The organism is Pseudomonas sp. A39, from assembly GCF_058145955.1.
This window is the reverse complement of the sequence record NZ_JBYVMD010000004.1, coordinates 114084-170702: the sequence shown is the minus strand read 5'-3', so window position 1 is coordinate 170702 and position 56619 is coordinate 114084. Positions and strand designations below refer to the sequence as shown.

At 60.7% G+C, this 56619-nt stretch carries 54 protein-coding genes (2 of these 54 running past the window's edge); 35 read left to right on the top strand and 19 right to left on the bottom strand.

The genetic code is table 11. From position 1 onward, the window contains the following. Positions 1–989 carry the 3' portion of a glutathione S-transferase family protein gene (locus AC3ZU9_RS04750; protein WP_490090367.1) on the top strand. The gene continues 7 nt to the left of window position 1, outside the view, so the window shows 989 of its 996 coding nt (coding positions 8–996); its start codon lies beyond the left edge, outside the window; the stop codon is at positions 987–989. 169 nt (positions 990–1158) lie between these two features. Here the strand turns inward: AC3ZU9_RS04750 and cysG are convergent, their stop codons facing one another. The 6 genes from cysG to AC3ZU9_RS04720 are packed head-to-tail and all read right to left on the bottom strand — an operon-like array spanning position 1159 to position 8657. Further along, positions 1159–2553, bottom strand: coding sequence for a siroheme synthase CysG (cysG, locus tag AC3ZU9_RS04745; RefSeq protein WP_012724932.1), 1395 nt, complete (start codon positions 2551–2553; stop codon positions 1159–1161). Beyond that, complete coding sequence (serS, locus tag AC3ZU9_RS04740; RefSeq protein ID WP_012724933.1) at positions 2554–3834, bottom strand: serine--tRNA ligase; 1281 nt, start codon at positions 3832–3834, stop codon at positions 2554–2556. It abuts the gene before it with no gap. A 16-nt stretch (positions 3835–3850) separates the two neighbouring features. Continuing rightward, complete coding sequence (gene crcB, locus AC3ZU9_RS04735; RefSeq protein WP_012724934.1) at positions 3851–4225, bottom strand: fluoride efflux transporter CrcB; 375 nt, start codon at positions 4223–4225, stop codon at positions 3851–3853. Then, a complete protein-coding gene (locus AC3ZU9_RS04730; protein ID WP_012724935.1) occupies positions 4225–5547 on the bottom strand; it encodes a replication-associated recombination protein A in 1323 nt (440 codons plus the stop codon). Before AC3ZU9_RS04730 ends, crcB begins: the two co-directional genes overlap by 1 nt. 23 nt (positions 5548–5570) lie before the next feature. Beyond that, on the bottom strand, positions 5571–6194 hold the full coding sequence (gene lolA, locus AC3ZU9_RS04725; RefSeq protein ID WP_064055398.1) for an outer membrane lipoprotein periplasmic chaperone LolA: 624 nt from the start codon (positions 6192–6194) through the stop codon (positions 5571–5573). Positions 6195–6248: 54 nt separating this feature from the next. Next, positions 6249–8657, bottom strand: a complete 2409-nt coding sequence (locus AC3ZU9_RS04720) for a DNA translocase FtsK (protein ID WP_012724937.1) — start codon at positions 8655–8657, stop codon at positions 6249–6251. Positions 8658–9153: 496 nt separating this feature from the next. Here AC3ZU9_RS04720 and aat point away from each other — a divergent pair, with 496 nt between their 5' ends. The 3 genes from aat to infA all read left to right on the top strand — a co-directional run bounded on the left by aat (position 9154) and on the right by infA (position 10916). After that, a complete protein-coding gene (gene aat, locus AC3ZU9_RS04715) occupies positions 9154–9834 on the top strand; it encodes a leucyl/phenylalanyl-tRNA--protein transferase (RefSeq protein WP_012724938.1) in 681 nt (226 codons plus the stop codon). A gap of 55 nt (positions 9835–9889) precedes the next feature. Further along, positions 9890–10597, top strand: a complete 708-nt coding sequence (locus AC3ZU9_RS04710) for an arginyltransferase (RefSeq protein ID WP_012724939.1) — start codon at positions 9890–9892, stop codon at positions 10595–10597. Between the two features lie 100 nt (positions 10598–10697). Next, entirely contained in the window at positions 10698–10916 is a 219-nt protein-coding gene (gene infA / locus AC3ZU9_RS04705; protein ID WP_002553999.1) for a translation initiation factor IF-1, read from the top strand. A 183-nt stretch (positions 10917–11099) separates the two neighbouring features. Here the strand turns inward: infA and clpA are convergent, their stop codons facing one another. Together clpA and clpS are read right to left on the bottom strand one after the other, a co-directional pair. Beyond that, on the bottom strand, positions 11100–13370 hold the full coding sequence (gene clpA, locus AC3ZU9_RS04700; protein WP_012724940.1) for an ATP-dependent Clp protease ATP-binding subunit ClpA: 2271 nt from the start codon (positions 13368–13370) through the stop codon (positions 11100–11102). 29 nt (positions 13371–13399) lie between these two features. Continuing rightward, positions 13400–13768: an ATP-dependent Clp protease adapter ClpS gene (clpS, locus tag AC3ZU9_RS04695; RefSeq protein WP_010567912.1), complete on the bottom strand. Its 369-nt coding sequence runs from the start codon at positions 13766–13768 to the stop codon at positions 13400–13402. A gap of 225 nt (positions 13769–13993) precedes the next feature. Between clpS and cspD the strand changes: the two genes are divergently transcribed. Beyond that, positions 13994–14269 carry a cold shock domain-containing protein CspD gene (gene cspD / locus AC3ZU9_RS04690; RefSeq protein ID WP_012724941.1) on the top strand — a complete coding sequence of 92 codons (276 nt, stop codon included), beginning with the start codon at positions 13994–13996 and terminating at the stop codon, positions 14267–14269. Positions 14270–14350: 81 nt separating this feature from the next. On the opposite strand, the gene icd is transcribed toward cspD, so the two are convergent. Continuing rightward, positions 14351–15607, bottom strand: a complete 1257-nt coding sequence (gene icd / locus AC3ZU9_RS04685; RefSeq protein ID WP_046035525.1) for an NADP-dependent isocitrate dehydrogenase — start codon at positions 15605–15607, stop codon at positions 14351–14353. Positions 15608–16100: 493 nt separating this feature from the next. Here icd and AC3ZU9_RS04680 point away from each other — a divergent pair, with 493 nt between their 5' ends. The 24 genes from AC3ZU9_RS04680 (at position 16101) to AC3ZU9_RS04565 (ending at position 43073) form a co-directional block, all read left to right on the top strand. Continuing rightward, positions 16101–18326 (top strand): NADP-dependent isocitrate dehydrogenase, encoded by a 2226-nt coding sequence (locus AC3ZU9_RS04680; protein ID WP_012724943.1) that lies wholly within the window; start codon positions 16101–16103, stop codon positions 18324–18326. A gap of 225 nt (positions 18327–18551) precedes the next feature. Further along, positions 18552–18998: an NUDIX hydrolase gene (locus AC3ZU9_RS04675; RefSeq protein WP_122811579.1), complete on the top strand. Its 447-nt coding sequence runs from the start codon at positions 18552–18554 to the stop codon at positions 18996–18998. A 59-nt stretch (positions 18999–19057) separates the two neighbouring features. Next, on the top strand, positions 19058–20182 hold the full coding sequence (gene mnmA / locus AC3ZU9_RS04670) for a tRNA 2-thiouridine(34) synthase MnmA (protein ID WP_012724945.1): 1125 nt from the start codon (positions 19058–19060) through the stop codon (positions 20180–20182). Then, positions 20179–20802: a high frequency lysogenization protein HflD gene (gene hflD, locus AC3ZU9_RS04665; RefSeq protein WP_012724946.1), complete on the top strand. Its 624-nt coding sequence runs from the start codon at positions 20179–20181 to the stop codon at positions 20800–20802. The genes mnmA and hflD overlap by 4 nt, the downstream gene beginning before the upstream one ends. Positions 20803–20927: 125 nt before the next feature. Then, positions 20928–22298 carry an adenylosuccinate lyase gene (gene purB / locus AC3ZU9_RS04660; protein ID WP_012724947.1) on the top strand — a complete coding sequence of 457 codons (1371 nt, stop codon included), beginning with the start codon at positions 20928–20930 and terminating at the stop codon, positions 22296–22298. 84 nt (positions 22299–22382) lie between these two features. After that, positions 22383–23549 (top strand): ribosomal protein uL16 3-hydroxylase, encoded by a 1167-nt coding sequence (locus AC3ZU9_RS04655; protein WP_012724948.1) that lies wholly within the window; start codon positions 22383–22385, stop codon positions 23547–23549. Further along, positions 23542–23964, top strand: coding sequence for a GNAT family N-acetyltransferase (locus AC3ZU9_RS04650; RefSeq protein ID WP_064055391.1), 423 nt, complete (start codon positions 23542–23544; stop codon positions 23962–23964). The genes AC3ZU9_RS04655 and AC3ZU9_RS04650 overlap by 8 nt, the downstream gene beginning before the upstream one ends. Positions 23965–24117: 153 nt before the next feature. Continuing rightward, positions 24118–24855, top strand: coding sequence for a secretin N-terminal domain-containing protein (locus AC3ZU9_RS04645; protein WP_012724950.1), 738 nt, complete (start codon positions 24118–24120; stop codon positions 24853–24855). A gap of 489 nt (positions 24856–25344) precedes the next feature. Continuing rightward, a complete protein-coding gene (gene aceA / locus AC3ZU9_RS04640; RefSeq protein WP_003219577.1) occupies positions 25345–26670 on the top strand; it encodes an isocitrate lyase in 1326 nt (441 codons plus the stop codon). 569 nt (positions 26671–27239) lie between these two features. Next, the gene (locus AC3ZU9_RS04635) at positions 27240–27653 is read left to right on the top strand and encodes an NADH-quinone oxidoreductase subunit A (RefSeq protein WP_003219575.1); all 414 of its coding nucleotides are present in this window, start codon (positions 27240–27242) and stop codon (positions 27651–27653) included. Between the two features lie 10 nt (positions 27654–27663). After that, positions 27664–28338 (top strand): NuoB/complex I 20 kDa subunit family protein, encoded by a 675-nt coding sequence (locus AC3ZU9_RS04630; RefSeq protein WP_012724951.1) that lies wholly within the window; start codon positions 27664–27666, stop codon positions 28336–28338. A 72-nt stretch (positions 28339–28410) separates the two neighbouring features. After that, positions 28411–30195 (top strand): NADH-quinone oxidoreductase subunit C/D, encoded by a 1785-nt coding sequence (nuoC, locus tag AC3ZU9_RS04625; protein ID WP_012724952.1) that lies wholly within the window; start codon positions 28411–28413, stop codon positions 30193–30195. 2 nt (positions 30196–30197) lie between these two features. Then, positions 30198–30695 (top strand): NADH-quinone oxidoreductase subunit NuoE, encoded by a 498-nt coding sequence (nuoE, locus tag AC3ZU9_RS04620; RefSeq protein WP_003174721.1) that lies wholly within the window; start codon positions 30198–30200, stop codon positions 30693–30695. Next, positions 30692–32047: an NADH-quinone oxidoreductase subunit NuoF gene (gene nuoF / locus AC3ZU9_RS04615; RefSeq protein ID WP_003174722.1), complete on the top strand. Its 1356-nt coding sequence runs from the start codon at positions 30692–30694 to the stop codon at positions 32045–32047. Before nuoE ends, nuoF begins: the two co-directional genes overlap by 4 nt. Before the next feature lie 136 nt (positions 32048–32183). Next, the gene (nuoG, locus tag AC3ZU9_RS04610; protein ID WP_490090366.1) at positions 32184–34898 is read left to right on the top strand and encodes an NADH-quinone oxidoreductase subunit NuoG; all 2715 of its coding nucleotides are present in this window, start codon (positions 32184–32186) and stop codon (positions 34896–34898) included. Beyond that, the gene (gene nuoH, locus AC3ZU9_RS04605; protein ID WP_122811581.1) at positions 34895–35902 is read left to right on the top strand and encodes an NADH-quinone oxidoreductase subunit NuoH; all 1008 of its coding nucleotides are present in this window, start codon (positions 34895–34897) and stop codon (positions 35900–35902) included. The genes nuoG and nuoH overlap by 4 nt, the downstream gene beginning before the upstream one ends. Before the next feature lie 11 nt (positions 35903–35913). Further along, positions 35914–36462, top strand: coding sequence for an NADH-quinone oxidoreductase subunit NuoI (nuoI, locus tag AC3ZU9_RS04600; protein WP_003174725.1), 549 nt, complete (start codon positions 35914–35916; stop codon positions 36460–36462). A gap of 9 nt (positions 36463–36471) precedes the next feature. Continuing rightward, entirely contained in the window at positions 36472–36975 is a 504-nt protein-coding gene (nuoJ, locus tag AC3ZU9_RS04595) for an NADH-quinone oxidoreductase subunit J (protein ID WP_003174726.1), read from the top strand. Positions 36976–36977: 2 nt separating this feature from the next. Continuing rightward, on the top strand, positions 36978–37286 hold the full coding sequence (gene nuoK, locus AC3ZU9_RS04590; protein ID WP_003174727.1) for an NADH-quinone oxidoreductase subunit NuoK: 309 nt from the start codon (positions 36978–36980) through the stop codon (positions 37284–37286). Continuing rightward, positions 37283–39136 (top strand): NADH-quinone oxidoreductase subunit L, encoded by a 1854-nt coding sequence (gene nuoL, locus AC3ZU9_RS04585; protein ID WP_012724955.1) that lies wholly within the window; start codon positions 37283–37285, stop codon positions 39134–39136. The genes nuoK and nuoL overlap by 4 nt, the downstream gene beginning before the upstream one ends. A gap of 40 nt (positions 39137–39176) precedes the next feature. Further along, positions 39177–40709 carry an NADH-quinone oxidoreductase subunit M gene (gene nuoM, locus AC3ZU9_RS04580; protein ID WP_490090365.1) on the top strand — a complete coding sequence of 511 codons (1533 nt, stop codon included), beginning with the start codon at positions 39177–39179 and terminating at the stop codon, positions 40707–40709. Between the two features lie 7 nt (positions 40710–40716). Continuing rightward, complete coding sequence (nuoN, locus tag AC3ZU9_RS04575; protein WP_012724956.1) at positions 40717–42180, top strand: NADH-quinone oxidoreductase subunit NuoN; 1464 nt, start codon at positions 40717–40719, stop codon at positions 42178–42180. 238 nt (positions 42181–42418) lie between these two features. Continuing rightward, the gene (locus AC3ZU9_RS04570) at positions 42419–42769 is read left to right on the top strand and encodes a toxin (protein ID WP_490090364.1); all 351 of its coding nucleotides are present in this window, start codon (positions 42419–42421) and stop codon (positions 42767–42769) included. Next, positions 42759–43073 carry a helix-turn-helix domain-containing protein gene (locus AC3ZU9_RS04565; RefSeq protein WP_010209571.1) on the top strand — a complete coding sequence of 105 codons (315 nt, stop codon included), beginning with the start codon at positions 42759–42761 and terminating at the stop codon, positions 43071–43073. Before AC3ZU9_RS04570 ends, AC3ZU9_RS04565 begins: the two co-directional genes overlap by 11 nt. A 60-nt stretch (positions 43074–43133) precedes the next feature. On the opposite strand, the gene AC3ZU9_RS04560 is transcribed toward AC3ZU9_RS04565, so the two are convergent. Both AC3ZU9_RS04560 and AC3ZU9_RS04555 read right to left on the bottom strand, forming a co-directional pair. Next, a complete protein-coding gene (locus tag AC3ZU9_RS04560; RefSeq protein WP_046035530.1) occupies positions 43134–43886 on the bottom strand; it encodes an outer membrane beta-barrel protein in 753 nt (250 codons plus the stop codon). A 133-nt stretch (positions 43887–44019) separates the two neighbouring features. Further along, positions 44020–44847 (bottom strand): arylamine N-acetyltransferase family protein, encoded by an 828-nt coding sequence (locus AC3ZU9_RS04555; RefSeq protein WP_490090363.1) that lies wholly within the window; start codon positions 44845–44847, stop codon positions 44020–44022. Positions 44848–44967: 120 nt separating this feature from the next. Between AC3ZU9_RS04555 and AC3ZU9_RS04550 the strand changes: the two genes are divergently transcribed. Next, positions 44968–45204 carry a DUF6555 family protein gene (locus tag AC3ZU9_RS04550; protein ID WP_012724960.1) on the top strand — a complete coding sequence of 79 codons (237 nt, stop codon included), beginning with the start codon at positions 44968–44970 and terminating at the stop codon, positions 45202–45204. Positions 45205–45285: 81 nt separating this feature from the next. Here the strand turns inward: AC3ZU9_RS04550 and AC3ZU9_RS04545 are convergent, their stop codons facing one another. Next, entirely contained in the window at positions 45286–45486 is a 201-nt protein-coding gene (locus AC3ZU9_RS04545; protein WP_046035532.1) for a DUF6021 family protein, read from the bottom strand. Between the two features lie 34 nt (positions 45487–45520). Continuing rightward, positions 45521–45697, bottom strand: coding sequence for a hypothetical protein (locus AC3ZU9_RS04540; protein ID WP_163825853.1), 177 nt, complete (start codon positions 45695–45697; stop codon positions 45521–45523). 113 nt (positions 45698–45810) lie between these two features. Here AC3ZU9_RS04540 and AC3ZU9_RS04535 point away from each other — a divergent pair, with 113 nt between their 5' ends. Next, positions 45811–46332 (top strand): DUF3087 family protein, encoded by a 522-nt coding sequence (locus AC3ZU9_RS04535; protein WP_093541527.1) that lies wholly within the window; start codon positions 45811–45813, stop codon positions 46330–46332. Positions 46333–46392: 60 nt separating this feature from the next. Here the strand turns inward: AC3ZU9_RS04535 and AC3ZU9_RS04530 are convergent, their stop codons facing one another. The 5 genes from AC3ZU9_RS04530 to AC3ZU9_RS04510 all read right to left on the bottom strand — a co-directional run bounded on the left by AC3ZU9_RS04530 (position 46393) and on the right by AC3ZU9_RS04510 (position 51119). Beyond that, on the bottom strand, positions 46393–47523 hold the full coding sequence (locus AC3ZU9_RS04530; RefSeq protein ID WP_490090362.1) for an MFS transporter: 1131 nt from the start codon (positions 47521–47523) through the stop codon (positions 46393–46395). A 70-nt stretch (positions 47524–47593) separates the two neighbouring features. Continuing rightward, a complete protein-coding gene (locus tag AC3ZU9_RS04525; protein WP_490090361.1) occupies positions 47594–48958 on the bottom strand; it encodes an MFS transporter in 1365 nt (454 codons plus the stop codon). Between the two features lie 86 nt (positions 48959–49044). Further along, entirely contained in the window at positions 49045–49431 is a 387-nt protein-coding gene (gene bufA1 / locus AC3ZU9_RS04520; protein WP_371913989.1) for a BufA1 family periplasmic bufferin-type metallophore, read from the bottom strand. Between the two features lie 233 nt (positions 49432–49664). Then, positions 49665–50063, bottom strand: a complete 399-nt coding sequence (locus AC3ZU9_RS04515) for a hypothetical protein (RefSeq protein ID WP_490090360.1) — start codon at positions 50061–50063, stop codon at positions 49665–49667. A gap of 180 nt (positions 50064–50243) precedes the next feature. Continuing rightward, a complete protein-coding gene (locus AC3ZU9_RS04510) occupies positions 50244–51119 on the bottom strand; it encodes a Dyp-type peroxidase (protein WP_012724968.1) in 876 nt (291 codons plus the stop codon). A 138-nt stretch (positions 51120–51257) separates the two neighbouring features. Between AC3ZU9_RS04510 and AC3ZU9_RS04505 the strand changes: the two genes are divergently transcribed. Together AC3ZU9_RS04505 and AC3ZU9_RS04500 are read left to right on the top strand one after the other, a co-directional pair. After that, positions 51258–52874 (top strand): NADP-dependent glyceraldehyde-3-phosphate dehydrogenase, encoded by a 1617-nt coding sequence (locus tag AC3ZU9_RS04505; RefSeq protein ID WP_012724969.1) that lies wholly within the window; start codon positions 51258–51260, stop codon positions 52872–52874. A gap of 40 nt (positions 52875–52914) precedes the next feature. Continuing rightward, positions 52915–53976, top strand: coding sequence for an FUSC family protein (locus tag AC3ZU9_RS04500; RefSeq protein WP_490090359.1), 1062 nt, complete (start codon positions 52915–52917; stop codon positions 53974–53976). A 181-nt stretch (positions 53977–54157) separates the two neighbouring features. Here the strand turns inward: AC3ZU9_RS04500 and AC3ZU9_RS04495 are convergent, their stop codons facing one another. Continuing rightward, positions 54158–54916, bottom strand: a complete 759-nt coding sequence (locus AC3ZU9_RS04495) for a TetR/AcrR family transcriptional regulator (RefSeq protein WP_012724971.1) — start codon at positions 54914–54916, stop codon at positions 54158–54160. A gap of 361 nt (positions 54917–55277) precedes the next feature. Between AC3ZU9_RS04495 and AC3ZU9_RS04490 the strand changes: the two genes are divergently transcribed. Beyond that, on the top strand, positions 55278–55982 hold the full coding sequence (locus tag AC3ZU9_RS04490) for an ABC transporter ATP-binding protein (protein WP_102060129.1): 705 nt from the start codon (positions 55278–55280) through the stop codon (positions 55980–55982). Next, positions 55979–56619, top strand: partial view of an ABC transporter permease gene (locus AC3ZU9_RS04485; protein ID WP_102060128.1) — the 5' portion only. The gene runs 577 nt beyond the window's last position; the window shows 641 of its 1218 coding nt (coding positions 1–641); the start codon lies at positions 55979–55981; its stop codon lies beyond the right edge, outside the window. Before AC3ZU9_RS04490 ends, AC3ZU9_RS04485 begins: the two co-directional genes overlap by 4 nt.

The window sequence follows — 56619 nt, the reverse complement described above, 5'->3', positions numbered from 1 at the left end:
TGCTGATCGAAGGACACTGGAAAGACCAGTGGTACGAAAGTAGCGCAGATGGCGCTTTCCAACGCGAACAAGCGCAACGCCGCCACTGGGTGACCGCCGATGGCGCGCCCGGCCCGAGCGGCGAAGGCGGCTTCAAGGCCGAGGCCGGTCGCTACCACCTTTACGTGTCCCTGGCCTGCCCGTGGGCGCATCGCACCCTCATCCTGCGCAAGCTCAAGGGCCTGGAAAGCCTGATCGATGTGTCCGTGGTCAGTTGGTTGATGCTCGAAAACGGCTGGACCTTCGACAAGGCCCATGGCTCGACCGGCGACAAACTCGACGACTTTGCGTTTATGCACCAGCGCTACACCGCCGACGCTGCGGACTACACCGGACGCGTCACCGTGCCGGTGCTGTGGGACAAAAAGCTGCAGCGCATCGTCAGCAATGAATCGGCGGAGATCATCCGCATGTTCAACAGTGCCTTTAATGAATTGACCGGCAACACTCTGGATTTCTACCCCGAGCCGCTGCGCACGACCATCGACACGTTGAACGAACGTATTTACCCAGCGGTGAACAACGGCGTGTATCGCGCAGGCTTTGCCACCTCACAGCAGGCGTATGAACGTGCGTTTGATGATGTGTTTGCGGAGCTGGATCACCTGGAACAGCATTTAGGCGACCATCGTTACCTGGCAGGCGAATACCTGACTGAAGCGGATGTGCGGCTGTTCACCACGCTGATTCGCTTTGATACGGTGTATTACAGCCACTTCAAATGCAACCTGCGCAGGATTGCGGACTATCCGAACCTGTCGAATTGGCTGAGGGAGATGTATCAGTGGCCGGGGGTGGCCGAGACGGTGGATTTCGAGCATATCAAAGGGCATTACTACGCGAGTCACCGCACGATCAACCCGACGGGGATTGTGCCGAAGGGGCCGTTGCAAGCGTTTGATACTGCGCATGATCGGGCACAACTGAACGGCAAAGGCGTCTGCAGCTGATAAGTTACTGTGGTGAGCGGGCTTGCCCCGCGCTGGGCTGCGGAGCGGCCCCAGTAAAAACGCCGAGTTTTTTCAGAAAGAACTCGACGTCTGGTTTTGGGGCCGCTCCGCTGCCCAGCGCGGGGCAAGCCCGCTCACCACAGAAAGCCTGCCAGCTACAATAGCGCTGTCAGACCTGGGATTGTGCGCCTTCGAACCACTTCAGCTTCTCGCGCAACACCACCACTTCACCGACGATCACCAGCGTCGGTGCATGCACTTCATGCTCCGCCACCATGCGCGGCAAATCCGCCAGGGTGCCGGTGAACACGCGCTGGTTGGACGTGGTGCCCTGCTGGATCAACGCCGCCGGTGTATCCGCCGCACGCCCGTGCTTGATCAGCTGTTCGCAGATGATCGGCAAGCCGATCAAACCCATATAGAACACCAGGGTCTGCGAGGGTCCCACCAGGTCCTGCCAAGGCAGGTCCGACGTCCCATTCTTCAAATGCCCGGTGATAAAGCGTACGGACTGCGCGTAATCACGGTGGGTCAGCGGAATCCCGGCATATGCCGCGCAACCGCTGGCCGCCGTGATCCCCGGCACCACCTGGAACGGGATGCCATGGGCCGCCAGTTCTTCGATCTCTTCGCCACCACGACCAAAGATGAACGGATCGCCACCCTTGAGGCGCAGCACGCGCTTGCCTTGCTTGGCCAGGTCCACCAGTTGCTGGTTGATCTGGTCTTGCGGCACCGCGTGGTCGGCGCGACGCTTGCCGACATAGATGCGTTCGGCATCACGGCGACACAGTTCGAGGATCGCGGGCGCGACCAGGCGGTCATACAGCACCACGTCAGCTTGCTGCATCAGACGCAGGGCGCGGAAGGTCAGCAGGTCGGGATCACCCGGGCCGGCACCGACCAGATAGACCTCGCCCGGCGCATAAGGTGGCGCGCCATTGACCTTTTCGATCAGCAGGCGCTCAGCTTCATCGCCCTGCCCGGCCAACTGGCGGTCGGCAATCGGGCCTTGGAACACCTCTTCCCAGAACGCACGACGCTGCTGCACATCCGGGTACAACCCTTTGACTTGGGCACGAAAACGCGCCGCCAACCCGGCCAATTGGCCGTAAGTGGACGGAATCCAGGTTTCCAGCTTGGCGCGGATCAAGCGCGCCAGCACCGGCGCATCGCCGCCGCTGGACACGGCAATCACCAACGGTGAGCGGTCGACGATCGCCGGGAAGATCACACTGCACAAGGCTGGCGCATCCACCACATTGACCGGCACGCAACGACGCTTGGCATCGCTGGACACTTGCGCGTTCAGCGGCTCGTCGTCCGTTGCCGCGATGATCAGGGTGCAACCGTCGAGGTCGGCCTCCTGATAACCGCGCAACATCAGTTCCCCGCCACTGCCCTGCACCAGCTCACGCAACTGGTCTTCGATCTGGGGAGCAACCACTCGCAGCACCGCACCGGCATCCGCCAGCAGCCGGGATTTGCGCAAGGCAATCTCACCGCCACCGACGACCAACACGCGACTGCCGCGCAGGTTATGAAACAGCGGCAGAAATTCCATTTAGCGGATGACCTCAACGCCCGCCATGTACGGCTTGAGCACTTCAGGTACGCGGATAGAACCGTCAGCCTGCTGGTAGTTTTCCAGCACGGCCACCAGGGTGCGGCCTACAGCCAGACCGGAACCGTTGAGGGTGTGGACCAGCTCCGGCTTGCCAGTTTCCGGGTTGCGGAAACGCGCCTGCATGCGACGGGCCTGGAAATCACCGCAGTTGGAGCACGACGAAATCTCGCGGTATTTGTCTTGGCTCGGCACCCACACTTCCAAGTCGTAGGTTTTAACGGCGCTGAAACCCATGTCGCCGGTGCACAGCGCGAGTACGCGGTACGGCAGCTCCAGCAGTTGCAGGACGCGTTCGGCGTTGGCGGTCAGGCCTTCGAGGGCCTCCATGGAGGTCGACGGCTCGACCACCTGCACCATCTCGACTTTGTCGAACTGGTGCTGGCGGATCATGCCGCGGGTGTCACGGCCCGACGCACCGGCTTCGCTGCGGAAGCACGGGCTGTGGGCCACGAACTTCAGCGGCAGTTGCTTGGCGTCGAGGATCTCGCCGGAAACGATATTGGTCAGCGACACTTCGGCGGTAGGGATCAGGTACAGGTCGGCTTCGCCGTCGCGGCTGATCTTGAACAGGTCTTCTTCGAATTTCGGCAGCTGGCTGGTGCCCATCAGCGCCGGTGCCTGCACCAGATACGGGGTGTAGGCCTCTTCGTAACCGTGTTCGGCGGTGTGCAGGTTGATCATGAACTGCGCCAGGGCGCGGTGCATGCGCGCGATCGGGCCGCGCAGCAAGGCAAAGCGTGCGCCGGACATCTTGGCGGCGGTTTCGAAATCCAGGCCACCGGTCAGTTCGCCCAGGGCAACGTGGTCCTTGATCTCGAAATCAAAGGCTGTTGGCGTGCCCCAACGGCGGACTTCGACGTTGCCGTCTTCGTCTTCGCCAATCGGTACGGATTCGTGCGGGAGGTTAGGGATGCCGAGCAGGATCGAATCCAGCTCGGACTGAATTTTTTCCAGCTCGACCTTGCCGTCGGACAGCTCGGTGCCCATGCGCTCGACATCCGCCATCAGCGGCGCAATGTCTTCGCCTCGCTGCTTGGCCTGACCGATGGACTTGGAACGCGCATTCCGCTCAGCCTGCAGTGCTTCGGTGCGGGTCTGGACGGTCTTGCGCTGTTCTTCCAGCGCTTCGATGCGCGCAACATCCAAGGCAAAGCCACGGGATGCCAGGCGGTCCGCTACGTCCTGAAGGTTGCTACGTAACAGTTTGGAATCGAGCATGTCGGTCTCTCGTTTATCAAAGTTTGGTCAAGGACAGGCCGGCCCAGGTGGCGAGCAGCCCGCCGAACACGCTGATGCCCAGGTACCCGAAGGCTATCAGGGCCTGCCCGCTTTCCAGCAGGCGCAGCGTATCCAGTGAAAAGGATGAAAAGGTCGTCAGACCGCCTACAAAGCCGACAATCAAGCCGGCACGAATTTCAATCGGCACTTCCGGGCGCAACAGGAACCAGCCGTACAAGAGCCCGATGATCAGGCAGCCCACCAGGTTGACCGCCAGGGTCGCCGCATAAAAATGCTTCGGCCAGTTGGCGCTGACCCAGGTGCCAGCGGCGAAACGCAATAATGTACCAGCGATGCCGGCTGCGGACACGGCAAGAATCGTCTTAAACACTACTTTCTCCGTTGTTTGGGGCTGAGCCGGTCGAGTTGCGCGAGGTGATTGAGCTTTTCACCGATTTTCAGCTCCAGGCCACGGGGCACGGGTTGATAGAGCGGCAGCGGCTCAAGCTCATCGGGGAAGTAGTCTTCACCGGCCGCGTAGGCATCCGGCTCATCGTGGGCATAACGGTATTCATCGCCATAACCCAGCTGTTTCATCAGCTTGGTCGGCGCGTTGCGCAAATGCATCGGCACTTCGAGGGAACCGTGTTCGGCGGCGGCGCGCAGTGCGGACTTGAAGCCCATGTAGACCGCATTGCTCTTTGGCGCACACGCCAGGTAGGTGATTGCCTGGGCCACGGCCAACTCGCCTTCCGGGCTGCCCAGGCGCTCCTGCACGTCCCAGGCGGCGAGGCACAGGCTCAAGGCGCGCGGATCGGCGTTGCCGATGTCTTCGCTGGCCATGCGCACCACGCGGCGGGCGAGGTACAGCGGGTCGCAACCACCGTCGATCATCCGCGCAAACCAATACAACGCGCCGTCCGGGTTAGACCCGCGTACGGATTTGTGCAGCGCCGAAATCTGATCGTAGAAGGCTTCGCCGCCCTTGTCGAAACGCCGGCGCGTATCACCGAGCAAGCTTTGCAGCAGGTCGACGCCAATCTCACCGCCGTCTTCGGCCAGGTCGGAGGCGTTCTCCAACAGGTTGAGAAAGCGGCGGCCATCGCCATCGGCGGCGGTGAGCAGGATTTTGAAACCCTCTTCGCTCACGCTGAGTTGCCGCTTGCCCAACCCCTTGTCTTCGTTCAAGGCGCGGTGCAGCAGCTTCTGCATCGCCACTTCATCCAGGCTCTTGAGTACGTAGACCCGCGCCCGCGAGAGCAAGGCGTTGTTCAACTCAAACGAAGGGTTTTCGGTGGTGGCGCCGATAAAAATCAGCGTGCCGTCTTCGACATAAGGCAGGAACGCATCCTGCTGCGACTTGTTGAAGCGATGCACTTCATCGACAAACAGGATGGTGCGCTTACCGTATTGCCCGGCCTGCTGCTTGGCGACTTCCACCGCCTGGCGGATCTCCTTGACCCCGGCGAGCACCGCCGAGACCGTTTCGAAGTGTGCATCCGAGACCTTCGCCAGCAGCCGTGCCAGGGTGGTCTTACCCACTCCCGGCGGCCCCCAGAAAATCATCGAATGCAGCGCGCCCTGCTCCAGGGCTTCGCGCAAAGGCTTGCCGCGAGCGAGCAGGTGTTCCTGACCGACGTACTCATCCAGGTTGGTCGAACGCAAGCGCGCCGCCAAAGGCTGGGCAATCGGGTCACTTCGAAACAGATCCATGGGCAGCGTTTGAAACCTCTAGATTATTCCTGGATCACGTCGGCACCCTTGGGGATGTCGAACTTGAACTTGGACGCGGGCACCGGCTGGTTGGCCTTGACCCCGGAGAACAGGATATCGGTGCGCTGGCCGACGCTGTCGACCAGGCGCATGTTATTGATCACGCCGTTGCCGAACGACAGGGACAGTGTGTCAAACAGCGTGTCCTTGGATTTCGGCTTGAGGGTGAACTCGATCACGTTGCTGGTTTGCTTGGAGGTGATGTCGAAACTGTCGTTGATCTTCGACACATCACCCGACAGCAACAGCGCCGGGGTCTGGTTCAAGCGCGGGTCGAGCTTCTTGATGGTCGCTTGCTCCAGGTCCGGGTCCCACAGGGTGACCTTCTGGCCGTCGGAAACGATGGTTTGCTCGGCCTTGCCTTCGGTGTGCCAGTAGAACAGGCCAGGGCGCTGCACGGCCATTTCGCCGGCAGTTTCCTGCAACTGGGTGCCACCGGCATCCAGGGTCATCTGGGAGAAGCGCGCGGTCAGGGTCTGGGATTTGTCCAGCAGGTTCTTCAGGCTGGCGACGGAGGCCGGGTCGGCGTGCGCCGAAACAGCAGTCAGGGCCAGTGCCGGCAACAACAGCATGCGGATAAGACGCATGGGAGTCCTCATTGAGTAGTCAGGGCGCGCCGCGTGTTGCCACGCGGCACGGGATCAGTCGCGCATCTGCCCGGGGGCAATGACTTCGCGCGAACCGTTGGTGTTCATTGCGGTGACGACGCCGGCGTTTTCCATGGCTTCGATCATGCGGGCGGCGCGGTTGTAGCCGATTTTCAGCTTGCGCTGTACCGCCGAGATCGAGGCGCGACGGCTTTCCAGCACAAAGGCCACGGCTTCGTCGTACAACGCGTCGGTCTCGGCATCATCGTCGCCACCACTGCTGCCGCCGTCAAAGCCACTGCCGGCCTCTTCAACGCCCGCGAGGATGTCGTCGTTGTACTCCGGCGCACCGCGCAGTTTCCAGGCTTCCACCACACGGTGGACTTCATCGTCGGAAACGAAGGCGCCGTGAACCCGGATCGGCAGGCTGGTGCCCGGTGGCATGTAGAGCATGTCACCATGGCCGAGCAGTTGTTCGGCGCCGCCCTGGTCGATGATGGTCCGTGAGTCGATCTTGCTCGACACCTGGAACGCCATGCGCGTCGGAATGTTGGCCTTGATCAGGCCGGTGATCACGTCCACCGACGGACGCTGGGTCGCAAGAATCAAGTGAATACCGGCGGCACGGGCCTTCTGGGCAATACGCGCGATCAGTTCCTCAACCTTCTTGCCGACGATCATCATCATGTCGGCGAATTCGTCGACCACCACCACGATGGTCGGCAGCTTGGTCAACAACGGCGCTTCGTCGTGAATGCTTTCGCGCTTGTACAGCGGATCGGTCAGCGGTGTGCCGGCATCCTGGGCTTCCTTGACCTTGGCGTTGAAGCCCGACAGGTTCCGTACGCCCATCTTCGCCATCAGCTTGTAGCGACGCTCCATCTCGGCCACGCTCCAGCGCAGGGCGTTGGCGGCGTCCTTCATGTCGGTCACCACCGGGCACAGCAGGTGCGGGATGCCTTCGTAGATCGACAATTCCAACATCTTCGGGTCGATCATGATCAGCTTGGCGTCGTCCGGGCCGGACTTGAACAGGATCGACAGGATCATCGCGTTCACACCCACCGACTTACCCGAGCCGGTGGTACCGGCCACCAGCAGGTGGGGCATTTTCGCCAGGTCGGTGATCACCGGCTTGCCGCCGATGTCGTGACCCAGGGCCAGGGTGACCGGCGATTTGAAGTTGTCGTATTCCGGCGTCGACAGTACCTCGGAGAAGCGCACGATCTGGCGGTCTTCGTTGGGAATCTCGATACCCACGGTGGTCTTGCCGGGGATGACTTCCACCACGCGCACGCTGGTTACGGCCAGGGAACGGGCCAAATCCTTCGCCAGGTTGGAGATACGGCTGACCTTCACCCCCGCGGCTGGCTGGATTTCATACCGGGTAATCACCGGGCCTGGGTGGATGGAGTCCACCGACACTTCAACGCCGAATTCCTTGAGCTTGATTTCCAGCAGATGGCCGACGGCCGCCAGGGATTCCGGCGAATAGTTGAGTTGTTTCTTTTCGGCCGGGTCAAGGATCGAGATCGGCGGCAAGGTGCCTTCGACGGCGCTGTCGACGAACAGCGGCGCCTGCTTCTCTTTCTGCACGCGGTGGCTCGGCTCGGCCGGTTTAGGCGGCGCGGGAGCGATCACCGGCGGCACCTGCTTCTCGCGGTCCGACATGTGTTTGCTCAGGGCCTGCTCGCGTTCGATCAGGCGTTCCTTGACCTTGGCCTGCTCACGCCGGTCCGGTGTGCTCGGGGCCACGACTTCGTTGACGCGGGTGTCCACTTCACGCAGCTGCGCCACCATGCGCTTGCGCTCGACGCGGGCCGCCCACCAGCGGTTGGCGGCGCCCTGGAACAGCTCCAGCAGGTCGAGGGTGATCTTGCCGGTCACGTCCATCACCTTGAACCACGACAGGTCGGTGAACACGGTGAGGCCGAACAGGAACAGCGCGATGAACATCAGGGTGCTGCCCTGGATATTCAGGGTCTTGCGCGCCAGGTCGCCGAGGCTTTCGCCCAGAGCCCCGCCCGCGCCCGCCGGCAGACCGGTGGGTGCATGGAAATGAATGTGCGCCAATGCCGCCCCGGACAACACCAGGAACACCAAGCCGATCAGCCGCCAGGAGAACAGCCAGCCGCTCCACTGCCACGGCTCGTGACGCTGGCGGAAGATCTGCCAGGTCTTGATCGCCAGCAGCAATGGGAAGATATAGGCGAAGTAACCCAGCACCATGAACAGGATATCGGCGCTGTAGGAGCCGGCAGGCCCACCGAAGTTCTGCACGTCTTCGATCTTGCTGTTATGGCTCCAGCCCGGATCGTCCTTGCCGTACGTCAGCAAGGCCATCATCAGGAACAGGCACAGCGCGCCGATGGCGATCAACGCACCTTCCTTGAGGCGATAATGCAGGTGCTGGCGCCAAGCGGGCACGACTGCTGCTTTAGGTGTTGCGGCGGATTTCTTCAAAACGGGTCTTTTCCTGCGCCTTTAGCGCGTCCATCTGTTGAATGACTGCAAATACTGCCCAATCCGAGCAGCTGAAAAATGAACGAGCGTAGTTGAATCTACTTTTAACACCGGGCGATTGCTGGATGAAATGACAGCAGCGCCACAATGGCCGCATTGTACGGGTTTGTGTGCCTGATGCCACGCCGCTTGGCGTTCTTCAAACAGCCTGGCCAATGACATCTCACAAGAGGCCCAATTTGAGCATGCATTGTCTTTGCTGACAAAGGCTTATGAGCTGTTTTTACTAATCCAGGCAAGCTTGGCAAAATGCCTGCATGGGCCAGACCCGATTACGACCACGCCTTATGCAGAGAGTTGCAGAAACACCCGCTCACGCTAATGCGCGTCAATGGCCGATTCGGACTGGCCCCAGAGCGCTGTGTCGACAATAATCAACCCTTGGGGCAGACACCATCGCTGCCCACTCCCCTCCCCTTCCGTAAGCCTGGATGCCATGCTGACCTGGTTACAACGCGACTCACTGACTTTCCCCCCGCTGGCCAAAGCCATGCGCGAACCCAATGGCCTGCTCGCGGCCGGTGGCGATTTATCGGCCGAGCGACTGATCCAAGCCTACCGCCACGGTTGTTTCCCGTGGTTTTCGCAGGGCCAGCCGATCCTCTGGTGGTCGCCCGATCCCCGCACGGTGATATTCCCCGACGAGCTGCATATATCGCGCAGCCTGGGCAAATTGTTGCGCCAGCAGCGCTACACCGTGACCTTCGACCAAGACTTCGCTGCCGTCATTCAAGCGTGCGCAGCACCGCGCGCCTATGCCGACGGCACCTGGATCACCCAGAGCATCCAGAACGCCTACTTGGCACTGCACCAGCGCGGCTATGCGCATTCGGTGGAGGTCTGGGACAACGGTGAACTGGTGGGCGGCCTGTATGGCCTGGCGATGGGCCAGCTGTTTTTCGGCGAATCCATGTTCAGCCGCGCCGACAACGCCTCAAAATTCGGCTTCGCCACCCTGACCCGCCAATTGCAGGCCTGGGGTTTTGTACTGATCGACTGCCAGATGCCCAATGACCACCTGCACAGCCTGGGTGCCCGTGCCATCTCCCGCAGCGACTTCGCAGGTTTCCTGCGCGACCATCTGGACCAACCCAACACTGGACCGTGGGTTTCTTAGGCGACTTGCGCGCTCCTGGCTTACACTTATTTGAAAGCTTATCCGAGGGTTGATCATGACCGAGTTGGCGCGTTTGAAGTTTTATGCCACTCAACCCCACTCTTGCAGCTATCTGCCCGACGAGCAGGCCACCACGCTGTTCCTCGACCCCAGCCAGCCTATGGACGTGCATGTGTATGCCGACCTGTCGGAGATGGGTTTTCGGCGCAGCGGCGATCATCTGTACCGGCCTCACTGCCAGAACTGCAATGCCTGTGTACCGGCACGCATCCCCGTGGCGCAGTTTCTGCCGGACCGCAACCAGAAACGCATCCTCAAGCGCAACGCCGACCTCACAGTGATGCCGGCCAAGCCTCGGTTTACCGAAGAATACTTCGACCTTTACCAGCGCTATATTGAGGAGCGGCACGCCGATGGCGATATGTTCCCGCCCAGTCGCGACCAGTTTTCTACCTTCCTGGTGCGCGACCTGCCCTTCTCGCGCTTCTACGAGTTTCGTGCAGACGGCCGACTGGTGGCCGTTGCCGTGACCGATTTGCTGCCTAACGGCCTGTCAGCGGTCTACACCTTCTACGAGCCGGCCGAAGAACGCCGCAGCCTGGGACGCTTTGCGATCCTCTGGCAAATCGGTGAGGCACTGCGCCAGGAACTGGAGGCGGTGTACCTCGGATACTGGATCAAGAACTGCAAAAAGATGAATTACAAGACCCAATATCGGCCTATTGAACTGCTGATTAATCAAAGATGGGTAACACTTAACTAGAACCCCTTGGCTTAAACACCCTTTTTCGGGCACAATGCACGCCGCTTTTGCCTGGCGCAGTTGCACCGGGCCATTCACTGGATACCGAGGGCTTTACTGCATGTCGAAAGAAGACAGCTTCGAAATGGAAGGCACTGTCGTCGACACCCTGCCCAACACCATGTTTCGTGTGGAGTTGGAAAATGGGCACGTCGTAACCGCGCATATCTCCGGCAAGATGCGCAAGAACTACATTCGTATTCTTACCGGTGACAAAGTGCGCGTCGAGCTGACGCCCTATGACTTGAGCAAAGGGCGCATCACTTACCGCGCTCGCTAAGCAAGTCAATACAAGACGCCCGGTTATGCCGGGCGTTTTTGTGTGCGTGCTATTTACAAAGCGCCAAAACCAAATGTGGGAGAGGGCTTGCCCCCGATAGCAGTGCTTCAGTCGCTACATGAGTGACTGATCTACCGCTATCGGGAGCAAGCCCCCTCCCACATTGGCGCCCGCAGCTATCGATCAGGCCATTTCAGCTGTGGTTTCGAACTCGAAGGTCAGCTCGCCATCCTTGAGGTCGATGTGCACCACGCCACCATGGTCGGAGAGCTCGCCGAACAGGATCTCTTCGGCCAATGGCCGCTTGATCTTGTCCTGGATCAGACGTGCCATTGGGCGTGCGCCCATTGCCGCGTCGTAGCCACCCTCGGCGATCCAACTGCGCGCCGCTTCGGAGACTTCCAGTTGCACGCGCTTGTCTTCCAACTGCGCCTGAAGCTCGGTGAGGAACTTGTCCACCACGCTTTTGATGACCTCATGGCTGAGGCGACCAAACTGGATAATGGTATCCAGACGGTTGCGGAACTCCGGCGTGAAGCTCTTCTTGATCACTTCCATTGCATCGGAAGAGTGATCTTGATGACTGAAGCCGATCGAAGCCCGCGCAGCCGTTTCGGCACCGGCGTTGGTGGTCATGATCACGATCACATTGCGGAAGTCCGCCTTGCGCCCGTTGTTGTCGGTCAGGGTGCCGTGGTCCATCACCTGCAGCAGCAGGTTGAAGACTTCGGGGTGAGCCTTCTCGATTTCATCGAGCAGCAATACGCAGTGCGGCTGCTTGGTGATCGCTTCGGTCAACAGGCCGCCTTGGTCGAAACCGACATAACCCGGAGGCGCACCGATCAGGCGCGATACCGTGTGGCGCTCCATGTACTCGGACATGTCGAACCGCACCAGCTCAATGCCCATAGCCTTGGCCAACTGCCGTGCCGCTTCGGTCTTGCCGACGCCGGTCGGGCCTGCGAACAGGAACGAACCGACAGGCTTGTCCGGCGACTTGAGGCCCGCACGCGACAGCTTGATCGCGGTGGACAGCGCGTCGATGGCTGCATCCTGGCCGAATACGGTGAGTTTCAGGTCGCGCTCCAAGTTACGCAGCAATTCCTTATCGGAACTGTTGACGTGCTTAGGCGGAATCCGCGCGATCTTGGCCACGATGTCCTCAACCTGAGCAACGTCGATGCGCTTCACACGCTTCTCGACCGGCTGCAGGCGCTGGTAAGCGCCCGCCTCGTCGATCACATCGATGGCTTTGTCCGGCATGTGCCGGTCATTGATGTAGCGCGATGCGAGCTCAGCAGCCGCACGCAGAGCCTCATCGGTGTACTCGATGCCATGGTGCGCTTCGAAACGCCCCTTGAGCCCGCGCAGGATACCGATGGTGTCTTCGACTGAAGGCTCGGACACGTCGACCTTCTGGAAGCGACGCGCCAAGGCACGGTCTTTCTCAAAGATGCCACGGAATTCCTGGAACGTGGTCGAACCGATGCAGCGGATATCACCCGACGAGAGCAGCGGTTTGAGCAGGTTGGAGGCATCCATTACCCCGCCGGACGCCGCACCGGCACCGATGATGGTGTGGATCTCGTCGATGAACAAAATCGCCTGAGGGCGTTTTTTCAGTTCACCCAGCAACGCCTTGAAGCGTTTCTCGAAATCGCCACGGTATTTGGTCCCGGCGAGCAAGGCGCCCAGGTCCAGGGAGTAGACGACGCTGTTTGCCAGCAGGTCCGGCACCTGGTTATCGACGATGCGCTTGGCCAGGCCTTCGGCAATCGCGGTTTTACCCACGCCCGCCTCACCCACCAGCAACGGGTTGTTCTTGCGACGACGCGCGAGGATCTGCGCTACACGCTCAACCTCAAGCTCGCGCCCCACCAGCGGATCGATCCGCCCCTGGCGCGCCAGTTCGTTGAGGTTGCTGGCATAGGCATCCAGTGGATTGCCCGAAGAAGAAGACTCACCGCCCTCGTCGTCCTGCATTTCCTGCTCACCCTCGGAATGATCGCCGTGCCCAGGCACTTTGGAGATACCGTGGGCGATGTAATTGACGACATCAATACGGGCAACGCTCTGCTGTTTGAGCAGGAACACTGCCTGGCTTTCCTGTTCGCTGAAAATGGCCACAAGCACATTGGCGCCCGTGACTTCACGCTTACCGGAGCTCTGAACGTGGAAAACAGCGCGCTGCAATACCCGCTGAAAGCCCAGGGTTGGCTGGGTTTCACGGTCCTCGTCATGCACGGGGATCAGTGGCGTGGTGGAGTCGATAAACTCCTGCAGATCGTGCTTGAGTTTGTCGAGGTTGGCGCCGCACGCACGTAGAACGGTGGCGGCAGCTTCGTTATCCAAAAGTGCCAGCAGCAGGTGTTCGACGGTCATGAATTCATGACGCTTCGAACGGGCCTCCTTGAAGGCAAGATTGAGGGTGACTTCGAGCTCGCGGTTTAACATAGCTTCACCTCATACCCAAGTGGTCGGCGTTAACCGTCCTTCTCGATTTCACAGAGTAGCGGATGCTGGCTTTCCCTGGCGTACTGGTTGACCTGCATGGCCTTTGTCTCGGCGATGTCGCGGGTAAACACTCCACATACTGCCCGTCCTTCTGTGTGAACGGCCAGCATTACCTTGGTCGCCAACTCGCGGTTCAGGTTAAAAAACACCTCGAGCACTTCGACCACGAAATCCATCGGTGTGTAGTCATCATTGAACAAAACCACCTTGTACATCGGCGGCGCCTGTAAAGCAGGCTTGGCCTCCTGAACAGCAATGCCTGCAGAACCGTCGTCATCGTGTTCGTGATCCGGTCGATCCTGATTGAATGTTAGTCGAATCTGGCTGATTGCATGCATGGAAAGAAAGGTTCGTCAGTGGTTCAAATACAGTGGTGGGGGCGACCTGTCAGAATTTCAACTGCTGACCGATCGGTCGCCTTGACTATCGGCGAAACGGTGTTACAACCAATAGAACCCACAGTGGGTAAAAAAGGTCCGCGCAGTCAACCTTATTTATTCGGGTTAGGACGGATAAACTGGATGATACTCCAGTGATGGAGTCTGGTGCAGAGGGATATGGGTATGTCTGGCGTCAAGATCAGTGGCAAGGTCAAATGGTTTAACAATGCCAAGGGGTACGGTTTTATCATTGAAGACGGTAAATCCGAGGACCTGTTTGCGCACTTTTCAGCGATCATCATGGACGGATACAAAACGCTGAAAGCTGGACAAGCAGTCAGCTTTGAGATCATTCAAGGCCCTAAAGGACTGCACGCCGTGAATATCGACACAGTGAAAGAAGTCATTGCGAGCCCAGCAGCACGTGCGAGCGAAGCAGAAAAGAAACAAACGGCCTGACTCGCCGCCGAGCGTGTAGCTTGCGATAAAAAAACGGCCACCCCAATCAACTCGGGATGGCCGTTTTTTATGCCCGCGCGATTACATATGCGAAATCAACGCATCACCAAAGCCCGACGACGACACCAGTTTCGCGCCCTCCATCAGGCGTTCGAAGTCGTAGGTCACGGTCTTGGCCGAAATCGCACCGTTGGTGCCCTTGATAATCAAGTCAGCCGCCTCGGTCCAGCCCATATGGCGCAACATCATCTCTGCCGACAGAATCAACGAACCTGGGTTGACCTGGTCCTTGCCTGCATATTTAGGCGCAGTACCATGGGTTGCCTCGAACATCGCCACGGTGTCGGACAAGTTAGCCCCCGGCGCGATACCGATACCGCCCACTTCCGCCGCCAGGGCATCAGACAGGTAGTCACCGTTCAGGTTGAGGGTGGCGATCACGTCATACTCAGCCGGACGCAGCAGGATTTGCTGGAGCATCGCGTCGGCAATCGCATCCTTGACCACTACATTCTTGCCGGTCTTCGGGTTCTTGAACTGCATCCACGGCCCACCATCGAGCAGCGTCGCGCCGAACTCTTCGGCCGCCACTTCGTAGGCCCACTCCTTGAAGGCCCCTTCGGTGAACTTCATGATGTTGCCTTTGTGCACGATAGTCAGCGAATCGCGGTCATTATCCACCACATATTGCAGGGCCTTGCGCGCCAGACGCTTGGTGCCCTCCAGCGATACCGGCTTGATGCCGATCCCGCAATCCTGGTCGAAACGGATCTTGGTGACGCCCATTTCTTCCTTGAGGAACTTGATGACCTTGGTGGCCTCCGGCGAACCGGCCTTCCATTCGATCCCGGCGTAAATGTCTTCGGAGTTCTCGCGGAAGATGGTCATGTCCACATCGCCTGGCTTCTTGACCGGGCTGGGCACGCCTTCGAACCAGCGCACCGGCCGCAGGCACACGTACAGGTCGAGTTGCTGACGCAGGGCCACGTTCAGCGAACGGATGCCGCCACCGACCGGCGTGGTCAGCGGCCCCTTGATGGACACCACGTAATCCTTGACCGCATCCAGGGTTTCCTGAGGCAGCCAGGTGTCCTGGTCGTAGACTTGGGTCGCCTTCTCACCGGCGTAAACCTCCATCCACGAGATTTTGCGCTTGCCGCCGTAGGCCTTTTCAACAGCTGCGTCGACCACCTTGATCATCACCGGGCTGATGTCGACGCCAATACCGTCACCTTCGATGTAAGGGATGATCGGTTGGTCAGGAACATTGAGAGAATGGTCTGCATTGACGGTGATTTTGTCGCCGACTGCCGGAACCTGAATCTTCTTGTATCCCATGCTGAACTCCATCTATGGATTGAACATCTGGCTGCGTTCGAGCCTACTCCAGATAAATGGCGACTGAAACCTCGCGCCATGCTCATTTGCATCGAAAACAGCATAAATTGTCGCCTACAAGCCTGAAAGCAAAGGGAAAAGCGCCAATCTTGAGCACATCGTGCGACTTTAGGCGTAACCCGGCACCTGCGACCTTTAGACCAATGGACGACACACCTTTTGTATGAAGGCTCGGCGTAAGCATAGCGACCTATGTATAATGCCGCCGCTGACCAAAGAGTCACGACGGCGGACCGCTCTAGAACAGTGCCTTCCGCTACAAAGCAGGGCTAATACAATAGTCCACCCGCTTGACGCTCGACTGATGCAACCCAACATCACCGCGAAGAAACCTCGACATTTCGCTCATGGATGACTTTGAACGAACGCGCTCCACCCGGCGCATCTCGAGTTTCTGCGCACGCTTTCAGCAAAGAAGAGAGTTAATCCGAATATGCCCACCCGCTCGAAGATCATCTATACCTTCACCGACGAAGCCCCAGCCCTCGCCACCTATTCACTGCTGCCTATCGTAGAGGCCTTCACCGCTTCCGCTGATATTGCCGTGGAAACCCGCGACATCTCCCTCGCAGGGCGCATCCTCGCAAGCTTCCCCGAGCAACTGGGCACCAAGGCTATCCCGGACCACCTCGCCGAACTGGGCGACCTGGCCGTTACACCTGAAGCCAACATCATCAAGCTGCCTAACATCAGCGCCTCGACCCCGCAGCTGCAAGCCGCGATCAAGGAATTGCAGGCCCAGGGCTACGCCCTGCCGGACTACCCGGAAACCGTAACCACCGACGCGGAAAAAGAAACCCGTGCACGTTACGACAAGGTCAAGGGCAGCGCCGTGAACCCGGTACTGCGCGAAGGCAACTCCGACCGTCGCGCTCCGCTGTCGGTCAAGAACTATGCACGCAAGCACCCGCACAAAATGGGCGCCTGGGCTGCCGACTCCAAATCCCACGTTGCCCACATGAGCAGCGGCGACTTCTACGGCAGCGAAAAATCCGTACAGATCGAAGCCGCTGACGCTGTCAAAATCGAGCTGGTCGCTCAAGACGGCACTACCACCGTCCTGAAAGAAAAGACCACGGTCAAGGCCGGCGAAATCATCGACAGCGCCGTGCTGAGCAAAAAAGCCCTGCGCAGCTTCATCGCCGCTGAAATCGAAGACGCCAAGAAACAAGGCGTACTGCTGTCGGTTCACCTGAAAGCCACCATGATGAAGGTCTCCGACCCGATCATGTTCGGCCAGATCGTTGCCGAGTTCTATAAAGACGCCCTGGCCAAGCACGCCGACGTGCTGGCACAGATCGGCTTCAACCTGAACAACGGCATCGGCGACCTGTACGCGCGCATCAAGGCCTTGCCTAGTGATCAGCAAGCGCAGATCGAAGCTGACATTCAAGCGGTCTACGCCGCTCGCCCTTCCCTGGCGATGGTCAATTCCGACAAAGGCATCACCAACCTGCACGTACCGAGCGACGTCATCGTCGACGCGTCGATGCCGGCCATGATCCGTGACTCCGGCAAAATGTGGGGCACCGACGGCCAACTGCACGACACCAAGGCCGTGATCCCGGATCGCTGCTACGCCACCATCTACCAGGCGGTGATCGAAGAGTGCAAAGCCAACGGCGCTTTCGACCCTACCACCATGGGCAGCGTGCCAAACGTTGGCCTGATGGCGAAAAAGGCTGAAGAGTACGGCTCCCACGACAAGACCTTCCAGGTCAAGGCTGACGGCGTCGTCCGCGTGACCGACAGCAAGGGCAACCTGCTGATGGAACAGAAAGTCGAGGCTGGCGACATCTTCCGCATGTGCCAGACCCAAGACGCGCCGATCCAGGACTGGGTCAAACTGGCCGTCAACCGTGCCCGCGCCAGCAACACCCCGGCCATTTTCTGGCTGGACCCTAAGCGTGCACACGATGGCGTCGTGGTTGAGAAAGTTCAGGCCTACCTGAAAGACCACAACACCGAAGGCCTGGACATCCGCATCATGTCGCCGGTCGACGCGATGAAGTTCACCCTGGAGCGTACCCGCAAGGGCCTGGACACCATCTCGGTGACCGGTAACGTACTGCGCGACTACCTGACCGACCTGTTCCCGATCATGGAACTGGGCACCAGCGCCAAGATGCTGTCGATCGTGCCGCTGATGAACGGCGGTGGCCTGTTTGAAACCGGCGCCGGCGGTTCGGCTCCAAAACACGTGCAGCAGCTGCTGGAAGAAAACTTCCTGCGCTGGGACTCCCTGGGCGAGTTCCTGGCCCTGGCCGCCTCCCTTGAGCATTTGGGTGTGACGTACAACAACCCAAAAGCCCTGGTACTGTCCAAGACCCTGGACCAGGCCACTGGCCAGTTCCTTGACAACAACAAGTCGCCATCGCGCAAAGTCGGCAACATCGACAACCGCGGCAGCCACTTCTACCTGGCGCTGTACTGGGCTCAAGCCCTGGCCGCCCAGACCGAAGACACTGCCCTGCAAGCGCAGTTCGGCGAACTGGCCAAGACCCTGGCCGCGAACGAAGCCACCATCGTGGCCGAGCTCAACGCCGTACAGGGCAAGCCAGTGGACATCGGCGGCTACTACGCGCCGAACCCTGAGCTGACCAGCAAGGCCATGCGCCCAAGCAACACCCTCAACGCGGCGATTGCCAAGTTGAAGTAAGGTTGTAAGGATGCAAAGAAGCCCCGGCCCTGTGCCGGGGTTTCTGTTTTATGTGCTTTTTTGCTGAAAAAACCTAATCAAAATGTGGGAGGGGGCTTGCCCCCGATAGCGGTGGGTCAGGCACAGATAGATCAACTGACACGCCCTCATCGGGGGCAAGCCCCCTCCCACACTGACGGTTATCCTGTTCCAGGACAGCACCGCATCTTAAATCCAGAGGCAACCATGACCTGGCAACCCCACATTACTGTCGCCACCCTCGTCGAAGACAACGGCCGCTTCCTGATGGTCGAGGAACTCAAGGGCGGTCGCGCCGTGCTCAACCAGCCTGCCGGCCACCTCGACCCGGATGAAACCCTCATCCAAGCCGCGGTTCGCGAAACCCTCGAGGAAACCGGCTGGGACGTCGAAGCCACCGGTATCGTCGGCATCTACCTCTACACCGCCCCCAGCAATGGCGTGACCTACCAGCGGGTCTGCTTCACCGCCAAAGCCCTGAAGCACCACCCGGACTATCAACTCGACGAAGGCATCCTGCGCGCCCGCTGGCTGACCCGTGACGAGCTGATAGCGCTGCGCGACGACTGGCGCAGTGAGCTGATCATCCGCTGTATCGATGATTATCTGGCCGGCCAGCGTCACAGCCTGGAATTGATCCGCCCTTCTCTTTAGCCTTGCGGGCCCAGGCCTGCTAGAATCGCGTCCTTTTTCAAGACACCCGTTGAAACCCTATGCGTGATCCAGCCCCTTCTGACACACAAAAGAAGCGCGTTATCGTCGGCATGTCCGGCGGCGTGGATTCTTCCGTTTCCGCCGTTCTGCTCATGGAGCAGGGTTATGAGGTGGAAGGCCTGTTCATGAAGAACTGGGAAGAAGACGATGGAACGGAATACTGCACCGCCATGGACGACCTGGCGGACGCCCAGGCCGTGTGCGACAAGATTGGCATCAAGTTGCACACCGCCAACTTCGCCGCCGAGTACTGGGACAATGTGTTCGAGCACTTCCTGGCCGAATACAAGGCCGGCCGCACGCCGAACCCGGACATCCTGTGCAACCGTGAAATCAAGTTCAAGGCGTTCCTCGACTACGCCATGATGCTCGGCGCCGACCTGATTGCCACTGGCCACTACGTGCGCCGCCGCGATATCGATGGCCGCACCGAACTGCTCAAGGGCCTGGACCCGAACAAGGACCAGAGCTACTTCCTGCACGCCGTCGGCGGTGAACAGATCGCCAAGACCCTGTTCCCGGTGGGCGAGCTGGAAAAACCCGAAGTGCGCAAGATTGCCGAGAAACATGGCCTGGCCACCGCCAAGAAGAAGGATTCCACCGGGATCTGCTTTATCGGCGAACGCCGCTTCAGCGACTTCCTCAAGCAATACCTGCCGGCGCAGCCGGGTGAAATCAAAACCACCGACGGTGAAGTGATCGGCCGCCACCACGGCCTGATGTACCACACCATCGGCCAGCGCCAGGGCCTGGGCATCGGCGGCTTGAAAGACGCCGGTGAAGAGCCGTGGTACGTGCTGGTCAAGGACCTGGACAATAACGTGTTGATCGTCGGCCAGGGCAACGAACACCCGCTGCTGTTCTCCGGCGCGCTGCTGGCTTCCGAGATCTATTGGGTCAACCCGATCGACCTGAGCACGCCACGCCGCCTGACCGCCAAAGTGCGCTATCGCCAGGGCGACCAGCCTTGCACCCTGGAAAAAACCGCCACCGGCTACCGGGCCACCTTCGATGACCCGCAACGCGCGGTCACCCCGGGCCAGTCCGTGGTGTTCTATGACGGCGAAATCTGCCTGGGCGGCGGCGTGATTGAAGTCGCCGAAGCCTGGAGCAACCCGGCATGAGCCCGACCCAGGAGCAATTGACGGCACTCGGCGGGGTTTTCCTTGCCGCCGTGCTGGTGGACAAGATCGCCAAGACCGGCCAGGTCACCGAGGCAGGCTTGACCTGCATGCTCGGCAGCCTGTTGATCCGCGACCCCAAGGACACCCTGGAAGTCTACGGGGGCGACGACCTGGCGCTGCGTGAAGGCTACCGCGCACTGATCGGCGCCCTGGAGCGCGACCCCAGCACCCTGCAGCGCGAGCCGTTGCGCTATGCCCTGTCGATGCTCGGCCTGGAGCGTCAACTGGCCAAGCGCGAGGACATGCTGGAGGTCATCGGCAAGCGCCTGCCGCAAATCCAATCCCAAGTGGAACACTTCGGCCCGGCCCACGAAAACGTGGTTGCCGCCTGCGGTGCGCTGTACCAGGACACCTTGAGCACATTGCGCCAGCGGATCCAGGTCCACGGCGACATGCGCAACCTGCAGCAACCGAACAACGCCTCGAAAATCCGCGCCCTGCTCCTGGCCGGTATTCGCTCGGCACGGTTGTGGCGCCAGTTGGGCGGACATCGTTGGCAACTGGTGATCAGCCGACGCAAATTACTCAAAGAGCTTTACCCGTTGATGCGCAACGAATAAGTCGCACCAGCAGGCCTTTTTCAAGCCGTTACGCGTAATACGCCGGTCAGTTGGCAACGGACCGGCGGATTTTTTCATGTATGATACGCGCCCCATTTCGTTGCCCGACTGTCCGAGAACACCCCATGCAGCTCTCTTCGCTCACTGCGGTTTCCCCTGTTGACGGCCGCTACGCCGGCAAAACCCAGGCCCTGCGCCCTATTTTCAGCGAATACGGCCTGATCCGTGCTCGCGTGCTGGTTGAAGTGCGCTGGCTCCAACGCCTGGCCGCTCACCCCGCCATCAGCGAAGTGCCGGCGTTTTCCGCGCAAGCCAACGCTGTGCTCAACACCCTGGCGGAAAACTTCTCCCTGGAGCACGCCGAGCGTGTGAAAGAGATCGAGCGCACCACCAACCACGACGTCAAAGCCATCGAGTACCTGCTCAAAGAGCAAGCGGCCAAGCTGCCGGAACTGGCCCAGGTCAGCGAGTTCATCCACTTTGCCTGCACCAGTGAGGACATCAACAACCTGTCCCACGCCCTGATGCTGCGTGAAGGCCGTGATGACGTCATGCTGCCACTGATGCGCCAGACCGCCGAAGCCATCCGCGAACTGGCGATTCGCTTCGCTGCGGTGCCGATGCTCTCGCGCACCCACGGCCAGCCGGCCTCGCCGACCACCTTGGGCAAAGAACTGGCCAACGTGGTGTACCGCCTGGAACGCCAGATCGCTCAAGTCGCCGCCGTACCGCTGCTGGGCAAGATCAACGGCGCCGTAGGCAACTACAACGCCCACCTGTCGGCCTACCCGGAGATCGACTGGGAAGCCAACGCCCGCGCCTTCATCGAAGACGAGCTGGGCCTGGGCTTCAACCCGTACACCACGCAGATCGAACCGCACGACTACATCGCCGAGCTGTTCGACGCCATTGCGCGCTTCAATACCATCCTGATCGACTTCGATCGCGATATCTGGGGCTACATCTCCCTGGGCTACTTCAAGCAGCGCACCATTGCCGGTGAAATCGGCTCGTCGACCATGCCGCACAAGGTCAACCCGATCGACTTCGAAAACTCCGAAGGCAACCTCGGCATCGCCAACGCCCTCTTCCAGCACCTGGCCAGCAAGTTGCCGATCTCCCGCTGGCAGCGCGACCTGACTGACTCCACCGTACTGCGCAACCTCGGCGTGGGCTTTGCCCATAGCGTGATCGCGTACGAAGCCAGCCTCAAAGGCATCAGCAAGCTTGAGCTCAATGAGCAGAAGATCGCCGCTGACCTGGACGCGTGCTGGGAAGTATTGGCCGAGCCGATCCAGACCGTGATGCGCCGCTACAACATCGAAAACCCGTACGAGAAGCTGAAAGAGTTGACCCGTGGCAAGGGCATCAGCCCTGAAGCACTGCAAACTTTCATCGACGGCCTGGACATGCCAGCCGCGGCCAAGGCTGAGCTGAAACTGCTCACCCCGGCCAACTACATCGGCAACGCTGTAGAGCAAGCCAAGCGCATCTGATCCACGCAAGCCCCTTTGAGACGCCCGGCCGCGCCGGGCGTTTTTATTCCAGTCTGAAAAGTGCTTTTTTTCAATAGGTTACACATGAATCCTGATATCCCTCTTCAACTTCTGGGCGGCATCACGGCACGGGAATTCCTGCGCGACTACTGGCAGAAAAAGCCGCTGCTGATCCGTCAAGCCATCCCTGATTTCGAAAGCCCGATCGACGCCGACGAACTCGCCGGCCTGGCGCTGGAAGAAGAAGTCGAGTCGCGCCTGGTGATTGAACACGGCGAGCGTCCGTGGGAATTGCGTCGCGGCCCGTTCGCCGAAGATGCCTTCAGCACCCTGCCTGAGCGCGAGTGGACCCTGCTGGTGCAGGCGGTCGACCAGTTCGTGCCGGAAGTGGCCGAGCTGCTGGAGCAGTTCCGCTTCCTGCCCAGCTGGCGCATTGACGACGTGATGATCAGCTTCGCCGCACCCGGCGGCAGCGTCGGCCCGCACTTCGACAACTACGACGTGTTCCTGCTGCAAGCCCAGGGCAAGCGCAACTGGAAGATCGGCCAAATGTGCAGCTCCGAGAGCCCGCTGCTGCAGCACGCCGACTTGCGCATCCTCGCCGAATTCGAAGAAAGCGCCGAATGGGTGCTGGAACCGGGCGACATGCTCTACCTGCCACCGCGCCTGGCGCACTTCGGCATTGCCGAAGACGACTGCATGACCTACTCCGTGGGTTTCCGCGCACCGAGCGCCGCCGAAGTGCTGACCCACTTCACCGACTTCCTCAGCCAGTACCTGACTGACGAAGAGCGCTACACCGACGCCGACGCCCAGCCGGTCAGCGACCCCCACCAGATCCAGAGCGACGCGCTGGACCGCCTCAAGAGCCTGCTGGCCGAGCACATGAGCGACGAGCGCATGCTGCTGACATGGTTCGGCCAGTTCATGACCGAACCGCGCTACCCGGAACTGGTGGCCGGTGAAGAACTGGGTGAAGAAGACTTCATCAGCAGCCTGCAAGATGGCGCGATCCTGGTGCGCAACCCAAGCGCGCGCCTGGCCTGGTCCGAAGTCGACGACGACGTGCTGCTGTTCGCCAGCGGCCAGAGCCGTTACCTGCCCGGCAAGCTGCGTGAGCTGCTGAAGCTGGTGTGCTCGGCCGATGCGCTGCACAGCGAGAACCTCGGCGAATGGCTGGCGGATGAAGACGGCCGCGATCTGCTGTGCGAACTGGTCAAGCAAGGAAGCCTGGGATTTGCCGATGAATAAGATTCACGTCAGTGTCGCGGATTGGCAAAAGGATATCGCCGAGATTCGGCGCATTCGTGAAGCGGTCTTTATCGCTGAACAATCGGTCCCACCGGAGCTGGAGTGGGACGCGGACGACGCCGGCGCGGTGCATTTCCTCGCATTTGAAGGCGATTTTCCGATTGGCACCGCGCGCCTGCTGCCCAGCGGCGAGATCGGCCGCGTGTCGGTACTCAAGGACTGGCGCGGGCTGAAGGTCGGCGACAAGCTGATGGCTGCAGTGATTGGTGTAGCCGAGCAGCGCGGCCAGGCCAAGCAGTTCCTGAGTGCGCAGGTGTATGCGGCGCCGTTTTATGAGCGGCTGGGCTTCAAGATCGTCAGCGAGGAATTCCTGGAAGTCGGGATTCCGCACGTCGATATGGTGCGCGGGGCCTGATCCGAGACCGCGTCGCTTGCCCCCGATAGCTATTTCAGCAACACCCTTAATGCCCTGCCATGCCAGGGCATTTTGCCGTCTACGATTCAATTTGCGACCTGCCAGGCCGACAAACTGGCACTATCCAGCCTTTGACTCGCAGAGATAACGGACATGTCCCTACGCACCCTGCTCACCGCCCTCCTCCTGACCGCCAGCGTCTCGGCCGTGGCCGACACCGAAGTCGTCAACCTGAGCAACCGCACCAGCGCCGATCTGCTCCCCGTGGCACAGAACTTCATCGGTAAGGACGGTACCGTCAGCGCTTACGGCAACCAGTTGATCGTGAATGCCGCCCCCGCCAAGATCCAGGACCTGCGTGCCCTGCTTTCTCAACTCGACACACCCGCCAAACGCCTGCTGATCACCGTCGACACCAACGAAAACAACCAGCAGAACAGCGGCGATAGCCAAACCCGCATCATCAGCTACGGCACCACCAGCCGCGATGGCGGCATCCAGCAGATCCAGGCCAGCGAAGGCGTACCCGCACTGATCCAGGTCGGCCAGAGCGTGCCGCTGACCACCACCCAGCAGGACAGCTACGGCCGACTGCAAAACCAGACTCAGTATCGCAACGTGACCCAGGGTTTCTACGTGACCGCCAGCGTCACCGGCGAGACCGTTCATCTGGCGATCAGCACCAACCGTGACCGCATGAGCCAGGAACGCCCCGATGTAGTGAACGTGCAAAGCACCGACACAACCGTCAGTGGGCGGCTGGGCGAGTGGATCTCCCTGGCTGGCATCAATCGCGAGACCCAGGCCGACAAATCCTCTACAACCCGCAGCTACTCTACTCAGGGTCGCGATGACCTGACGGTACGGGTTAAAGTCGACACCTTGAACTGAAGCACCAAAAACTGACTGATGAGTCGTCTTAGACTAAAGATGTAGTGCTTTAAAAAAAGCACTACAAAACATTTGACGATCCAAAAAAGCATGGGCATGATGGCCTCGCTCCCGCTAATCAGGGGCCCTGGCAAGGGCCTTCGGATCGTCGCTCCAAGTTACCCACCTGAGCCGATTCGTGTCTGTACCGCCCACAAGGTGTGTTTGACGAGGTTGCGACTGGAACGAAGTTGTCCCGAGGGACGGAAGCTAACCAGGTAACCCGGCTACACACTGATGGATCGTACAAAGGCCCACGACGCCCGAAGACCGTTCGCAGTTCGCCCTTACCTGCTCAACTCTCCCTTGAGCCATCGTTCATCCCGTCGCATTCCCCGCCGAACCTGACTTGACCACCTAAGCTTCTGGTCAGCGAGCAGCCCTGCCCACGCAATGAATGCGTGGCTGGCAAACGGATACTTCAAACAAGACGCGACGAGGTTTTTTCCCATGGCACTGACACGCGAACAGCAAATTGCAGCCCTCGAGAAAGACTGGGCTGAAAACCCACGCTGGAAAGGCGTGACCCGCGCTTATTCCGCTGCTGACGTCGTCCGCCTGCGTGGCTCGGTTCAACCTGAGCACACCTTTGCAAAACTCGGCGCCGAAAAACTGTGGAAGCTGGTCACCCAGGGTGCCAAGCCGTCCTTCCGCCCCGAGAAAGATTTCGTCAACTGCATGGGCGCCCTCACTGGCGGCCAGGCAGTCCAACAGGTAAAAGCCGGTATCCAGGCGATCTACCTGTCCGGCTGGCAAGTGGCAGCGGACAACAACTCCGCTGAATCCATGTACCCCGACCAATCGCTGTACCCGGTGGACTCGGTGCCGACCGTGGTCAAGCGCATCAACAACTCGTTCCGCCGCGCCGACCAGATCCAGTGGAAAGCCGGTAAAGGCCCGGGCGATGAAGGCTACATCGACTACTTCGCGCCGATCGTGGCGGACGCTGAAGCCGGTTTCGGCGGCGTACTGAACGCCTACGAACTGATGAAGAGCATGATCGAGGCCGGCGCTGCCGGCGTGCACTTCGAAGACCAACTGGCGTCGGTGAAGAAATGCGGCCACATGGGCGGCAAGGTATTGGTTCCGACCCAGGAAGCTGTACAGAAGCTGACCGCTGCCCGCCTGGCCGCTGACGTTGCCGGCACACCGACCATCATCCTGGCCCGTACCGATGCTAACGCCGCTGACCTGCTGACCTCGGACTGCGACCCGTACGACCAGCCGTTCGTAACGGGCGAACGCACCCAGGAAGGCTTCTATAAAGTGCGCGCCGGTCTCGACCAGGCCATCGCCCGCGGCCTGGCCTATGCGCCGTACGCCGACCTGATCTGGTGCGAAACCGCCAAACCGGACCTGGACGAAGCCCGTCGCTTCGCCGAAGCGATCAAAAAGGAATACCCGGACCAACTGCTGTCCTACAACTGCTCGCCTTCCTTCAACTGGAAGAAGAACCTGGACGACGCAACCATCGCCAAGTTCCAGCGCGAACTGTCAGCCATGGGCTACAAGCACCAGTTCATCACCCTGGCCGGCATTCACAACATGTGGCACAGCATGTTCAACCTGGCGCACGACTACGCCCGCAACGACATGACCGCCTACGTGAAGCTGCAGGAGCAAGAGTTCGCTGACGCCGCCAAGGGTTACACCTTCGTGGCGCACCAGCAGGAAGTGGGCACCGGCTACTTCGACGACATGACCACCGTGATCCAGGGCGGCACCTCGTCCGTGACCGCGCTGACCGGTTCGACCGAAGAAGAGCAGTTCCACTAAGCACCGCGTACACGGCCACTGCGGCCGCAAGGAAGACCTAACCGCAGTGCCGCACAACAATCACGCCCCGACTGGTTCGGGGCGTTTTTTTTGCCTGAGCGATCTGCTCCGGGCCAATGAGAATCCAACTGTGGGAACGCATGCGGCCTGAAGATTTTGGGCAAAATATTGATCCAGAGCGGTATTTGCGTCGGATAAATCGGTTAAAAGATCCGCGTCAGCAACTAAGCGGTAATCAAGCAAGTAACGGCAACTTCCCTCGCTGCATGAGAAACAATCGCTTAAACCCCACGCAAACAATATTCATTATCATTTGGAGCATGGAAACTTCGTTACCGGTTAAACAAAACACATTTGATTAAATGCCCGCTAATGCCCGCCCCATAAGGGCTACAGCCCCAAGAAGGTGCACTATGTGCTTATTCCATCGAATAATTTCGCTATAGGAATTTTACTTGCCCGGTGTTTAGCCATAAAATCACCGCGATTGATTGCAGTGCGACATATCGTCACTGCATCGTTACTTTTTCGAGCTCAGAGACCTTTGCTCTCTGTTAAGGATTTCCAGCATGACCGAAGCGACAGGACTCATGGCCCACAACTGGGGCTTTGCCATTTTCCTTCTCGGTGTTGTCGGCCTTTGCGCCTTCATGCTTGGTGTCTCCAGCCTCCTCGGGTCAAAAGCCTGGGGCCGCAGCAAAAATGAACCGTTCGAGTCCGGCATGCTGCCTACAGGTGGCGCCCGCTTGCGGCTCTCAGCCAAATTCTATCTGGTCGCGATGCTCTTCGTGATCTTCGATATCGAAGCCCTTTTTCTCTTTGCCTGGTCTGTGTCCGTCCGCGAAAGCGGCTGGACCGGATTCGTCGAAGCTCTCGTTTTCATAGCAATTCTGTTGGCAGGCCTTGTCTACCTATTCCGAGTGGGCGCCCTTGATTGGGCTCCGGAAGCTCGTCGTAAGCGGCAAGCGAAGCTGAAACAATGAGGCTTTGGCGATGCAATACAATCTCACCAGGATCGACCCGGATGCTCCTAACGATCAGTACCCTATCGGCGAACGGGAAACCGTCTCCGATCCGTTAGAAGACCAAGTCCACAAAAACATCTACATGGGCAAGCTGGAAGACGTGCTGAGTGGCGCGGTCAACTGGGGGCGTAAAAACTCCCTGTGGCCGTACAACTTCGGTCTGTCCTGCTGCTACGTGGAAATGACCACCGCCTTCACGGCGCCCCACGACATCGCGCGCTTTGGCGCCGAAGTTATCCGGGCATCGCCGCGCCAGGCGGATTTCATGGTTATCGCCGGTACCTGCTTTATCAAGATGGCGCCGATCATTCAGCGTCTCTACGAGCAAATGCTCGAGCCAAAGTGGGTTATCTCCATGGGTTCGTGCGCCAACTCCGGTGGCATGTACGACATCTACTCCGTCGTTCAAGGGGTGGACAAGTTCCTGCCCGTGGACGTCTACGTGCCTGGCTGCCCGCCCCGCCCTGAAGCTTTCCTGCAAGGCTTGATGCTATTGCAGGAATCGATTGGCAAGGAGCGTCGCCCGCTTTCCTGGGTCGTCGGCGATCAAGGCGTGTACCGCGCCGAGATGCCTTCGCAAAAGGAACAACGCCGCGAACAGCGAATCGCAGTCACCAACCTGCGCAGCCCCGACGAAGTCTGATCCAGCACCGCTTCTTTTATAGAACGAAAACCTGGCTTCATTCTTTACGTTGACCGAAAGCGATAAAAAACCATGACTACAGGCAGTGCTCTGTACATCCCGCCTTATAAGGCAGACGACCAGGATGTGGTCGTCGAACTCAATAACCGTTTTGGCCCTGACGCCTTCACCGCCCAGGCCACACGCACCGGTATGCCGGTGCTGTGGGTGGCGCGTGCCAAGCTTGTCGAAGTCCTGACCTTCCTGCGCAACCTGCCCAAGCCGTACGTCATGCTCTATGACCTGCATGGCGTGGACGAGCGTCTGCGCACCAAGCGCCAGGGGCTGCCGAGCGGCGCCGATTTCACCGTGTTCTACCACCTGCTGTCGATCGAGCGTAACAGCGACGTGATGATCAAGGTCGCCCTGTCCGAGAGCGATCTGAGCGTGCCGACCGTCACCGGTATCTGGCCGAACGCCAGCTGGTATGAACGCGAAGTCTGGGACATGTTCGGGATCGACTTCCCGGGCCACCCGCACCTGACGCGCATCATGATGCCGCCGACCTGGGAAGGTCACCCGCTGCGCAAGGATTTCCCTGCGCGCGCCACCGAATTCGACCCCTTCAGCCTCAACCTCGCCAAGCAGCAGCTTGAAGAAGAAGCTGCGCGCTTCCGTCCGGAAGACTGGGGCATGAAGCGCTCCGGCACCAACGAGGACTACATGTTCCTCAACCTGGGCCCGAACCACCCTTCGGCTCACGGTGCCTTCCGTATCATCCTGCAACTGGACGGCGAAGAAATCGTCGACTGCGTACCGGACATCGGCTACCACCACCGTGGTGCCGAGAAGATGGCGGAACGTCAGTCGTGGCACAGCTTCATCCCGTACACCGACCGTATCGACTACCTCGGCGGCGTGATGAACAACCTGCCGTACGTGCTCTCGGTCGAGAAGCTGGCTGGCATCAAGGTACCGGACCGCGTCGACACCATCCGCATCATGATGGCCGAGTTCTTCCGGATCACCAGCCACCTGCTGTTCCTGGGTACCTATATCCAGGACGTCGGCGCCATGACCCCGGTGTTCTTCACCTTCACCGACCGTCAGCGCGCCTACAAGGTCATCGAAGCCATCACCGGTTTCCGCCTGCACCCGGCCTGGTACCGCATTGGCGGCGTGGCCCACGACCTGCCGAATGGCTGGGAGCGCCTGGTCAAGGAATTCATCGACTGGATGCCCAAGCGTCTGGACGAGTACCAAAAGGCTGCGTTGGACAACAGCATCCTCAAGGGCCGCACCATCGGCGTCGCCGCCTACAACACCAAAGAGGCCCTGGAATGGGGCGTCACCGGTGCCGGCCTGCGCTCGACTGGCTGCGATTTCGACCTGCGTAAGGCGCGCCCGTACTCGGGCTACGAGAACTTCGAGTTCGAAGTGCCGCTGGCGGCCAATGGCGATGCCTACGACCGTTGCATCGTGCGCGTCGAAGAAATGCGCCAGAGCCTGAAGATCATCGAGCAGTGCATGCGCAACATGCCGGCCGGCCCGTACAAGGCGGATCACCCGCTGACCACGCCGCCGCCGAAAGAGCGCACCCTGCAGCACATCGAAACCCTGATCACGCACTTCCTGCAGGTTTCGTGGGGCCCGGTGATGCCGGCCAACGAGTCCTTCCAGATGATCGAAGCGACCAAGGGTATCAACAGTTATTACCTGACGAGCGATGGCGGCACCATGAGCTACCGCACCCGGATTCGTACGCCAAGCTTCCCGCACTTGCAGCAGATCCCTTCGGTGATCAAAGGCGAGATGGTCGCGGACTTGATTGCGTACCTGGGTAGTATCGATTTCGTTATGGCCGACGTGGACCGCTAAGCATGAACAGCACGCTTATCCAGACAGACCGTTTCACCCTGAGTGAAACCGAGCGCTCGGCCATCGAGCACGAGCTGCATCACTACGAAGACCCGCGCGCGGCGTCGATCGAGGCGCTGAAGATCGTCCAGAAGGAACGTGGCTGGGTGCCCGACGGCGCCCTCTACGCCATCGGCGAGATCCTCGGCATCCCCGCGAGCGACGTTGAAGGCGTGGCCACGTTCTACAGCCAGATCTTCCGCCAGCCGGTGGGTCGTCACATCATTCGCGTGTGCGACAGCATGGTCTGCTACATCGGTGGCCACGAGTCCGTGGTCAGCGAGATCCAGAACAAGCTGGGCATCGGCCTCGGTCAGACCACTCCGGACGGCCGCTTCACGCTGCTGCCGGTGTGCTGCCTGGGCAACTGCGACAAGGCGCCGGCGTTGATGATCGACGACGACACATTCGGTGACGTGCAGCCCGCTGGCGTGACCCAATTGCTCGAGGGCTACCCATGACCCTGACTTCTTTCGGCCCGGCCAACCTGATCAAGCGTTCGCCTGAGACCCACCCGCTGACCTGGCGCCTGCGTGACGATGCCGAGCCCGTGTGGCTCGACGAGTACCAGGCCAAGAACGGCTACGCCGCTGCGCGCAAAGCCTTCGCCGACATGGCCCAGGACGACATCGTCCAGACCGTGAAAGACGCCGGCCTCAAAGGCCGCGGCGGTGCAGGCTTCCCCACGGGCGTGAAGTGGGGCCTGATGCCCAAGGACGAATCCATCAACATCCGCTACCTGCTGTGCAACGCGGATGAAATGGAGCCCAATACCTGGAAAGACCGCATGCTGATGGAGCAACTGCCCCATCTGCTGATCGAAGGCATGCTGATCAGCGCCCGCGCGCTGAAAACCTACCGGGGCTACATCTTCCTGCGTGGCGAATACACCACCGCCGCCAAGCACCTCAACCGTGCCGTGGAAGAAGCCAAGGCCGCCGGCCTCTTGGGCAAGAACATCCTCGGTTCGGGCTTTGACTTCGAACTGTTCGTGCACACCGGCGCCGGGCGTTATATCTGCGGTGAAGAAACCGCACTGATCAACTCCCTCGAAGGCCGCCGCGCCAACCCGCGCTCCAAGCCGCCCTTCCCCGCCGCCGTGGGCGTGTGGGGCAAGCCGACCTGCGTGAACAACGTTGAAACCTTGTGCAACGTGCCGGCGATCATCGCCGACGGCGTGGACTGGTACAAATCGTTGGCCCGCGAAGGCAGCGAAGACATGGGCACCAAGCTCATGGGCTTCTCCGGCAAGGTCAAGAACCCTGGCCTGTGGGAGCTGCCTTTCGGCGTGACCGCCCGCGAGCTGTTCGAGGACTACGCCGGCGGCATGCGCGACGGCTACACCTTGAAGGCCTGGCAACCAGGCGGCGCCGGTACCGGTTTCCTGCTGCCCGAGCACCTCGACGCACAAATGTATGCCGGCGGCATTGGCAAGGTGGGCACCCGGATGGGTACCGGCCTGGCGATGGCAGTCGACAACACCGTGAACATGGTCTCGTTGCTGCGCAACATGGAGCAGTTCTTCGCCCGCGAATCCTGCGGCTTCTGCACCCCCTGCCGCGACGGTCTGCCATGGAGCGTCAAGCTGCTGATGGCCCTGGAAAACGGCGAAGGCCGCGAGGGTGACATCGAGACCCTGCTGGGCCTGGTCGGTTTCCTCGGCCCAGGCAAGACCTTCTGTGCTCACGCACCGGGCGCCGTGGAGCCATTGGGCAGCGCAATCAAATACTTCCGCTCGGAGTTCGAAGCCGGCATCGCGCCTACCAGCGCCGCCGTCCCGCCTCTGGCGAGGCCGATCGTAGTCGGCGCGTAACGCTTAAAACAGGCGAAGGGTCCGTGCCCTTCACCTGCTCATGGGCTGACGCCGTAAAGGCTGTGTTGATGCCCATGAATAACAAGATTCCATTAGCCACGCCCGCTGACAACGGGCCAACGAAGAACTTTGAACCATGGCCACTATCCACGTAGACGGCAAAGCGCTCGAAGTCGATGGGGCGGACAACCTGTTACAGGCATGTCTCTCACTCGGCCTCGACATCCCGTATTTCTGCTGGCACCCCGCGCTTGGTAGCGTCGGTGCCTGTCGCCAGTGCGCGGTCAAGCAGTACACCGACGAGAACGACACGCGTGGTCGTATCGTCATGTCCTGCATGACCCCAGCCACCGACAACACCTGGATCTCCATCGACGATGAAGAATCCAAGGCGTTCCGCGCCAGTGTCGTCGAATGGCTGATGACCAACCACCCCCACGACTGCCCGGTCTGTGAGGAAGGCGGTCACTGCCACCTGCAAGACATGACGGTGATGACCGGCCACAACGAGCGCCGCTATCGCTTCACCAAGCGTACCCACCAGAACCAGCAACTGGGCCCGTTCATTTCCCACGAAATGAACCGCTGCATCGCCTGCTATCGCTGCGTGCGCTTCTATAAGGACTACGCCGGCGGCACCGACCTCGGCGTATTCGGCGCCCACGACAACGTGTACTTCGGTCGCGTTGAAGACGGCGTACTTGAAAGCGAGTTCTCCGGCAACCTCACCGAGGTCTGCCCGACCGGTGTGTTCACCGACAAGACTCACTCCGAGCGCTACAACCGTAAGTGGGACATGCAATTCTCGCCGAGCATCTGCCATGGCTGCTCCAGCGGTTGCAACATCTCCCCAGGCGAGCGCTACGGCGAACTGCGTCGCATCGAAAACCGCTTCAACGGCTCGGTCAACCAGTACTTCCTGTGCGACCGGGGCCGTTTCGGCTATGGCTACGTCAACCGCGAAGACCGCCCACGCCAGCCGCTGCTGGCCGATGGCGCCAAGCTGAGCCTCGACGCGGCGCTGGATAAAGCCGCCGACCTGCTGCGCGGCCGTAACATAGTCGGTATCGGTTCGCCGCGTGCCAGCCTCGAAAGCAACTACGCGTTGCGTGAGCTGGTGGGCGCCGAGCACTTCTACTCCGGTATCGAAGCCGGTGAGCTGGAGCGCATCCGCCTGGTCCTGCAAGTGCTGAACGACAGCCCGCTGCCCGTTCCGAACATGCGCGACATCGAAGATCACGATGCGATCTTCGTGCTCGGTGAAGACCTGACCCAGACCGCCGCGCGTATCGCGCTGTCGCTGCGCCAGTCGGTGAAAGGCAAGGCCGAAGACATGGCCGACGCCATGCGCGTCCAGCCTTGGCTTGACGCCGCGGTGAAAAACATCGGCCAGCACGCGCTGAACCCGCTGTTTATCGCAAGCCTCGCTGAAACCAAGCTCGACGATATCGCCGAAGAATGCGTCCATGCGGCTCCAGATGACCTGGCGCGCATCGGTTTTGCCGTGGCCCACGCCCTGGACGCCAGCGCACCGGCCGTCGAAGGCCTGGACGCTGAAGCCGGTGAACTGGCCCAGCGCATCGCCGACGCCCTGTTGGCCGCCAAGCGCCCATTGATCATTGCCGGCACCTCCTTGGGTTCCAAGGCGCTGATCGAAGCCGCCGCCAACATCGCCAAGGCCTTGAAGCTGCGCGACAAGAACGGTTCCATCAGCCTGGTCGTGCCGGAAGCCAACAGCCTCGGCCTGGCCATGCTCGGTGGCGAGTCGCTGGACGCCGCGCTGCAAGCGGTGACCGACGGCGACGCCGACGCCATCGTGGTGCTGGAAAACGACCTGTACACCCGCACCGATGCCGCCAAGGTTGACGCTGCGCTGAACGCCGCCAAAGTCCTGATCGTCGCCGACCACCAGAAAACCGCCACCAGCGAGCGCGCCGACCTAGTGCTGCCGGCCGCCACCTTCGCCGAAGGCGACGGTACCCTGGTCAGCCAGGAAGGCCGCGCCCAGCGCTTCTTCCAGGTGTTCGATCCGAAGTACATGGACGCCAGCATCCTGGTCCATGAAGGCTGGCGCTGGCTGCATGCCCTGCGCGCCACCCTGCTGAACCAGCCAATCGACTGGACTCAGCTCGACCACGTCACCGCCGCCGCCGCCGCAAGCGCGCCGCAGCTGGCACGGATCGTCGACGCCGCACCGTCCGCCGCGTTCCGCATCAAGGGCATGAAACTCGCCCGTGAGCCGCTGCGTTACTCCGGTCGTACCGCCATGCGCGCTGACATCAGCGTGCATGAACCGCGTACCCCGCAAGACAACGACACCGCGTTCGCCTTCTCCATGGAGGGTTACTCGGGTTCGGTCGAGCCCCGTCAGCAGGTGCCGTTTGCCTGGTCGCCGGGCTGGAACTCGCCACAGGCCTGGAACAAGTTCCAGGACGAAGTCGGGGGTCATATCCGCGCTGGCGACCCAGGCACCCGCCTGATCGAGACCCAGGGCGACTCGCTGAACTGGTTCGCTGCCGTACCGCGTCCGTTCAACCCGGCCCAGGGCACCTGGCAGGTTGTGCCGTTCTTCCACCTGTTCGGCAGCGAAGAGAACTCTTCGAAAGCCGCGCCGGTACAAGAGCGCATTCCAGAAGCCTACGTGTCCCTGGCCAAGTCCGAAGCCGACCGCCTGGGCGTCAACGACGGTGCCCTGCTCAGCCTGAACGTGGCCGGCCAGACCTTGCGTCTGCCGCTGCGCATCAATGAAGCATTGGGTGCCGGCCTGGTTGCACTGCCTAAAGGCCTCGCCGGCATTCCACCGGCGATCTTTGGCAAAACCGTTGACGGTCTGCAGGAGGCAGCGCAATGACCTGGTTCACCCCTGAAGTGATCGACGTGATCATCTCGGTCGTCAAGGCCGTCGTGATCCTGTTGGCCGTGGTCGTCGCGGGCGCCCTGCTCAGCTTCGTCGAACGTCGCCTGCTGGGCTGGTGGCAGGACCGTTACGGTCCGAACCGCGTTGGCCCATTCGGCATGTTCCAGATCGCTGCCGACATGCTGAAAATGTTCTTCAAGGAAGACTGGACCCCACCGTTTGCCGACAAGGTGATCTTCACCCTGGCACCGGTCGTGGCCATGAGCGCCTTGCTGATCGCCTTCGCCGTTATCCCGATCACCCCGACCTGGGGCGTGGCGGACCTGAACATCGGCTTGCTGTTCTTCTTCGCCATGGCCGGTCTGTCGGTCTACGCGGTGCTGTTCGCCGGTTGGTCGAGTAACAACAAGTTCGCCCTGCTGGGCAGCTTGCGGGCCTCGGCCCAGACCGTGTCCTACGAAGTGTTCATGGGCCTCGCGCTGATGGGCATCGTGGTGCAGGTCGGCTCGTTCAACATGCGCGACATCGTTGAGTACCAAGCGCAGAACCTGTGGTTCATCATTCCGCAGTTCTTCGGCTTCTGTACCTTCTTCATCGCTGGCGTCGCCGTGACTCACCGTCACCCGTTCGACCAGCCGGAAGCGGAACAGGAACTGGCCGACGGTTACCACATTGAATATGCCGGTATGAAATGGGGCATGTTCTTCGTCGGTGAATACATCGGCATCATCTTGATCTCGGCCCTGCTGGTCACACTGTTCTTCGGCGGCTGGCACGGTCCATTCGGCATCCTGCCGCAGTTGGCGTTCTTCTGGTTCTTCCTGAAGACCGCGTTCTTCATCATGTTGTTTATCCTGCTGCGCGCTTCCATTCCGCGTCCACGGTACGACCAGGTGATGGATTTCAGCTGGCGCTTCTGCCTGCCACTGACCCTGATCAATTTGCTGGTGACTGCTGCCGTTGTGTTGTTGAACACGCCAGCGGCCGCGGTTCAGTGAGGATTTGACCCATGTTCAAATATATTGGCGACATCGTTAAGGGTACCGGTACCCAGTTGCGAAGCCTGGTGATGGTGTTCGGTCACGGCTTCCGCAAACGCGACACCCTGCAATACCCGGAAGAAGCGGTGTACCTGCCGCCGCGCTATCGCGGCCGCATCGTGCTGACCCGCGACCCCGATGGCGAAGAGCGTTGCGTAGCCTGCAACCTGTGCGCCGTGGCGTGCCCGGTGGGTTGCATCTCCCTGCAGAAAGCTGAAACCGAAGACGGTCGCTGGTACCCGGACTTCTTCCGCATCAACTTCTCGCGCTGCATTTTCTGCGGCCTCTGCGAGGAAGCTTGCCCGACCACCGCGATCCAGCTCACACCGGATTTCGAGATGGCCGAGTTCAAACGTCAGGACCTGGTGTACGAGAAAGAAGATCTGCTGATCTCTGGTCCCGGTAAAAACCCTGATTACAACTTCTATCGTGTTGCAGGTATGGCCGTTGCCGGTAAGCCGAAAGGCGCCGCACAAAACGAAGCCGAGCCGATCAACGTGAAGAGCTTGCTGCCTTAAGGAAGAAAGATGGAATTCGCTTTCTATTTCGCATCGGGTATCGCGGTTGTGTCCACGCTTCGCGTGATCACCAACACCAACCCTGTGCACGCCCTGCTCTACCTGATCATTTCACTGATCGCCGTGGCCATGACCTTCTTCAGCCTCGGCGCACCGTTCGCCGGTGTGCTGGAAGTGATCGCCTACGCCGGCGCCATCATGGTGCTGTTCGTGTTTGTGGTGATGATGCTCAACCTGGGGCCGGCTTCGGTCGCCCAGGAGCGCGTCTGGCTCAAGCCCGGCATCTGGCTCGGCCCGGTTGTCCTCGCAGCCCTGCTGCTGGGTGAACTGCTGTATGTACTGTTCGCTCACCAGAGCGGCCAGGCCATCGGCCACACCACCGTAGACGCGAAAGCCGTGGGCATCAGCCTGTTCGGCCCGTACCTGCTGGTGGTCGAACTGGCGTCGATGCTGCTGCTCGCCGCAGCCATCACTGCCTTCCACTTGGGCCGCAACGAAGCCAAGGAGCAATGACGATGCCTGCTATCCCTTTGGAGCATGGTCTGGCGGTCGCCGGCATCCTGTTCTGCCTTGGCCTGGTCGGCCTGATGGTCCGCCGTAACATTCTGTTCGTGTTGATGAGCCTGGAAATCATGATGAACGCCGCCGCACTGGCGTTCATCGTTGCGGGTGCACGTTGGGGCCAGCCGGATGGACAAGTCATGTTCATCCTGGTGATCAGCCTGGCAGCCGCCGAGGCCAGTATTGGCCTGGCGATCCTGCTGCAACTGTATCGTCGCTTCCACACGCTTGATATCGACGCTGCCAGTGAGATGCGCGGATGAACATGATCTTTCTGACTTTCGTATTCCCCCTGATCGGTTTCCTGCTGCTGTCGTTCTCCCGTGGACGCTGGTCGGAAAACCTCTCGGCCCTGGTGGGCGTGGGTTCCATTGGCTTGTCGGCCATCGTTGCCGCCTATGTCATCTGGCAATTCAACGTGGCGCCGCCGGAAGGCGGTCACTACACCCTGGTACTGTGGCAGTGGATGTCGGTGGAAGGCTTCAAGCCTAACTTCGCCCTCTACGTCGACGGCCTGTCGATCACCATGCTCGGCGTGGTTGTCGGCGTGGGCTTCCTGATCCACCTGTTCGCGTCCTGGTACATGCGCGGTGAAGCGGGTTACTCGCGCTTCTTCTCGTACACCAACCTGTTTATCGCCAGCATGCTGTTCCTGGTGCTCGGCGATAACCTGTTGTTCCTGTACTTCGGTTGGGAAGGCGTGGGCCTGTGCTCGTACCTGTTGATCGGTTTCTACTACAGCAACCGCAACAACGGTAACGCGGCACTTAAAGCCTTTATCGTCACCCGGATCGGCGACGTGTTCATGGCCATCGGCCTGTTCATCCTGTTCCAACAGGTGGGCACGCTGAACATCCAGGAACTGCTGGTGCTGGCACCGCAGAAATTCCAGGTCGGCGACTTCTGGATCACCCTGGCCACCCTGATGCTGCTGGGCGGCGCCGTGGGTAAATCCGCGCAACTGCCCCTGCAAACCTGGCTGGCGGACGCGATGGCGGGCCCTACCCCGGTTTCCGCACTGATCCACGCGGCAACCATGGTCACCGCCGGTGTCTACCTGATCGCCCGTACTCACGGCCTGTTCACCCTGGCGCCGGATATCCTGCATCTTGTAGGCATCGTCGGTGGCGTGACCCTGGTACTCGCCGGTTTCGCCGCGCTGGTGCAGACCGATATCAAGCGGATCCTCGCCTACTCGACCATGAGCCAGATCGGCTACATGTTCCTGGCCCTGGGCGTTGGCGCCTGGGACGCGGCGATCTTCCACCTGATGACCCACGCCTTCTTCAAGGCCTTGCTGTTCCTGGCCTCCGGTGCGGTGATCGTTGCCTGCCACCACGAGCAGAACATCTTCAAGATGGGCGGCCTGTGGAAGAAGCTGCCACTGGCCTACGCCAGCTTCATCGTCGGTGGCGCCGCACTCGCAGCCCTGCCGCTGGTGACCGCCGGTTTCTACTCCAAGGACGAAATCCTCTGGGAAGCCTTTGCCAGCGGTAACCAGAACCTGCTGTACGCAGGCCTGGTGGGTGCATTCATGACCTCGCTGTACACCTTCCGCCTGATCTTCATCACCTTCCACGGTGAAGCCAAGACCGAAGCACACGCAGGCCACGGCATCTCGCATTGGCTGCCATTGTCGGTGCTGATCATCCTGTCGACCTTCATCGGCGCGCTGATCACCCCGCCATTGGCCGGTGTACTGCCGGAAAGCGCCGGCCATGCCGGTGGCGCCGCCAAGCACAGCCTGGAAATCGCCTCGGGCGCCATCGCCATCGCCGGTATCCTGCTCGCGGCCCTGCTGTTCCTCGGCAAGCGTCGCTTCGTGACAGCCGTTGCCAACAGTGGCATTGGCCGCTTCCTGTCAGCCTGGTGGTTCGCCGCCTGGGGCTTCGATTGGATCTACGACAAACTGTTCGTCAAGCCCTACCTCGCCATCAGCCACATGCTGCGTAAAGACCCGCTCGACCAGACCATCGGTTTGATCCCGCGTGCCGCCAAGGCCGGTCACACCGCCCTGAGCCGCAGCGAAACCGGCCAATTGCGTTGGTATGCAGCTTCCATGGCGGCCGGTGCCGTGCTGGTGATCGGCGCCATCGTGGTGGTGGCGGTATGACTATGAACTTTGCGAACTTGCGAAAGGAAACGAGCCCGTCATGATTCTGCCCTGGCTAATCCTGATCCCCTTTATCGGCGGCCTGCTCTGCTGGATGGGTGAACGCTTCGGCGCCACCCTCCCCCGCTGGATTGCGTTGCTGACCATGTCCCTGGAACTCGCACTCGGCCTCTGGCTGTGGGCCCATGGCGACTATTCATTTGCTCCGGCACCGGATGTCGATCCGACCTTCGCGCTTGAATTCAAGCACGTGTGGATCCAGCGCTTCGGCATCAATGTGCACCTGGCCCTCGACGGCCTGTCGCTGTTGATGATCCTGCTGACTGGCCTGCTGGGTATCCTCTCGGTACTCTGCTCCTGGAAAGAGATCCAGCGTCACGTGGGCTTCTTCCACCTGAACCTGATGTGGATCCTGGGCGGCGTGGTCGGCGTGTTCCTCGCCCTCGACCTGTTCATGTTCTTCTTCTTCTGGGAAATGATGCTGGTGCCGATGTACTTCCTCATCGCGCTCTGGGGTCACAGTTCTTCGGACGGCAAGAAAACCCGGATCTACGCGGCGACCAAGTTCTTCATCTTCACCCAGGCTTCCGGCCTGATCATGTTGGTGGCGATCCTGGGCCTGGTACTGGTCAACTTCAACAGCACGGGCGTGATTACCTTCAACTACGCCGACCTGTTGAAGACCAAGATGTCCCTGACCACCGAGTACATCCTGATGCTGGGCTTCTTCATCGCCTTCGCGGTGAAGCTGCCGGTGGTGCCGTTCCACTCCTGGTTGCCTGACGCTCACGCCCAGGCGCCGACCGCCGGTTCCGTGGACCTGGCCGGTATCCTGCTGAAAACCGCTGCCTACGGCCTGCTGCGTTTCGCCTTGCCGCTGTTCCCGAATGCTTCGGCCGAGTTCGCGCCGATCGCCATGACCCTGGGTCTGATCGGGATTTTCTACGGCGCGTTCCTGGCCTTCGCACAAACCGACATCAAGCGTCTGATCGCCTTCTCGTCCGTTTCCCACATGGGTTTCGTACTGATCGGCATCTACTCCGGCAGCCAACTGGCGCTGCAAGGCGCGGTGATCCAGATGTTGGCCCACGGTGTTTCGGCCGCTGCACTGTTTATCCTGAGCGGTCAGCTGTACGAGCGCCTGCATACTCGTGACATGCGTGAAATGGGTGGCGTGTGGTCGCGCATCGCGTACCTGCCGGCGATCAGCCTGTTCTTCGCTGCTGCATCCCTGGGCTTGCCGGGTACCGGTAACTTCATCGGCGAGTTCCTGATCCTGATGGGTGCCTTCGTGCAGACGCCGTGGATCAGTGCGATTGCTACCTCCGGCCTGGTGTTTGGTTCGGTCTACTCGCTGATCATGATCCACCGCGCCTACTTCGGCCCGGCCAAGTCCGACACCGTCCTGCAAGGGATGGATGCGCGCGAACTGATCATGGTGCTCGGCCTGGCGGTACTGCTGATCTACATCGGCGTGTACCCGCAACCGTTCCTGGACACTTCTGCCGCAACGATGCATGGCGTGCAGCAGTGGTTCGGCACCGCCTTCTCTCAACTCGCTTCGGCCCGGTAAGAGCGCTATGGAATTCACGATCCAACACTTTATCGCGCTTGCGCCGCTGCTGATCACCAGCCTCACCATCGTGGTGGTGATGCTGGCGATCGCCTGGCGCCGCAATCACTCGCAAACGTTCCTGCTGTCCTGTGCCGGTTTGAACCTGGCCCTGCTCTCGATCATCCCGGCCCTCAAGGTCGCACCACTGGCGGTCACGCCATTGATGATGGTCGATGACTTCGCGTTGCTGTACATCGCGCTGATCCTGGTCGCGACCCTGGCTTGCGTCACCCTCGCCCACGCCTACCTCGGCGAAGGCGGCACTGGCTACCCAGGCAACCGCGAAGAGCTGTACCTGCTGATCCTGCTGGCTGCGGCCGGTGGCATCGTGCTGGTCAGCGCGCAGCACCTGGCGGGCTTGTTCATCGGCCTGGAACTGCTGTCGATCCCAACCTACGGCCTGGTGGCCTATGCCTTCTTCAACAAGCGCTCCCTGGAAGCCGGCATCAAGTACATGGTGCTGTCGGCGGCCGGTTCCGCGTTCCTGTTGTTCGGTATGGCCCTGCTCTACGCCGAAGCCGGCAACCTGAGCTTCACCGGTATCGGTCACGCCCTGGCGGCCACCAGCATGCCTGCGCCGATTGCCCAGTTGGGCCTGGCCATGATGCTGATCGGCCTGGCGTTCAAGCTGTCGCTGGTGCCCTTCCACTTGTGGACCCCGGACGTGTACGAAGGCGCCCCGGCGCCGGTGGCTGCGTTCCTGGCTACCGCGTCGAAAGTGGCTGTGTTTGCGGTGATGGTGCGTCTGTTCCAGATCTCCCCTGCCGCCAACACCGGTGTGCTGAGCACCGTACTGACCGTGATCGCCATCGCGTCGATCCTGTTCGGCAACCTGCTGGCCCTGACGCAGAACAATCTCAAGCGTCTGCTGGGTTACTCGTCCATCGCTCACTTCGGCTACCTGCTGATCGCCCTGGTGGCGAGCAAAGGCCTGGCCGTGGAAGCCATGGGCGTGTATCTGGTCACCTACGTGATCACCAGCCTCGGCGCGTTCGGCGTGATCACGCTGATGTCCTCGCCGTTCAAAGGCCGTGACGCCGACGCCCTGTACGAATACCGCGGCCTGTTCTGGCGCCGTCCGTACCTGACCGCCGTACTGACCGTGATGATGCTGTCCCTGGCCGGTATCCCGCTGACTGCCGGCTTTATCGGCAAGTTCTACATCGTCGCAACCGGCGTTGAAGCGCACGAGTGGTGGCTGGTTGCCTCGCTGGTCCTGGGCAGCGCCATCGGCGTGTTCTACTACCTGCGCGTGATGGTCACCCTGTACCTGATCGAGCCAAACCTGCGTCGTGTGGATGCCGAGCTACATTGGGAACAGAAGGCAGGCGGCGTGATGCTGCTGGCCATCGCCCTGCTCGCGTTCTTCCTGGGTGTTTACCCACAACCGTTGCTCACCCTGGTGCAGCACGCGGTGCTGGGCGTTTGATCGCTTAGCGGGATGCAGTAAACAAAACGGCGCCTTCGGGCGCCGTTTTGCGTTTCTGGGGCCGGTGCTTTTACCCTCCTCTACTCAGGGAAATTTCCTCCTCCACCTGCCTCCTTATCTGGCATCTACCCGATGAGGGCCGCCGTATGGTGTTTGCGTTTTAGGAAAGTTCCCACAGCAGGGTCACTTGACCCAAGGCGGGTGGGCCACCAAACTATACGCAGGCTACGTACAGAACATGGATGCTCTATTTATCGAACTGCCGGCCTTCGAGCGGCATCGCAAGGACTATCTGAGTGACGAGCTTTTCCACGGTTTCCAACAGGCGTTGATGAAGAACCCGGAAGCGGGAGACGTGATCGAGAGAACAGGCGGTTTACGCAAGGTTCGCTTTGTCGACGAACGACGCAACAAAGGCAAGCGCGGTGGCCTGCGGGTCATTGACTACTGGTGGTCGGGCGGCACGCAATTCTGGTTATTCACCCTGTACGGCAAACATGAACAGGACGACCTGACGCCACAGCACAAAAAAGCCCTAAAACACATGCTGGACAGGGAAATCAAAGCGAGAACACATCATGAAACGTGAAATCTTTTCCGAACTGGTCGAAGGCTTCGACGCCCTCGCAAACGAACGCCAAGGCAAAGTCACCCTGCGGACCCACAAGGTTCATCTCAACAACCTGGAGCCGCTCACCGCAGAGGAAGTGGTCGCCGTGCGTCAACAGCTCAACCTCTCCCGTGCCGTCTTCGCCATGTACCTGCGCACCAACACGCGTACGCTGGAAAACTGGGAGCAAGGCCGGGCCAAACCTAATGCCCAGGCCGCCACCCTGATTCGCCTGGTGGCGCGTTTTCCCGAGACCGTGGCACAACTTGCGGCGTTGGGTTGACCTGCAATGACCCCAATAAAAACGCCCCGAACATTCGGGGCGTTTTCCATTACAACGGCGTCAGAATGCGATACCGACCTTGAACCCGTACTCATCACGCTTGAGCTTGGTGTTGTCGGCCACGTCGGAATCACCGTCGAGCTTGTATTCGGTGCGGGTGTAGTACAGGCCTGCCATCACCGGCAAGTCGCCTTTCTGATTCATCAGCAGGCTGACTTCGGCGTATGGGTTGGTGCGGTCCTTGAGGTCCACGGTGTCGCTGCCAACATCATCCACCTTGAGCCTGGTGCGGCCATCGATAGTGCGACGGGCGCCGGCTTCGACGCGCAGGGTCATGTCATCGAACTGGTGGTTGTAGCCCAGGGCCGCCTTGGCGAACGGTGATTTATTGGTGAGCTTCACATCAAGGTTGTTGATTTCCGGCTCGTAGCGGGTCCAGCTGTAGCCACCGCCCACGATCACGTCGACAAAGTTGCGCGCATCCAGCGCGGCGCGCCAGCCGAGATCCAGGTCGGCCTGGCCTTCCTTGAGTTTGTTGTCGCTCTTTTCGCCGTACTTGGCTTCGATACCGGCTTGGTAGATGAAACCGGATTCGGCGGTGAGCTTGTTGCCAAAGTTGTAGAACAGGCCCGCTTCCGGCATGTGGCTCTTGTCGCTTTGGCTGCCGCCTTCGAATTTGAAGTCGTTGTAGCTGCCCAGGATCCCGAAGGTGGAAATCGGGTCGGTGGACGGTGCGGCGAACACCGCAGCAGGCGCAGCGACCAGCGCCAGCAGCGAGGAACCCTTGAGAAATTTTCCGAATAGCTTGGACATCGTTTTACATCTCCTTGTCTGGTGAGCAAATTATTCAGGAACCGCTTCGAACCCTTGCTGGCGCGAAAGGTTCGAATTAATTTGCACCGATTTGAAGGTAAAACGGTTCAGCGAAGGCTCTGGATCAATACTCTCAAGAAACAGCCACTACGAGGCTATCAAGGATCTGGCGAAGCGACGCCGAGACCGGCACCTGAATGTCAAAGGTCCTGCCCAGCACATCCAGCAGCTCATCGGCACTGCCAAGCGTGCGTTTTTCGCTCGGCCGATCCAGGTAATGAACCGCGTAGCTGGCGTTGTTCAAGGTATAGCGTTTACCCGGCGCCAAGCGTGCGACTTTCAGCTGGCCCACAAAGGGCGAGCCCGGGTGCGTGGAGACGTACCAGTTGCCGATTTCATAGTCGATGCCCGTCTGTACTTGCAGATCGAACACATACAAGCCGCGCCACTCCCCGGCCACTTGCGCCCACAGCGTGTAACTGCCCTGCCCGTCGAAGGTCAGGCGATAAGGTTCATGCGCCGTGACCTGCAGCGCTTCAGTGTCCAACTGCAACGGGCTGCTGGGCACCATGCCGCCAAAGCCGACATCGCTGATATAACGCACGCCGTCCAGGGTCACCAGGCTCAAGCGATGGGTGCGCGCCGTGTGCGCATCCGGCGGCCCTCCCATCACCACCCGGCCGGTAATGCCGCGTGCATCAAAGCCGAGTTCCTGCAACAGCGCCAGGAACATCTGGTTCAGCTCATAGCAATAACCACCCCGTCCCTCCAGCAGCACTTTTTGCTCGACACTGGGCAGGTCGATCGGCACCGGCAGGCGCATCAACGTCGACAGGCTTTCGAAAGCAAAGGTGCACACATGGCGCAGTTGCAGAGCCTGCAACGTCTGCAAGGTCGGCGCTGGCGGCGCGTCATAGCCCAGGCGTTGCAGATAGAGGCGGCTATGGGTCAGCAGAGGCATGGCGCAATCCTTGGGCGCGAGATGAAGACGTCACTATGCCGCGCCAGCATGCAGATTGTCATTTTGAATGAACCTTTTTGAACGCTCCCGTATCCATCTATAACAACACAGGGAGGCAACATGAGTACCGCAAAAATCTACACCATCCACTACCAACTGCATGGCAAACCGAAGTCCTTTGTGGTGCGTGCCGAAGTGATGAACAACGCCGAGGCCTGGCACTGGGCGGCGGTCGATGCCGATATTGCGCACGTGAGTCGCGTGGGCCGCGTGGGGCACGAGCAGGTGAAGAAAACGACTCGGCCGTGGGCTGAGAAGTTTGGGATTACTGAAGTGACGTGGGTTGCGCCGAAGTAATCAGATGTCGCTAGACGAAGAAGGAAAGAATGCAACACCACCTGTGGTGAGGGAGCAAGCTCCCTCATCACAACGCTGGTTTTATGGCTTCAAGTCGCCCAACGGATCATAGGCCGGCTTCTTTTCATCCTTGTCTTTCTTGTCCTTATCCAACGGTGCAATAGCCGGGCCGATAGGATCAACCTGCGGATCCGCCACGTCCGGCGAATCCGGGTCAAAACCCAACTCATCCTTACCGCTGGAATGCTCGTCTGAAGACGGGCCTTTCGGAGTATCAATCACGGTGCTCTCCTTATAAGAAACGGACGGGCCTTGTTTAAAGCGGGCGGGCTTTGTCGTGGAGGTTTTCCAGGTCTTCCTCTACGCGTTCTACGTCGTCGTCCTGACGCTCCGCTGGGTCGTTGGGACGCAACGCATCGTTGTCGCGCTCCTCCTCACCGGGTGTGCGGTCAGGGTTCGGGGTACCGGGCGGTGGCTGGTTGTATTCAGACATGATGGTTCACCTCAAAGGGTCTACACAGGTTTAGAGAAACCGCCCTGCGCCATCGTTCAACTTGTTTGCCCAAGCGTGAGATGATGCTGGCCCCTTCTGGAGATACGACCCGGATGTTCGAGCTCAAACCCTGCGACCCTGTCACCTTCCGCCAGCAGACCCGGCGCAGCACGCTGATTGTCGCGGTGCTGTTCCTGGCCCTGGCCATGTTGCTGTCGAGCCTGGCAGTGATGCTGTTCGGCGAGCCCGGCGGTGACAATTTACGTTTCAATGTCGGCGGCGTTTTCGCCGGGGTGCTGATCACCGTGGCGCTGGTGCGTGGCCCCTTCTGGACTCAGCCGTGGCTGGCGCCGGCGGTGTATGGCTGGCAACTCAAGCGCTGCCTGATGAGCGTGACCAATGTGATGCACAAGGTCACCGAGCAGGTCCAGGCCAGTGACCCGACGGCGATCAAAGTGCTGCGTTTCTATCACCTGGGCCTCACGCAGATGCATGAACTGGATGCCAACTCCAGCGCCCAGGTGCAGTTGGTCGCCGAGGTCGAGGCACATAAAGCCAAGATGCAGGCGCTGGGGATCGATATCGAGCAAACCCGTTTCGACCCCGCCTGGCTGCAAGTGCTTAAAAGCGCTTAAACCTGAGGGACTCGCACGCTTACGAAATGCTCTTGAACGGACACACACCACCTCACGGCGTCAGTTGGAAAGCTTTGCCCGCCAACAGAACACCGCGCTCACCGCAATCGCCAAGCCCGCCAGACCGAACACCCAGGGTGCCGAGGCAATCGGCAGCAGCAGGCCGGCGAGCAAGGGCCCGAGGCCGGCGCCGATATCCCGCCACACGGCATTCGAGGCCAGGGCCGACACGCGCATCGAACCGGGGTTGCGCTCGGCCACCAAGGTGGTCACCAGCGGCAGTTGCAGCGCGCGCAGCACCAGCACCGCCGCCGCGCCGACGATCACCCAGTAACTGCCGAATGCGGTCAGGGCCAGGGCACTCAGGAACGAAAACAGCAGCAGCATCGAGGTGGCGCCAAAGCGCTGGGCCGCGCGGCCGCCCAGGGGGCTCAGGAGCATTTCCGAGACATAGCGCAGCGCCATCAGGCCACCGGCGATCAATACCGCATCACCGCCCAGCAGCTTCTGCGCCTGGATCGACAGGCCGAAGATAAACAGGCCATCCAACGCCACCCCTTCGATAAACGACCACACCGCCACGCTGTCCGGCCACTTGAAGCGCCGCCCCGGCGTGCTGTGCAAATCATGCCCCATCGTCGGCAAGCCGCGCGCCATCCACACGCCCACCAGGCAGCACCCGGCCAGAATCAGAAAGATCGGACGCGGCCCGGCCCACAGCGTCAACCAGCCGCCCAACGGCAGCGCCAGCATCGGCCCGAGGGCGATCAGCGCACGGGAACGCCCGGCCCGGCGTGCGGCGCCGGCCGGTTCCGAGGTAGCCAACACTTGGGTGGACAGGTTCAACGCGGCAAAACACAGGCCCCACACCAGCCGCAGCCCCAACAACGCAGCGAAACCCGACAACAGCGAGTTGCCCACGGCGCACAGGGTCGCCGCACCGGCGGCAATCATGCAGGTCAGGCGGTCGCCGTTGCGCGCGTAGAAATTGAGCACATGCCGGTAGCCGAAAATCCGCACCAGGCGGTTAGCCGCCAGCAGCACCCCGGCCTGGGCCAGGGTGATGCCGAACGCCTGGGATTCCATCGGCAGCAGCAGGTACAGCAGCACATCACTGGGCAAGCATAAAGCCAGGGTCAGCGCAGCGCGGCGGGAGTTCGTATCAGCGGTACGGAGGGCCAGGCTGGACATAAATCTGAAACATCCCGAAATATTCAGGTCGCCACGGTAGCCTTCCACACCGGCGTTTTACAACGCCCAATCATGGCTTTTTCCCATAGGGCAACAGACGCAAGCCACTCGCCACGGCCCCCACCGCTGCAAACCCGCAGCCCAGCCACAGCGCAGAGTGCGGGCCGCTGGCCAGGGACAGGTGGAAACACAAGGCCACCAGCGACGCCCCCAGCGTTTGCCCCAGTAAGCGCGAAATCGCCACGATGCCGCTCGCCCCACCGCTGCGGGCCAACGGCGCACTGGTCATCAACGCCTTGAGGTTGGGTGACTGGAAGAATCCAAACCCGGCGCCGCACAGCGCCATGCGCCAGCCGATATCAAACGCCGAGGCGCCGCTGTCCAGACTGGCCAATGCGGCCATCCCCACGCTGAGCATCAACAGGCCGATGCCGCACAGCAAACCCAGGGACACCCGGTCGGCGAGGCGCCCCGCCACCAGCGCCATCACCGCGACCACCGCCGGCCAGGGCGTCATCAGGAAACCGGTTTCCACCTGGCTATGGCCCAGCACCGCCTGCAACAAGAAGGGCAGCGACACAAAGGCCAGGCCCTGGGCGCTGAAGGCACAAATAGCGGTCAGGGAAGACAAGGCAAACACCGGGCGCTTGAACAGGTCCAGTGCCAGCATCGGCGCCGGGTGCCCGGCCTGGCGCAGCAGCAGCAAGGCGCCGCACACCAGCGCCACGGCGATCAGGCCCAACGTCAGCGCGCCCTGAGCACCGTGCACGGCCGTGCCGAGCCCCAGCACCAGCAGGGCGAACAGCCCAGCGCACAACAACGCTGCGAGTCGGTCAAAGGCATGCCCGGTCATCGGCAACGTGGGTAATGAACGCAGGCCCAGTGCCAAGGCAAGCAAGCCCAGCGGCACGTTGATCAGGTACAGCCAGTGCCAGGTCGCCACCGACAGGATCGCCGACGCAGCAGTCGGCCCTAACGTAAATGCCAGCCCCACCACCAACGAGTTATAGCCCAGGCCGCGCCCGAGCATTTTTGACGGGTAGATATGCCGCAGCAGCGCCGTGTTGACACTCATGATCGCCGCCGCCCCCAGACCTTGCGCCACCCGCGCGGCAGTCAACGTCAGCAGCGACCCGGCCAGGCCGCAAAACAACGACGACACGATAAACAGCAGCAGCCCGCCGAGATACACCCGGCGGTGCCCCAGCACATCACTGAGCGACGCAAACGGCAGCACCGTGGCAATGATCGCCAACTGGTAGGCGTTGACCACCCAGATCACCGACGCGGAATCAGTGCCGATGCCCTCAGCCAGGGTCGGCAACGCCGTGTTGACGATGGCCGTGTCCAGGGTCGCCATGCCGATCCCCAGGGAGATCGCGATCACGGCAGGCAGGCGTTTATTGAGGGGCAACCCATCGGCAACAGAAGACATGAACAATCCGCGCAGGTGACAAAGGCCTTTAGATTAAGGGCTGCGGCGATTTTTTTCAGTGCTGGATTGGGTGGCTGTCAGTATTTTCATGTTCGCCAGTGCCCGGTCCTCGCCATCACGCCCACGGCTTCGGCAAAACCGGCTTGGGGCGCCGTATTCAGCGTGACAAGCCCCACACAACGGCTCGGCCTCAACACCGCTGCACGCGTGGCCACCCGCCCGCCCACTTCCACGCCTGCCAACACCGCCTCGGGGATATGCAGGGCATTCATCAGTTCCAGCACATCCTGGCCGAGCACGGCGTCATCCTGCTCACGCCAGGTGCCTTTGCCTGCGGCGCAATCGTTGGCACCGGCAAGGGACACGCCGAAGCATTTTTCCTGGGGCTTGGGCTCATCGGCATGGGCCACAGTCGCGAAAGCGCTGAGGGACAGGGCGAGGGTTGCCGCGAGGGCTGCGTAAGGACGCTTCATGGGGTGAGTCTCATGGCTTGACTGAGTGCGGCCAGGGCGCCTTGGGGGTCGACGACCGCCTGCGCCAACTGGTGAACAGAGTTAACGCCAGGCGTGTATCCGGTCTGTGTCGCGAACGCGATAGAACGTCATGCGGGTGTATCAGGAGGGTGCGGGGATACAGTTCGATACACAGTCACTGACACAGTGCTGAAAACCGACCCTCACCCCAGTAGGTGGAAAACAGGTCACGATCAATAGGTAATCTGCAGGGTGGGCCCTTGCACCGTCATGCAGCGATTACAGGCCAACTGGTCAGCCGCCATCTGGGGGCTCCACGGCCCGATGACACCGTCGCGCTTGCCCTTGTCATCCACTGAGTCCAGTGCGGCCATCACGTTGTCGCGATTGGGCTTGAGCAGTTCCCGGGCCAGTTGCGTTTCTTTATCTTTTTGCGCGTCGCCCGTCAGCGAACGACCGGCCACTTCGCGGATTTTGTCCGTCGTTGCATTCGGCGTCGTGGGGTGTTTGAACGCTTGGAAATTGTCACCAAAGGCTTTGGCCAGGTCCGAATCCGACATCTTCGAAAAGGGCGTGGACGCCGGACTTGGCGGCGATGAGGCGTGCGATATGGAAATACGTGAAATCAGCATGTGTGAGCGCTCCTGGACGGTTCGACGATTGCGCCTTGCATCCTGTATGACAGACGCCCGGCAGGTAGCGAGTGTGTGGCTGCGTGTGGTGAGACGGTTCCAGCGTGCCTGCGAGGCAGGCACCTGCGCGAATCAGGCGGATCGTGCTGAAACTATCCCACGCAAGCCAGCGCTCACCGTCTAGAGGTTTGCTGCCGGGAGGATCGCACTCAGGTCCAAATGGCCATCCTTCAACGGCGGGCACCAGTAGTAACCGCCGGTCAAGGGCGTGCTGATGCGGTACAGGCCATCGACAATCCCGTCTTCCAGGCCGCTCATGCGGCGCAGTTGCGCCTCGAACGCATCGAAGGAATGGCCGAACGCGAGGAACATCAACCCGGCCTGGCCGTTCTCGGCCCAGGGCATCGAGCGGCGTACCACGAAGGCTTCCGGGGTGAAGCTTTCCTGGGCGGTGCGCTTGGTGTGGGCGGATTCGGGGGCGTCTTCGAGTTCTTCGTTGTCACCATGGCGGCGGCCGATGATGTGATCGCGCTCTTGTGCAGGCAAGGCGGCGAAGCCGTCGAGGTCGTGCTGCCATTGCTGGAGGGCGGCGAAGCTGGCGCCGCTGTCGGTCAGGGCGGCTTCAACCGCCGCGTCGTCGTGGGGGTTTTCTGTGCCGTCTTCGTAGTCGGTGAGGTCGAAGCCCGTCTTGTAGCGGAAGCCTTCGATCATCTGCACCAGCCGAAACGCCGGGGCCAGGGCCTTTTCAACGGTGCGGCTGCGCAACAGTAGCTCACCGCGATCCACGCCATGCAGCCACACCCACAACGCCTGTTGGGTGGACGGGTTATGCGCGCCCGGCCCGCTGACCATCGGGAAGGCGCGCAGGCCTTCAATCCGGGCGCCGAGTGCGGTGACCAGCGGCTCACCCACCCCGATCACTGCCGCCGAATCGGCCCACTGCACCAGTGCGTCCAGCGCAGCGGGCACGGCGGCCAGGGAGTCCACGGCAAAAAACAGATGACGTGCCTGCAACGGCACCGGTGCGGCAAGAATGCCCGGCTGGTACTGACTCATGTGAACTCCTTCAAGAAAGCCGCGCAGTTTACCCGGCGAGCGCCCCTGTGCGTACTGCAAAGCGCACAAGCCTTGCCATAGAGCCCCGTGTTGGGTGACTCTCTAGTCATGTTTTGCAACTATTCCAGGGGTAGCGACATGACCACCAGCAACCTGCTCACCCAGCTGTTTCCCACCTCCGCCGCCGATATTCCCGAACAGTTCCGCCTGGCGGCGCCTATCGAACAGCGTGATTACCTGGTCGACGGCCAGTTGCAGGTATGGAGCGGCCCCTTGGCCCAAGTCCTCAGCCCGGTGCAACTGGGCGATGCACGCGTGCACATCGGCAGCACGCCATTGCTGGATGCCGACACCGCCCTCACCGCCCTCGACGCCGCCGTGCGCGCTTATGACCGTGGCCAGGGCGAATGGCCGACGATGCGCGTGGCAGACCGCATCCAGCATGTCGAAGCGTTCTTGCGGCGCATGCGCGAACAGCGTGATGCGGTGGTCAAGCTGCTGATGTGGGAAATCGGCAAGAACCTCAAGGATTCGCAGAAAGAATTCGACCGCACCTGCGACTACATCACCGACACCATCAATGCCCTCAAGGAACTCGACCGTCGCTCCAGCCGCTTCGAGCTGGAACAGGACACCCTCGGCCAGATCCGTCGCGTACCACTGGGCGTGGCGCTGTGCATGGGCCCCTACAATTACCCGCTGAATGAAACCTTCACCACGCTGATCCCGGCGCTGATCATGGGCAACACCGTGGTGTTCAAGCCGGCCAAGCTCGGTGTGCTGCTGATCCGCCCGTTGCTGGAGGCGTTCCGCGACAGTTTCCCGGCCGGGGTGATCAACGTGATCTACGGCAGCGGCCGCGAAACGGTCAGCGCGCTGATGGCCAGCGGCAAGATCGATATCTTTGCGTTTATCGGCACCAACAAGGCCGCCAGCGATTTGAAAAAGCTGCACCCCAAGCCGCACCGCCTACGTGCGGCGCTGGGCCTGGATGCGAAAAACCCCGGCATCGTGCTGCCTGAGGTGGACCTGGACAATGCCGTCAGTGAAGCCGTCACCGGTTCGTTGTCGTTCAATGGCCAGCGCTGCACCGCGTTGAAAATCCTGTTCGTGCATGAAGATGTCGTCGACAGTTTTATCGACAAATTCAATAAAAAAGTCGCCACGCTCAAGCCCGGCATGCCGTGGGAAGACGGTGTGGCGCTGACGCCATTGCCCGAAGCAGGCAAGGTGGATTATCTCAACAGCTTGGTAGCCGATGCCGCGCAACACGGCGCCAAGGTGGTGAATGAACACGGCGGTGAAAGTCGCGGCACGTTCTTCTACCCGGCGGTGCTGTACCCGGTGAACCCGCACATGCGCGTTTACCATGAGGAACAGTTCGGCCCGGTGGTGCCGATCGTGCCTTACCGTGACCTGGAGACCGTGATCGAGTACGTGCTGGACTCGGATTTCGGCCAGCAACTGAGCCTCTTCGGCACCAACGCCGTGGAGGTCGGGCGCCTGGTGGACGCCTTCGCGAACCAGGTCGGCCGTATCAACATCAACGCCCAGTGCCAGCGTGGCCCGGACACCTTCCCGTTCAATGGGCGCAAGAACTCGGCCGAAGGCACGTTGTCAGTGCATGACGCCTTGCGCGTGTTCTCCATCCGCACGCTGGTGGCGACCAAGTTCCAAGAGAGCAACAAGGCGCTGGTCAGCGACATCCTGCGCAACCGTGACTCAAGCTTCCTGACCACCGACTACATCTTCTGAAAACAACACACACCTGAATTTTGAGGCCACTTTAAGACCGATGAACCTGCCCTTCTTCGCCCGGCGCCTGCTGCGCCCCTTGCTCGACCCGTACCGCCGTTATCGCCATGCCAAGCTGATCCACGCCGTGCGCGTGTCCATCGGCTTGCTGGCCACCATTCTGCTGACCACCGGCATCAACCTGCCCCACGGTGAGTGGGCCTCGGTGACCATGCTGATCGTGATCGGCGGCTTGCAGCACCACGGCAATATCGGCAAGAAAGCCGTGGAGCGCGCCTACGGCACCTTGATCGGCGCCAGCGTCGGTTTGGTGCTGGTGGTGCAACAGGCTTATTTCGGCCAGCCGTTTTTGACCTACCTGTTGATGTCGGCGGTGTGCGGGTTCTTTTCGTATCACGCCATTGGCAAGGGCGGCTATATAGCGCTGCTGTCGGCAATCACCGTGTTTATCGTCGCGGGCCATGGAGACAACCCGATCTCGGACGGCCTGTGGCGCACGGTCGATATCCTGATCGGCATCGTCCTGGCCCTGGCGTTCTCCTTCGCCCTGCCGCTGTACGCCGTGTACTCCTGGCGCTACAACCTGGCCAGCGCGCTGCGCGATTGCGCCGAGATTTACAGCCGGATCATTAATGGCGAGTCAGTCACCGACGATCAACACCTGAAGCTGCTTAACCGGCTGAATGCGGCGATGTTGCAGTTGCGTTCGTTGATGCCGTCGGTGTCCAAGGAAGTGCGGATATCGATGACCGAACTGGACACGATCCAACGTCATCTGCGCATGTGCATCAGCACCCTGGAGATTCTCGGCAATACGCGCCCGGATCCGCGGGATGAACAGGCGACGGCACGGATGCAGGTGATGTTGAAGGCCGAGCACCGGCAGATCCGAGTGCAATTGGTGGGGATGGCGCGGGCCTTGAAGTCGGGGGTAACGGAGCGATTGGAGCGGCCGAGTCACGCCAGCGGTGCAGAGACTGCGCTGGACGTGCCGGTGTATAGCGCGTTGGATGGCTATCGGCTGCTGACGTTGCAGCTGGCGCAGAATGTGGATGCGATGCGCCAGCGGCTGGCCAAGAGTGCGGGTCGTTGGAAAATCTGAATCCGCTCGCCGAAATAGGAAAATTCCCAAACATTTACGGATTTCAAGGTTTTCACACTTTGCCTTACAAAGTTTTCACGTTTTATTCACATCGCGGAACGTAGGGTGAAGCCTCATCCGTTACAAACGTTGTACATCAAGCCCGCCGCCCCAGCGGGCTTTTTTTTGCCTGAAAAACCGCTCAGCGAGAAGCCTTGGCGACAGGCGCTGCGGCGTGCTCACGGATGGCGCGCTGAGTGTCCAGCACCTTGGCCAACGCATGTTCCGCTTCCGGGCTTTGCTGCGGGACGCGAATCGCCGCCGACACCAGGGTGATCAACTTGGCCATCACCTCGGCATCCGTCGCCGGACGGCCCAGGCTCATGGAGTTCATCAACAAGCGCAGCTCGGTGCCGGCCATCACGCCAGAAATGGCCTTCAGGGCAAACTGCAAACGCACCCCCAATTCATTGCGCGGCAGGTCCGGCAACGCCAGGGCGAAGGCTTCGAAGAAACGCTGGAACACCGGCTGGTAATGCACCTTGAGGTATTCCTGGATAAACGGCGACGTATCGCTGTACACCCGCCCCAGGAAACGGATGAACGAACGCCCTTCCCCGCTGGCGCTGGCCGGGTCGCTGCGCTCCAGGCCCATGGCCGGGGCGAACAGCACGCCGAGCAACGTGTCGCAATCCAGCGGCCCGTCGGACTCGGCTTCACAGCGGGCCAACAGTTCCAGGCGCTGCTCGTTGAGCGGCTCCAGACGCTGCTTCAGCAGGGTTTGCATCAGGGAATCCTTGTCCCCGAAGTGGTAGTTCACCGCCGCCAGGTTGACCTGGGCACGCTCGGTAATCTGCCGCAACAAAACCGCGTCATAGCCGTATTTGATGAAGAGAGCCTCTGTCGCATCCAGCAGTCGAGTCTTGGTGATGTTTGGAGCGCTGACTTTCTTCGCGACCATAGAAGTTCCACGTGGGAAATATTGTTTTAAAAAATAATTTGATTTTTTATACCGGTGCCGTCGCTCGAAAGCAAGTAGTGACACTGCGCCATATGATCGAAAGCCTTGGCCGACGGGTTCCCCGGAGCGAGGCAAGCGTGTTTTGATCCGCCTTCCGGCCCCCTGAAGTAAGCCTTTTCCCAAGCTGAAACGGCTCTACATCGATGGCTGGCGAAGCGGCTGGAACGCGGTTAGTATTCAAACAATATTTTAAAAACAAGAAGCAAAAAAGGTCCATGGCGCGCGCCGAGGCGACCCCCTAACTTGTTACAAGGCTTTACCAGGGGAAGAGGACGGCAGCGTCGAGACTGAAGGCGTATTCATGACAGATACCCCCGCGCACCCAGGCTTGATCTCCCTGCAAGGCATCGGCAAGCACTATCAGCTGGCCGGGCAACACCTGTCCATTCTCAATGATGTATGCCTTTGCATCGCCCGTGGCGACAGCTGCGGCATCCTCGGCGCCTCGGGTTCCGGCAAAAGTACCCTGCTCAATATCCTGGGCCTGTTGGACCTGCCCAACGGCGGCCAGTACCACTTTGCCGGCCACGACATTTTCAACGCTACCCCTGATCAGTTGGCGGCCATCCGCAACCAGCAGATCGGCTTCGTGTTCCAGAGCTTCAACCTGCTGCCACGCCTCAGTGCCCTGGATAACGTCGCCCTACCCTTGAGCTATCGCGGCGTATCGCGCCAGGAATCGGTGGAGCAGGCCCTGCGCATGCTCCAACAGGTCGGCCTGGCCGACCGCGCCCACCATCGCCCCGCCGACCTCTCCGGCGGCCAACGCCAACGCGTCGCCATTGCACGCGCGCTGGTGGGCAAGCCCTCGGTCATATTGGCCGATGAACCCACCGGCAACCTCGACAGCACCACGGCCCAGGACATCATGGACCTGCTGCTGGCCCTGAACCGCGAGCAACAAGTCACCCTGATCATCGTCACCCACGACCCGCATATTGCCGAGCGCCTGGAACGTAAGATCCTGGTACGCAATGGCGTGGTGCAAGAGGTTGGGCGCCTATGACCCCGCAGGTAGAGAGCAGCCTGCGGGTCGAACAGAGCCTCAGCCAACTGCTGCATGAAGCGTTCGTCAGCCTGCGCACCCTGGGCAAGCGCTCGATCCTGGCGCTGCTGGGTATCGTCATCGGCAGTTCATCGGTGGTGGCGTTGATCAATATCGGGCACAACGCGGCGGTGGACGCCGCGATGATTTTCAAGGACATGGGCACCGACACCCTGGTCGCCCAGTTCCCGGCCAAGAACGGCGGCACTATCACCATGCCCGCTCGCCTTGACCTGGACGCCGTGCGCCAAGCGGTACCGGGCATTACCCACATCGGCGCCCTCACCTTGTTCAGCGGGCCCATCGTGTTCCACGGCCGGACCGTCAACGCCAACTTCGTCGGCAGCACGCCGGACATCAAGGACGCGATGCGCCTGGTGGTGCAACAGGGACGTTTTCTGTCGAGCTTCGATGCCAACGAAACCTACGCCGTGATCGGTGACCCGTTGGCCGAGGCCCTGGGTTCGCCGGGCGACCCCCTGCAACTGGGCGACCGCGTGCGCATCAACGACTACCTGTTCCTGATCGTGGGCATCCTGCGCAGCCAGCCACGCGCGATGCTGATGCCGGTGCAGGCCAATGAGTCGCTGTTCATTCC

Excerpts from the sequence above, each read along its gene's own strand:
- cysG (WP_012724932.1), bottom strand. The coding sequence starts at position 2,553 with ATGGAATTTCTGCCGCTGTTTCATAACCTGCGCGGCAGTCGCGTGTTG.
- serS (WP_012724933.1), bottom strand. The coding sequence starts at position 3,834 with ATGCTCGATTCCAAACTGTTACGTAGCAACCTTCAGGACGTAGCGGAC.
- AC3ZU9_RS04730 (WP_012724935.1), bottom strand. The coding sequence starts at position 5,547 with ATGGATCTGTTTCGAAGTGACCCGATTGCCCAGCCTTTGGCGGCGCGC.
- lolA (WP_064055398.1), bottom strand. The coding sequence starts at position 6,194 with ATGCGTCTTATCCGCATGCTGTTGTTGCCGGCACTGGCCCTGACTGCT.
- aat (WP_012724938.1), top strand. The coding sequence starts at position 9,154 with ATGCTGACCTGGTTACAACGCGACTCACTGACTTTCCCCCCGCTGGCC.
- AC3ZU9_RS04710 (WP_012724939.1), top strand. The coding sequence starts at position 9,890 with ATGACCGAGTTGGCGCGTTTGAAGTTTTATGCCACTCAACCCCACTCT.
- infA (WP_002553999.1), top strand. The coding sequence starts at position 10,698 with ATGTCGAAAGAAGACAGCTTCGAAATGGAAGGCACTGTCGTCGACACC.
- clpA (WP_012724940.1), bottom strand. The coding sequence starts at position 13,370 with ATGTTAAACCGCGAGCTCGAAGTCACCCTCAATCTTGCCTTCAAGGAG.
- clpS (WP_010567912.1), bottom strand. The coding sequence starts at position 13,768 with ATGCATGCAATCAGCCAGATTCGACTAACATTCAATCAGGATCGACCG.
- cspD (WP_012724941.1), top strand. The coding sequence starts at position 13,994 with ATGTCTGGCGTCAAGATCAGTGGCAAGGTCAAATGGTTTAACAATGCC.
- icd (WP_046035525.1), bottom strand. The coding sequence starts at position 15,607 with ATGGGATACAAGAAGATTCAGGTTCCGGCAGTCGGCGACAAAATCACC.
- AC3ZU9_RS04680 (WP_012724943.1), top strand. The coding sequence starts at position 16,101 with ATGCCCACCCGCTCGAAGATCATCTATACCTTCACCGACGAAGCCCCA.
- AC3ZU9_RS04675 (WP_122811579.1), top strand. The coding sequence starts at position 18,552 with ATGACCTGGCAACCCCACATTACTGTCGCCACCCTCGTCGAAGACAAC.
- mnmA (WP_012724945.1), top strand. The coding sequence starts at position 19,058 with ATGCGTGATCCAGCCCCTTCTGACACACAAAAGAAGCGCGTTATCGTC.
- hflD (WP_012724946.1), top strand. The coding sequence starts at position 20,179 with ATGAGCCCGACCCAGGAGCAATTGACGGCACTCGGCGGGGTTTTCCTT.
- purB (WP_012724947.1), top strand. The coding sequence starts at position 20,928 with ATGCAGCTCTCTTCGCTCACTGCGGTTTCCCCTGTTGACGGCCGCTAC.
- AC3ZU9_RS04655 (WP_012724948.1), top strand. The coding sequence starts at position 22,383 with ATGAATCCTGATATCCCTCTTCAACTTCTGGGCGGCATCACGGCACGG.
- AC3ZU9_RS04650 (WP_064055391.1), top strand. The coding sequence starts at position 23,542 with ATGAATAAGATTCACGTCAGTGTCGCGGATTGGCAAAAGGATATCGCC.
- AC3ZU9_RS04645 (WP_012724950.1), top strand. The coding sequence starts at position 24,118 with ATGTCCCTACGCACCCTGCTCACCGCCCTCCTCCTGACCGCCAGCGTC.
- aceA (WP_003219577.1), top strand. The coding sequence starts at position 25,345 with ATGGCACTGACACGCGAACAGCAAATTGCAGCCCTCGAGAAAGACTGG.
- AC3ZU9_RS04635 (WP_003219575.1), top strand. The coding sequence starts at position 27,240 with ATGACCGAAGCGACAGGACTCATGGCCCACAACTGGGGCTTTGCCATT.
- AC3ZU9_RS04630 (WP_012724951.1), top strand. The coding sequence starts at position 27,664 with ATGCAATACAATCTCACCAGGATCGACCCGGATGCTCCTAACGATCAG.
- nuoC (WP_012724952.1), top strand. The coding sequence starts at position 28,411 with ATGACTACAGGCAGTGCTCTGTACATCCCGCCTTATAAGGCAGACGAC.
- nuoE (WP_003174721.1), top strand. The coding sequence starts at position 30,198 with ATGAACAGCACGCTTATCCAGACAGACCGTTTCACCCTGAGTGAAACC.
- nuoF (WP_003174722.1), top strand. The coding sequence starts at position 30,692 with ATGACCCTGACTTCTTTCGGCCCGGCCAACCTGATCAAGCGTTCGCCT.
- nuoG (WP_490090366.1), top strand. The coding sequence starts at position 32,184 with ATGGCCACTATCCACGTAGACGGCAAAGCGCTCGAAGTCGATGGGGCG.
- nuoH (WP_122811581.1), top strand. The coding sequence starts at position 34,895 with ATGACCTGGTTCACCCCTGAAGTGATCGACGTGATCATCTCGGTCGTC.
- nuoI (WP_003174725.1), top strand. The coding sequence starts at position 35,914 with ATGTTCAAATATATTGGCGACATCGTTAAGGGTACCGGTACCCAGTTG.
- nuoJ (WP_003174726.1), top strand. The coding sequence starts at position 36,472 with ATGGAATTCGCTTTCTATTTCGCATCGGGTATCGCGGTTGTGTCCACG.
- nuoK (WP_003174727.1), top strand. The coding sequence starts at position 36,978 with ATGCCTGCTATCCCTTTGGAGCATGGTCTGGCGGTCGCCGGCATCCTG.
- nuoL (WP_012724955.1), top strand. The coding sequence starts at position 37,283 with ATGAACATGATCTTTCTGACTTTCGTATTCCCCCTGATCGGTTTCCTG.
- nuoM (WP_490090365.1), top strand. The coding sequence starts at position 39,177 with ATGATTCTGCCCTGGCTAATCCTGATCCCCTTTATCGGCGGCCTGCTC.
- nuoN (WP_012724956.1), top strand. The coding sequence starts at position 40,717 with ATGGAATTCACGATCCAACACTTTATCGCGCTTGCGCCGCTGCTGATC.
- AC3ZU9_RS04570 (WP_490090364.1), top strand. The coding sequence starts at position 42,419 with ATGGATGCTCTATTTATCGAACTGCCGGCCTTCGAGCGGCATCGCAAG.
- AC3ZU9_RS04565 (WP_010209571.1), top strand. The coding sequence starts at position 42,759 with ATGAAACGTGAAATCTTTTCCGAACTGGTCGAAGGCTTCGACGCCCTC.
- AC3ZU9_RS04560 (WP_046035530.1), bottom strand. The coding sequence starts at position 43,886 with ATGTCCAAGCTATTCGGAAAATTTCTCAAGGGTTCCTCGCTGCTGGCG.
- AC3ZU9_RS04555 (WP_490090363.1), bottom strand. The coding sequence starts at position 44,847 with ATGCCTCTGCTGACCCATAGCCGCCTCTATCTGCAACGCCTGGGCTAT.
- AC3ZU9_RS04550 (WP_012724960.1), top strand. The coding sequence starts at position 44,968 with ATGAGTACCGCAAAAATCTACACCATCCACTACCAACTGCATGGCAAA.
- AC3ZU9_RS04540 (WP_163825853.1), bottom strand. The coding sequence starts at position 45,697 with ATGTCTGAATACAACCAGCCACCGCCCGGTACCCCGAACCCTGACCGC.
- AC3ZU9_RS04535 (WP_093541527.1), top strand. The coding sequence starts at position 45,811 with ATGTTCGAGCTCAAACCCTGCGACCCTGTCACCTTCCGCCAGCAGACC.
- AC3ZU9_RS04530 (WP_490090362.1), bottom strand. The coding sequence starts at position 47,523 with ATGTCCAGCCTGGCCCTCCGTACCGCTGATACGAACTCCCGCCGCGCT.
- AC3ZU9_RS04525 (WP_490090361.1), bottom strand. The coding sequence starts at position 48,958 with ATGTCTTCTGTTGCCGATGGGTTGCCCCTCAATAAACGCCTGCCTGCC.
- bufA1 (WP_371913989.1), bottom strand. The coding sequence starts at position 49,431 with ATGAAGCGTCCTTACGCAGCCCTCGCGGCAACCCTCGCCCTGTCCCTC.
- AC3ZU9_RS04515 (WP_490090360.1), bottom strand. The coding sequence starts at position 50,063 with ATGCTGATTTCACGTATTTCCATATCGCACGCCTCATCGCCGCCAAGT.
- AC3ZU9_RS04510 (WP_012724968.1), bottom strand. The coding sequence starts at position 51,119 with ATGAGTCAGTACCAGCCGGGCATTCTTGCCGCACCGGTGCCGTTGCAG.
- AC3ZU9_RS04505 (WP_012724969.1), top strand. The coding sequence starts at position 51,258 with ATGACCACCAGCAACCTGCTCACCCAGCTGTTTCCCACCTCCGCCGCC.
- AC3ZU9_RS04500 (WP_490090359.1), top strand. The coding sequence starts at position 52,915 with ATGAACCTGCCCTTCTTCGCCCGGCGCCTGCTGCGCCCCTTGCTCGAC.
- AC3ZU9_RS04495 (WP_012724971.1), bottom strand. The coding sequence starts at position 54,916 with ATGGTCGCGAAGAAAGTCAGCGCTCCAAACATCACCAAGACTCGACTG.
- AC3ZU9_RS04490 (WP_102060129.1), top strand. The coding sequence starts at position 55,278 with ATGACAGATACCCCCGCGCACCCAGGCTTGATCTCCCTGCAAGGCATC.